We start from the raw sequence: 41492 nt of genomic DNA, 5'->3' as shown, positions 1-41492 counted from the left end.
GTCCTTGTTGACCGCGTACTGCGTGTACGCCGTGTTCCCGGAGGCCGGCCACGAGCCCTTCGCGGCCGTCACGCCCGTGTCACCGTCATCGACGACCACGGACGTGCCCGAGAGCTCGCCGGTGATGTCCTTGGCGCTGTTCCACGTCGCGGTGGACTCGCTCCAGTCGGCGGTGGCGCGGTGCGCCTCCAGCCGTACCTCACTGGAGCTGGTGGTGTGGGTCTGGTCGTAGTAGAGCTTCAGGTCGGCGGAGTCCAGCTTGGTGCCGGACGGGATTCCCGTGACGGGGAACCGCAGCAGGGCGCGGGCGCTGCCCGTGCTGGTGTTGCCGACCGAGAGCCGCCAACTGGTGTCGTAGTTGTCCCCCGGCGCGTCCGAGGAGATCATCACGTCCTGGGACTGGGACGGCGGCGGCGCGATGGCGATCGTCGGATCGATGGTGACCGGGTACTGCCGCCCGGGGGCGGCCAGCCACTTCGCGTCCGGGGTGACGGTCACCTTCCAGTTCTTGCCGTCGCGGCTGAGCCGCTGGCTGACGGACGTGCTGTAGGAGCTGCCGTACGGGGACTCGGCGTCCTTCCTCGCGTCCGTCATGAAGGCGGGCGGGAGCTCCAGCACCGGGGCGGCGCCCTCGCCGTACAGGAGGATGGAGCCGTCCTTGCCGGCCTTGGGGGTCAGCCCGCCGGTGTCGAGGGTGAAGGTGAAGGCCACCGGGCCGGCGGGGCGTTCACGCAGGACGATGTTCTCTTTCACCCGGCCCGGTCCGACCTCGTACACCAGATCCGCGTTCTTGACCGCGTTCCGGTAGGTGACGGAGTTGCCGTCGGACTTCGGCGCGAGCTTCGCGGCGCCTTCCAGGCCGAGGGTGACGACGTGGCCGTCGGCGGTCTCGAAGCGGACCAGCCGCTGCGGCTCCGTGCCGAAGTAGCTGCGGCCGGTGTTGGTGGTGTTGGCGAAGGCATAGCCCGGCTTGCGGGCCGCATGGATGCCCGCGTCGATGGTCTTCCAGCCCTTGCCCGACCGGTAGGCGGTCGGCACGGCCGAGACCTCGGCCTGGACACGCCCGTCGGACATCCGCCAGTAGCGGGCGTACGGCGTGCGCTTGCCGGTGAGTTCGGCGACTCGTTCGGCTTTGGGAGCCTTGGCCCCCTTGGGGAGCCTGTCGCGGCTCGGGAGGACCGGATCCCCGCCGGTCTTCGGCTCCTCGGGCCGGTAGCCCCCGCCGTCGCCGTCGCCGTCGCCGGAGAACCAGCCCTTGATGGTGTCGCTTAAGCCTTTGCTGTCAGTGGTCGATGACGAGGCGGCATAAGCACCTTGCGGTATTAAGGAAACGATGACCGCGGATGTGACCGTCAAGGCTATTGTCCGCATCGTCCGCGCTTGCCGTGTTCTATGTCTCACACCCATCCCCTTTTCGCATTCCGGCACAAAAAAAGTTCGCGGCGTTAGTCGCGAACTCGGCTGATTCGGTGCATCGCAGGGCATGGGGGGTGTGAGCGCTCCCCATATCGGGGAGTACTCGCCGCTAGTGCGCCGATGACGGTGAAGATTGTCAACGGAATGTGTTGTACATGTCAACCAGGCGCACATATGTGGAGGCGAGCTGAATCCGACTGGGCGTGAACGAGAGCCGCCGCCTGCTCGGTACGCTCCTTCCGCCGCCGCTCAGCCCGGGCGGTGGCCGCGCGGGCGGGTCAGACCCGTGTCGTAGGCGAGGATCGTCGCCTGGACCCGGTCGCGCAGGCCCAGTTTGCCGAGTACCGCGTTGACGTGGGACTTCACCGTGCCCGTGGTCACTCCCAGCGCGTCCGCGATCTCCGCGTTCGTGAGGCCCGTCGCGACCAGCGCGAGCACCTCGCGTTCGCGGGGGGTGAGCGCCTCCAGGGGGGTGGCGTCCGGTGGGGCCGGGGCCGTGTGGGCGAAGGCGTCGATCAGGCGGCGGGTGACCGCGGGGGCGAGCATGGCGTCGCCCGAGGCCACGACCCGTATGCCCGTGAGGAGTTCCTCCGGCTGGGCGTCCTTGAGCAGGAAGCCGGAGGCGCCCGCGCGGAGCGCTTCGTGGACGTACGCGTCCTGGTCGAAGGTGGTCAGCACGAGGACGCGGGGCGCGTCGGCCCGCGCGGTGAGCAGGCGGGTGGCGGTCAGGCCGTCGATGCCGGGCATGCGGATGTCCATCAGCACGACGTCCGGCACGACGTGCCCGGCCAGCTCGACGGCGCGGGCGCCGTCCTCGGCCTCGGCGACGACGTCCAGATCGGGTTCGGCGTCGATGATGGCCACGAATCCCGCGCGGATCATGGCCTGGTCGTCGACGACCATCACTCGGACGCTGATGGGGACACCTCCTTGCGCAGCGTGGCCAGCAGGTGGCGCATCGCCGCGAGGCCCGCCCTGGCCTGTTCGGCGACGCCGTCGAGATCGCGTTCCTCGGCGCGGGCCACCACCCGGGCCGCGTGGCCAAGCACCGCTCCGCGCAGCTCCGTTGCGATGCGCTGCCTCTCCTCGTACGCCTCCACGACCGCCGCCCGGACCGCGGCCGCGAGCGCGCTGTCGTCGCGGCCCATGGCGCCCTCGCGGCGTGCGCGTACGAAGACGCCCAGGCCCCAGACCGCGGCCGCCGGGAACATGAACACCACCCCGAGGAGGTAGACCATGAACACCGCGAACGCCCCGTCGCCGCCCTCGGTCCCCAACTCCCCGACCAGGGCAGCCAGAACGACCGTCGTGAGGCTGCATCCCGCCGCGACGGCCGCGATCGAGGGAAAGGTGACGCGGGCGGGCCCGGCGAAGACCGCCACCGCGTGCAGGGCGACGCACTCCGCGACGCCGCCTCCCACCACCAGGGCCAAGGCCACGGCCGGGGGCCACACCCCCATCGCGAGAGCGGCGGGCCCGGTCCAGGCGGTGGCGAGGACCAGGGCGAGGACCGTCCAGGGCGCGTGCCGCCGCCACAGCAGCGGCAGGGCGTGGGCGACGGCGGGCAGGCAGCTCTGGACGGTCAGGGCCGGCCGTTCGGCGAGCACGACGAAGACCGGGAGGGCGGCGACGGCGAAGACCAGGGCCACGTCGGGCAGTCCGGGCCCCGCCCGCCCCGGCCGGGCGGCCACGGTCGTGGTGAGTGGCAGCCGGGCGCGTACCGACCAGCCCGCGCCGTCCGTGCGCGGGCCCGCCTCCAGCGTGCCACCGAGCGCGGCCGCGCGTTCGCGCATGCCGGTGGTGCCGCGCCCGGAGCCGAGCCGCTGCGGCGGGGCCTCCAGCCGGCCGGCGGCGCCGTCGTCCTGGACGGCGACGTCCAGGGTTCCGTCGCGGTCCGCCACCGTGACGCGGACGGTGGTGCCGGGCGCGTAGCGCAGCGCGTTGGTGAGCGCCTCGCGCACGATGCCGAAGGCGGCCTCCGCCACCGGGCCGGTCAGCTCCACCGCCTCGGGACCGACCTCCACGTGCACGTGCTGGCCCAGGCGTACGAACCCGGCGGCGAGTTCGGCGACGCGCTGCTCCAGGCCGCTGTCCTGGTCCGCCGCGGGCGCCTGCATCACCGCCACCAGGCGGTGGAGCGCCGCCACGGTCTCGCGGCCACCCTCGGCCGCCAACCGCAGGGCCTCGGCGGCCAGTTCCGGCCTGCGGCCGCCGAGCCGGCGCGCGGCGTCCGCGGCGACCACCACGGAGGTGAGGTGGTGGGCGCTGACGTCGTGCAGTTCGCGCGCGAGCCGGTGTCGTTCGGTGACGGCCGCCGTGGTCCGCCGGGCCTCGGCCCGCGCCACCTCCTGGGCGGCGGCGCGGCGGGCGGTGAGCCAGCGGCGCCGGGTGCGGCCGAGGCCGATGACCGCGGCGTGGATCGCGCAGGTGACGAGCGCCTCGCCGGTGATGTCGGCCGCGGTGTCGAACACGGCGACGGAGCGGAGCGCCACCGAGCCGGTCAGGGCGGACGCGACCAGGACGGTGGTCCGGCCCGAACAGCGCACGGCGACCGAGTAGAGGGCGATGGCGTCGCCCAGCAGGTACAACACCCAGAGCTGGTCCGGGGCGAGGAGCCCGGCGATCAGCGCCGCCTCGGTGATGAGCGCGGCGGCGACGGGGAAGCGCCGGCGTACGCCGAGGGCCGCGGTGACCGCCACGGTGACCGCGAGCGCCACGGCGAGCTGCCGCGCCTCGACCGGGTCGCCGCGCAGCAGCGCGTACCCGGGCCAGACGGCCATCTGCTGGGCCGCCAACAGCCCGGGCAGTAGCCAGTTGCGTATGACCTCCATGATGGCGCTGATGATACGTAGCGGCCCGCTCTCTATCCCGGGGTGGAGGCGCCGATCGTGCCGGCGGCCGATGCCGGGGCGCGGGGCCGCGGGGATGCTGGTGCACATGACGACGCACCCGACCCACTCGACGTACCCCATGTACTTCACCGGCCAACCCGGCACCGTGGCGCCCGTGTTGCCGCCGCCCGAGCCTCTCCCCTACCACCGGCTCGCGCATACGACCCGACGGCACCGTTGGTGGCGGCCCCTGCTGGGGAGCGGCGTGGTGCTGGCGGGCGCGCTCGTGGTGATGCTCGGGCTGATCGCCGGCTCGGAGGTGGCGGGGTACCTCCTCCGCCGTCCGGTCGACTCCGAAGGCCTGCGTACGTGGGGCGACATCGGCGATACGGCACTGGGGCTGCTGTCCATAGCGCTCATGACCCCGGCCGTGCTGCTGGCGGCGTACTGGGTGCAGCGGCGTCCGGCGGGGACCTTGTCGTCGGTGACCGGGCGGCTGCGGTGGGCCTGGCTCGGACTGTGCCTGGCGGTGGCGGGTCCGCTGGTCGCGGTGGCGATGGGCGTCTCCTTCCTGCTGCCCGAATCGGCGGGCGGTGGCGCGGCGGGCCTGGAGTGGGCGGGGCTCTCTAGCTTCCTGCTGGGGCTGGCGATGGTGTGCGCCCTGGTGCCGTTCCAGGCGGCGGCGGAGGAGTACGTGTTCCGTGGCTGGCTGGTGCAGGCGGTGGGCGCGTGGTGCCGTTCCCCGTGGGTGGCGGTCCTGCCGCAAGCGCTGCTCTTCGCGGCGGCCCATGGGTGGGGGACGGCGTGGGGCTTCGCCGACCTGGTGGTGTTCGGGCTGGTGGCGGGGTGGCTGACGATCCGCACGGGCGGGCTGGAGGCCGCGATCGCGTTGCACGTCCTCAACAACCTGCTGGCGTTCGGCGTCGCGTCGGCGATCGCGGGTGCGCTGGCCTCCGAGGAGACGGCCGTCGACATGGGCTGGATGGCGGTGGCCATCGACGTCCCGATGGTCCTGCTCTACGCGGCCGCCGTGCTGTGGCTGGCCCGCAGGCGCCGGCCGGCGGCGCTCAGCCAGGCGGACCGGTGAGGCGGATCACTGAGCCGCCGCCCGCCCGATGCCGGCGGTGCGGGCGACGCCCGTGACGGCCATGGCGACGAGGCGGTGGCGGCGCGGGGCGTACCGGAGGACCGCGCCCGTCAGCAGTACGGCGGCCGTGCCGATCGTGGATCTTCAGCCGCTGCGGTCTGCTGGTGGGCGCGGTCGAGGGCCGCTCTCGTGGTGCGAGGGCGGGCTCCTCCGGGGGGCGCTAGTGAACGACGCTCCGGCGGACCTTGTCGGCGAGGGCGGACAGCAGGTCGCGGAGGAGGTCGGCGGTGACCTCGTCCGTGAGGTTCCCGTTGTCGTCGAAGCGCTCGTGGCTGCGCATGACGGTCACCTCGGGGCTGGTCACCACATCGGTCCTGGTGCCCAGAAGCACTTGTCGCAGCGCGAGTTGAGCGCGAACCGACCCGAAATGGGACGGTGAGGCGCCGAGCACCGCGGTCGGCTTGCCGCGCAGCGGCACCTCGCCGGTGCCGGCCCAGTCGGTGCTGGCCCAGTCCAGAGCGTTCTTGAGCACGCCCGGAACGCCGTAGTTGAACTCCGGAGTGGCGATCAGCAGGCCGTCGGCCTCCGTCACCCGACGGCGCAAATCCGCGACCGGGGCGGGCCACAGGCCGGGGGCGTCGAGATCCAGGTCGTACGCCGGAATGGCGCGCAGGCCGTCGTAGATCTCGATGTCCAGGCCGCCCTGCTGCATCTTCTGCGCGGCGCGCAGCAGCGCGGTGTTGTGGGAGGCCGCCCGCAGGCTGCCGGAGATCGCCAGGATCCTCAGGTCTCGATCGGTTGTCGTGCCGCTCATGGCACGTCCCCCTCAGGTGTGGGTGTACGGGTACGTGGAGTGCTTCCCAACCTAGGAGGGCTTTCGGGGTCCCACGAGGGACCGGATGTGCCACGCAGCGGACCGAACGCGCCAACCGGCCGTCCCACCACCGCGGTCCACCCCCACGGACATGTCCTCGACGCCGACGCGAGGGTGGCCTAGTCTTCGGCCCTGTGCTCGACGGAACGGTTTCCGCCTTCATGGGGCGCTACATGGTGGCCGCCGCGCTGCGCGCCGGCATGAGCGCGTCCAGGGTCCGCCGGCTGCCGGACGCCTGCCCGACGGCCCTCGCCGACGACCTCTCCCGGGTGTCGACGCCGACCGCGCTGCTGCTCTGGGAGCAGCTCGCGATGAGTGACCCGGGCTGCGGGGTCGGTGTACTCGCCGTCGAGCACGCGCCCGCGGGAACCTTCGGCGTCTGGGACTACCTGTTCACCCACTGCGGCAGCCTCGCCGAGGCGGCCCGGCTCGGCGGCCAGTACGTCGGCGCCATCTCCGACCCCGGCGCCGAACGCATCGAGGCGGCCGACGACGGAGGCCTTTTCACCATCCGGTACGCGACGGGTCCCGCCGAGGAGGATGTGGTGGCCGCCGTCGAGCAGTTCGCCCTGGCGCTGCTGCTGACGCGGTCGCGCGAGGCGGCCGGGCGGCGCCTGGTTCCGGCGCGCGTCGCCTTCAGGCACCGCCCGCCGCGCGACCTCGGCCCGCTGGTCGCGCTGGCCGGGACCCGCCGTATCGACTTCGACGCGCCCGCCAACGCGCTGACCTTCCTCGGCGGGGACGCGCACGCACCGCTGCCGCGCGCGGAGCCGGGGCTGACCGGCGTCCTGCGCCGGCACGCGGACATGACGATGGCGGCGGCCCGGCCGGTACTCGACTGGCGGGAGAAGTTCCGGATGACCCTGAGGGCCGCCCTGCGTGAGCGGCCGCTCTCCCTGGAGACCGTGGCCTCCCGCCTGGCGCTGAGCCCTCGCACCCTGCAACGCCGGCTCGCCGAGCACGGCACGACCTGGCGCGCCGAGGTGGCCGCCGTGCGGGAGCAGACGGCCATGGACCTGCTGCGCGACACCGACCTCCCCCTCGGCGCGATAGCCGGCCGCGTCGGCTACGGCGACGTCCGTGCCCTGCGCCGCGCCGTACGCCGCTGGCAGGACGCGGCCCCCGGCGACATCACCACGCCCTGCTGACGAAACGGCGGCTCCTGGAGCCTCAGCCCTCGTCCGGGACCAGTTTCAGCGAGACCGAGTTGATGCAGTACCGCTGGTCCGTCGGGGTCGGGTAGCCCTCGCCCTCGAAGACGTGCCCCAGGTGCGAGCCGCAGCGGGCGCAGCGGACCTCGGTGCGGACCATGCCGTAGGAGCGGTCCTCGATCAGTTCGACGGCGTCGGAGTCCTTCGGGTCGTAGAAGGACGGCCAGCCGCAGTGGGACTCGAACTTGGTCGTGGACGTGAACAGTTCGGCGCCGCAGGCGCGGCAGGAGTAGACGCCCTTGGTCTTGGTGTCGGTGTACTCACCGGTGAAGGGGCGCTCCGTGCCGGCCTCGCGCAGGACGTGGTACTCCTCGGGGGACAGCTCCGCGCGCCACTGCTCGTCCGGCTTCTCGACCTCGTACGCCATGCGTTGCTCCTCAGCTCGACAGGCGGGCGAGGATCTTGGGACCGAGGTCCGTGACGTCGCCCGCGCCCATGGTGAGAACGAGATCGCCGGGCCTGGCCATTCCCGCGACGACGTCCGGCACGGTGCCCTTGTCGGACACGGCGGTGACGTCGGCGCCGGCGGCGCGGGCCGCGTCGATGATCAGGGCGCTGGTGACGCCGGGGATCGGGTCCTCGCGGGCCGGGTAGATGTCGAGGACGGCCGACGCGTCGGCGAGGGCGAGGGCCTGGCCCATCTCCTTGCCGAGCTCCTGGGTGCGGGAGAACAGGTGCGGCTGGAAGACGACGAGGAGGCGGCGCTCGGAGCCGGCGGCGGCGCGCATGGCCTCCAGGTCGGCGGTCATCTCGGTGGGGTGGTGGGCGTACGAGTCGATGACCTGGACGCCGGCGGCCTCGCCCTTGAGCTGGAGGCGGCGGCCGACGCCGGTGTACGCGGTGAGGGCCTTGGCCAGGGCTGCGGGGTCGATGCCGACGCGGGCGCCGGCGGCGAGGGCGGCGGCGGCGTTGTGGGCGTAGTGGCGGCCGGGCACGGAGACGGTGAAGGTGTGCTCGGTGCCGTCGAGGGCGACGGTGACCTCGCTGGTCATGCCCTTGGGCGTGATGGCGAGGATGCGGGCGTCGGAGTCGGCCGCCTCGCCGACGCGGATGATCGTCAGGTCGTCGCGGCCGGCGACCCGGCGGGCCAGCTCGCGGGCGCCGGCGTGCTCGCCGACGACCAGGGTGCCGCCGGTGCGGATCTTGGCGACGAACGCCTCGAAGGACTCGTAGATCTCGTCCATCGACGCGTAGTTGGCGTGGTGGTCCAGCTCGACGTTGAGGACGATCGCGACCTCGGGGTCGTACTTCTGGAAGCTGCGGTCGCTCTCGTCGGCCTCGGCGACGAAGATCTCGCCGTCGCCGTGCAGGGCGTTGGTGCCGGGCCCGGCGAGGTCGCCGCCGATGGCGTACGACGGGGCGAGGCCCAGTTCGGTGAGGGCGACGGCGAGCATCGAGGTGGTGGTGGTCTTGCCGTGCGTACCGGCCACGGCGATCGCCCGCAGCCCGGTCATCAGGGCGGCCAGCGCGTCGGAGCGGTGGACGACGGGGATGCCCAGCTCGGTGGCGCGGGCCAGCTCGGGGTTGTCGGCGCGGATGGCGCTGGAGACGACGACGCTCGTGGTGTCGTCCGCCACGTGCTGCGCGGCGTGGCCGATGTGGACGGTCGCGCCGAGGGCCCGCAGGGACGCGGCGGTCTCGGACTCGCGCGCGTCACTGCCGGCGACCTCGGCCCCGCGCTGGGCGAGGATCTTGGCGATGCCCGACATTCCGGCGCCGCCGATGCCGATGAAGTGCGGCCGTTCCATGGCGGCGGGAATCATGGCGGCGGGAATGGCGGGTGCCATGCGTGTCTCTCCCCGGGGTGCGACGTACGTGAGGGGCCCAGCCTATGCGGTGTCGGGCTCGTCGTTGTGCGCGAAGAGCTTGAGCACCGGTACGCCGACCTTGTGGCGGGCGCGGGAGGCCCAGTCGCGGTGGAAGAACTCCTCGACGTAGTGCGGCTTGGTCAGCACGATCACCTCATCGGCGCCGGACTCGTCCACGACGGCCTTCAGCTTGTCCAGCGGGTGGTCCTCGACGACCTGGCCGACGGCGTCGCAGCCGGCCGCGCGCAGGGCGCGCAGCGAGAGCTCCAGCCCTTGGGGTGCGGTGAGCCCGGCGGCCTGGCCCGGGTGCTCCTCGCCCTCCTTGACGGCCTCCTTCAGCTCGCCCAGGGCGACGTCGTCGATGGCCCGAAGCAGCACGACCTGGTCGCCGCGCGGCTGCATCAGCACGATGAAGGACATCCTCTCGTCGCCGTGGAGGGTGGTGACGAACTCCACGTCCACGGACGACAGCGGCTTCTCGATCATCAGAACGCTTGTGAACACCTGGGAGCCCTTCTGCGGAAACCATCCTTCCCCGTGTCCGCACGGGGACTGCGAGAGTAAGTCTGCCCACCGGAAGCTAACCGGAACGGATTATTCCGCTAATTGGTCGGCTCCGGGTGTATTGGTCAGCTCCGGGTGTAACGGGTGAAAAGGAATCCTTCCTCCTCCAGCAGGGAGGCGAGCGAGTACCGCTCGGGCACCGCCACGGACGGCCCGCCCGTGATCCGCTGCGCGTCCCCGGCGGTCAGCAGTGGCGACACCGTCAGGCACAGCTCGTCCAGCACCCCGGCCGCCACGAGCTGCCCGAGCAGGCGCGGGCCGCCCTCCGTGAGCTGGCGGGTCAGCCCGCGCCCGGCCAGCGCCGCCAGCGCCCGCTCGGGCTCCACGCCGGGCCCGTCGCCCGCGACGATCACCTCCGCGCCCGCCTCCTCGGCCGCCCGGACCCGGTCCGGCGGCGCGGCCGCGCCGGTCAGCAGCAGCGTCGGGACGAGCGGGGCGGTGAACAGCGGAGCGGAGAAGTCCAGGTCCAGCGAGGCGCTGACCACCGCGATCGCGGGCGCCGGGCCCTGACCGGCCGCCGCCCGCCGCTCGGCGAAGGCCTCACGCGCGCGTGCCGGGCGGTACCCCTCCAGCCGTACCGTTTCGGCGCCGACGATCACCACATCGGCCAGCCCGCGCAGGGTGCCGAAGATCCGCATGTCCGTGTCGGACGAGATGGGCTGCGACCGCCCCTCGTGCTGGGCGGCCCCGTCCAGGGACGACACCATGTTGGCGCGCAGCCAGCGGCCGCCCGGACCCGGAGGACCGGGGTACGCGTAGGCCTCGGCCAGCTCGTCGAGGGACCACTCCCGGTCTTCGGGGGAGGATGTGGAGCGTGTCGGGTCGGTCACAGGGAACAGGCGTCGCATGCCGTGCAGTCTGGCACGGCGATTAGAGTGAGTAACTGTGTCGACCAGTGCCATGACCCAAGCGGCCCCGCTGTCCCTGTGCGCCCGCGAGCCGCACGTCCCGGCAGACCGTCTGGTCGCCGAGATGGTGCCGCCGCCGCGCTTCGACTCGGTGCGCTTCGACACGTACATCCCGGACCCGAACCAGCCGAGCCAGACCCAGGCGGTCGAGGTGCTCAGCTCCTTCGCGGCCGGGCTCGGCGGCGCGCACGCGACCGGGGCCGGCCGCCGCCGCTGGTTCCAGAAGAAGCCGGCCGCGCCCACCGCGCCGCGCGGGGTGTACCTGGACGGCGGGTACGGCGTCGGCAAGACCCACCTGCTGGCCTCCCTGTGGCACGCCACGCCCGCCGAGCCGTCCCTGAAGGCGTTCGGCACCTTCGTGGAGCTGACCAACCTGGTCGGCGCCCTCGGTTTCCAGCAGACGGTGGCCACCCTCAGCGGGCACCGGCTGCTGTGCATCGACGAATTCGAGCTGGATGACCCGGGCGACACCGTCCTGGTGTCGACGCTGCTCGGCAAGCTGGTCGACGCGGGCGTGGCCCTGGCCGCCACGTCCAACACCCTGCCGGGCAAGCTCGGCGAGGGCCGGTTCGCCGCCGCCGACTTCCTCCGCGAGATCCAGGGCCTGTCCGCCCACTTCCGGCCGCTGCGCATCGACGGTGAGGACTACCGCCACCGGGGCCTGCCCGAGGCCCCGGCGCCGTACGCGGACGAGCAGGTGACCAAGGCGGCGTACGCCACGCCCGGAGCGTCGCTCGACGACTTCCCGCACCTGCTGGAGCACCTGGCCCGGGTCCACCCGAGCCGGTACGGCGCGCTGACCGACGACGTCCGGGCGGTCTGCCTCACCGACGTACGGCCCGTGCCCGACCAGTCGACCGCGCTGCGCCTGGTGGTGCTGGCCGACCGGCTGTACGACCGGGAGGTGCCGGTGCTCGCCTCGGGACTGCCGTTCGACAGGCTTTTCAGTGACGAGATGCTGAACGGCGGGTACCGGAAGAAGTACTTCCGGGCGATCTCACGGCTCACCGCGCTGGCGCGCGACGCGAAGGGGCTGGTGGAGCAGTAGGTTTGGGCCAGTTGGGTTCACACCGTACGAAGGGAACCACCATGGCCACCACGCGTCAGGCACACAACGTCTGGGAGGGCGACCTCCTCCAGGGCAAGGGCGTCGTGACCTTCGACTCCTCCGGCATCGGCGAGTACCCGGTGTCCTGGCCCGCGCGCGCCGAGCAGCCCGACGGCAAGACCAGCCCGGAGGAGCTGATCGCGGCCGCTCACTCGAGCTGCTTCAACATGGCCTTCTCAGGCGCCCTCGCCAAGGCCGGCAACCCGCCCACCCGCCTGAACACCAAGGCGGAGGTGACGTTCCAGCCGGGCACCGGCATCACGGGCATCCACCTCACGGTGGAGGGTGAGGTTCCGGGCATGGACGCCGAGAGCTTCGCCTCGGCCGCCGAGGACGCGAAGAAGAACTGCCCCGTCAGCCAGGCGCTCACGGGCACGACGATCACGCTCACCGCCAAGCTCGCCTGACACCGGGCACCACACGAGGCGACGTGGCCCGCAGTGTTCACGTGTCACCACATCGCGTGGTACACACGTGCGGGTCACGTCACACCTTTCTCCAACAGGAAGTTGTTGCCTCGTGTCCGATCGACTGTCCGCAACACGACGTCAAGTCCTGGCCGGTACCGGCGCGTCCGTCGCCGGAATCGCCTTCACCGGGGCCTTCTCCGAGCTGTTCGCCGGCACCGCCGCCGCACGCGGCCACGCCGGCTACGGCCCCCTGATACCCGACCCGGCCGGTCTGCTGGAACTGCCCAGAGGGTTCCGGTACAAGGTCCTCTCCCGCGAGGGCGACCCCCTCCGCTCCGGTGAGGGCACGGTGCCCGGCAACCACGACGGCATGGGGGCCTTCGCCGGCCGCCGCGGCCGCGTCCACCTCGTCCGCAACCACGAGAACCGCGCCTCCGCCCGCCTCGGCGTCCCGACCGTGCGGGGCCTGACCTACGACCCGGCGGCCAAGGGCGGCTGTACGGCGCTCGAACTGGACGGCCGCAACAACGTGCTCGGCGAGCGCGTCGCCATCGCCGGCACCGCCGTCAACTGCTCCGGCGGGCTCACCCCCTGGGGCACCTGGCTCACGTGCGAGGAGACCGAGGACAGGGCCGGGACCAACGGCTACACCAAGGACCACGGCTTCATCTTCGAGGTCCACCCCGCCGACCCGCTGCGCACCGGGGCCGTACCGCTGACCGCGATGGGCCGCTTCCAGCACGAGGCGACAGCCGTCGACCCGCGCACCGGGATCGTGTACGAGACCGAGGACGCCTTCCAGCGGCCGTTCGGGCTCTTCTACCGCTTCCTGCCCAACAAGCCGCTCGGCGGCACCGGTTCGCTGCGCGCGGGCGGCGCGCTGGAGGCGATGCGCGTGCCCGGCGTACCGGACCTGTCGGCCATCCAGGAGACGGGCGCGACATTCGAGGGCGTGGAGTGGGTCCCCGTACCCGACAGCCAGGCCAAGGAAACGCCGATCCGGCTCCAGGACTTCGGGCCCAAGGGCATCACCCACGCCCAAAAGCTGGAGGGGTGTTACTGGGGCGGGCGCTCCGTCTACTTCGTCTCCAGCTTCGCCCGCGCCGCCGAGGGCTCGGCCGCCGACCACTACGGCCAGGTGTGGAAGTACGAACCGCACCGGCGCCGGCTCACGCTGGTCATCGTGTTCGGGCCGAGCAGCGACATCCAGTTGCCGGGCGAGTCCCCCGACAACATCTGCCTGGCGCCCAGCGGCGGCCTGATGGTGTGCGAGGACGGCAACGGCGCGCAGCACGTGTACGGGCTGACCAAGCGGGGCGAGGTGTACGAGATGGCGCGCGGCGCGCAGAACATCGGCACGCCCCAGGAGCCGGAGTGGGGCGAGTTCGCCGGTGTCGCGTTCTCCCCGGACGGCGAGACGATGTACGTCAACTGCTACACGCCGGGTACGACGTTCGCGGTGACCGGGCCGTGGCACTGAGGTAGGTCGTGGACGGCGGCGTCGCCCGTGGGCGACGCCGCCGCGCTCACCAGGTGACGGGCAGCGCCTCCGGGCCGCGGATCAGCGTGCCGCGTCGCCAGGGGACCTCCTCGGGCGGGACCGCGAGGCGCAGCCCCGGCAGCCGGTCGATCAGGGTGTCGACCAGCAGCTCGGTCTGCATCCGGGCGAGCAGCCCGCCCATGCAGTAGTGCGGCCCGTGCCCGAAGGCGACGTGCGGGTTGGGGGTGCGGTCGAAGTCGATCCGCTCCGGGTCGGGGAAGACCTCCGGGTCACGGTTGGCGGCGAGGTACGAGACGTAGACGGGCTCGCCCGCGCTGATCCGCACCCCCCGGATCTCCACGTCCTCCTGGGCGATCCGGGCCAGCCCGACGGCGCTGCGGTGCGGGATGTAGCGCAGCAGCTCGTCGATGGCCGTCGGCCGGACCGCGGGTTCGGTGCGGAGCCGTTCGAGGAGGGGCGGGCGGGTCAGCAGGAGGAAGAACATCTGGCCGGTGTTGGCGGTGACGGCTTCCCCGCCGATCTGGAGGGGGCCCGCGAGCCCGATCGCCTCCTCCTCGCTGATGTCGCCCCGCCCCACCGCGGCGCCCAGCAGGGAGATGACGTCCTCCTCCGTGCTGCCGTACCGCGACCGGATGGTTTCCGCGAACCAGCCGTACATGCCCTCCTCGGCCCGTGCGCTCGCGGCGGCGCCGCCCGACGAGGAGACGATCTGCCGGGTCCAGGCACGCATCCGTTCGCGGTCGGCGGCGGGCACGCCCATGACGTCGCAGACCACGGCGAGGGGGAACGGTTCCAGGACCCGCTCGGTGAGATCCGCCGGCGGGCCGTCGGCGAGCAGTTCGTCCACCGTCTCGTCCAGGATGGCCCGCGCGCGTGAGCGCAGCCGCTCCACACCACGCCGGCTGAACGCGGGTGCCACCGCGCCGCGCAGCCGGTTGTGGTCGGGCTGGTCGGCGAAGGCCAGCGATCCCCGCTGGGGCCGGAAGTGCGGAGCGAGCCGCGTGACCTCGCGGCCGACGACCGGTGCGCGGGCGAAGCGCGGGTCGTTGGTGATCATCCTGACGTCGTCGTGGCGGGTCACCAGCCACGCCCAGCCCTCGCCGTGGGGCAACTGGATACGGCTGACCGGCCCTTCCCTCATCAGCTCCGCGAGCACCGGGTCGAACTCGGTTCCGGCGATGTCCAGCGCGGGCCAGTGCCGTACGGGCGGCGGCCCCAGGATGGGCCGTGTCACGGTGTCCTCGATCATGCGTCCACGATCACCCGGGCGGGGCGGGACATCGCGCTGGACTACTCCGGACGGAAGCATCCCGGACGCCCATCATCACGATGATCATATATTTTCCGTGCGTGACTACTCTGGTACGGAATGTGTCGTTCCTTGCTGTTTTGTGCACCGCCCTTGTCGGCTGCGGCACCCTCTCGGAGACCCCCGCCACACCCCGGCACCCCGTGGCCCGGCAACCGTCGGCCGCGGCGAGCCCCTCCCCCGCCGGGATGCCGCCGACCATGGCGCCCGGTCCGGGCGGGCTCACGCCTGTCTTCGAGCGGGCGCCCACGACGACGGACCGGGCGGGCGGCAAGACGGTGGCGCTCACCTTCGACGCCGACATGACGGCCGATCAGGGCCCCCGGGCGGCGGGCGGCGAGCGGTTCGACAACCCCGCCCTGATCGACACGCTCCGGCGCCTGAAGGTCGACGCGACCGTCTTCATGACCGGACGCTGGGCGGAGGAGTACCCCGACCAGGCCAGGGCCATCGGCAACGACCCGCGCTTCGAGGTCGCCAACCACTCCTACAGCCACCACGCCTTCAAGGCCCCCTGCTACGGGCTTCCCGCACTGGCGCCCGGCGACATGGCCGCCGACGTACGCCGCGCCTTCGACGCGTTCCGCGCGGCCGGTGTGCGCAACGTCGTGCCGTACTTCCGCTTCCCCGGCGGCTGTTACGACGACGAGGCGCTGCGCGCGCTGGCCTCCGCCAAGGTGACGGCCGTGCAGTGGGACGTGGTCAGCGGCGACGCCTTCGCCACCGACGCCGACGCGGTCGCCGAACAGGTCCTGGCGGGCGTACGGCCGGGCTCGCTGGTCGTGATGCACTGCACCCGCAGCGCCGCCCCCGTCACCGAGCGGGCGATCCGCCGCATCGTCCCGGAGCTGCGCGAGCGCGGGTACCGCTTCGTCAAGGTCTCGGAGCTGATGGCCGCCGCCCGCGGTGCATGAGCAGGCACGTGGACACCCTTGCGCTGGAGTGCGCTCCAGCCCCTAACGTCACGTGTACGACCTGACGCGGTACACGAGGGGATACATCGTGCGGTACACACTGTTCGGCCGGACCGGTCTGCGCGTGAGCGAGCTCGCGCTGGGCGCCATGACGATGGGAGGCGACGGCGACGAGGACGTGAACCGGCGGATCCTCGACACGTACGCGGACGCGGGCGGCAACTTCGTCGACACGGCCGACATCTACGGCGGCGGCGCCTCGGAGGCCGTCCTCGGCAGGCTGCTCGACGGCCGCCGGGACCGGTTCGTACTGGCCTCCAAGTACACCTGCGCCACCCGACAGGGTGATCCGAACTCCGGCGGCAACCACCGCAAGAACCTCGTGCAGTCGGTGGAGGCCAGCCTCGGCCGGCTGCGCACCGACCGCCTCGACGTGCTGTGGGTGCACGCGCGGGACGTCTTCACACCGGTCGAGGAGGTCATGCGCGCCCTGGACGATCTCGTCCGCGCCGGAAAGGTGCTCTACCTGGGGGTGTCCGACTGGCCCGCCTGGGAGATCGCCCAGGCGAACACCCTCGCCGAACTGCGCGGCTGGAGCTGCTTCGCCGGGTCGCAGCTCCGCTACAACCTGCTGGAGCGGGCCCCCGAGCGCGAGCTGCTGCCGCAGGCCCGCGCCTTCGACCAGACCGTCATGGCATGGGCCCCGCTGGCCGCCGGCAAGCTCACCGGCAAGTACCGCCGCGGCGAGACGGGCCGGCTCTCCGACGGGGCGGAGGAGAACGAGCGGCAGGCGGAGGTGATCACCGCCGTCCTGGAGATCGCCAAGGAGGGCGGCTGGACCCCGGCCCAGGTGGCGCTGGCCTGGCTGCGCGGCCGCCCCGGCAACATCGTCCCCCTCGTCGGCGCCAGCCGCCCCGACCAGCTCGCCGACAACCTGGCGTCCCTCGGCGTGGAGCTGGACGCCGAGGCCGTCGAGCGGCTCGACCGGGTGAGCGCGGTGCCGCTCGGCTTCCCGCACGACTTCCTGGCGGAACCCGGCGTCGTGCGCAACATCTACGGCGACCGCCACGCGGACATCGACGCCCGGCGCACCTGGCGCGCCTCCGGGTCCTGAGCGGCTAGCCGGAGCAGGCGGTGCGCTCCGCCTCCCGCCACTCGCAGACCGGGCACAGCGTGATGCCCTTGGTCGACTCCGGGTACTCGGTCGGCTCCTGGCACAGGACACACGCGGCGTACGGCGGCCCGCCCTCGGCGGTTCCGGACGGAGGGTCCGTCTCGCAGTACGGATCGACCCTGTACGAATCGTCCTTGTCGTCCATGTATACGAGCGTACTCACTCCCGCACGGCGGTGAGCCGGCAGGCGAGGGCCGTCGCCGCCGCCGCGAGGACCGCCGCCGCTGCCAGCGGGAGCAGCGGCAGCGGGACCGCCCCGGTGCGGTTGCCGGTGACCAGGGCGGTGAGGGCGTGGTTGGCGGGCGAGCCGGTGGTCACCAGCGCCAGGAGCACGGCCGCCATGACGGCGGCGGTCGACCAGGCGCGGCCCGGCAGCAGCGGGCGGGTCAGCAGGGCGCCGACGGCCGCGCCGAGCAGGACGCAGACGCCCGCGGTGGCCAGGCCCGCGAGGGCGGCGGACGGCAGCGGGACGCCGGTGCGGCCGTCGGCGCCGACCGGCGCGCTCGCCGCCGTGACCACCAGCACGGCCGCCACACCGGGCACGGTCGCGCCCAGGGTGCCGGCGAGGATCGCCGCGAGGTGGACCCGGGTCCGGCCGGCCGCCGCGGCGGCGACGTCGCGGGCGGCCGGGGGCTCCTGGTTCAGGCAGGTCCGCACGAGCCAGGCCGTGACCGGCAGCAGGGGCGCGGAGGCGTACCCGAGGGCGCCGAGGACCGGCTCGCCGGAGCGTATGCCGATGGCCAGGAACGCCACGTACAGCAGGACCGGCGGAAGCCAGCGCTGGGAGCGCAGCAGGAGGGCGGTCTGGTAGCGAAGGAGTGCGGTCATGAGGCGGTGATCACTCGGTTGATGTGCCAGGTCGGGTGGGCGGTCAGCAGCTCCCTCAGCAGCGCGTCGGAGTGGGCGGCGGGCACGGTGAACGTGACGGTGCCGTCCGCCCCGGTCTCGTACGCGGGCGAGCCGGGCAACGGCCGGCCGGGCAGCCGTCCGCCGGACGCCGTGACCGTGACCAGCCGCTCCGGTCGGGCGGCTTCTGGGGTACGGGTGCGGAGACGGCCGCCGTTCACCGCGTACACCGCGTCCGCCTCCCCCGCCAGGCGCCGTGGGTCGTGGTCGACGAAGACCACCGCCCCGCCCGCCGCGACCCGCTCCCGCACCGCCCGGTCCAGCTCCGCGCGGGCCGCCGCGTCCAGGCCGGTCCACGCCTCGTCCAGGACGAGCAGGTCCGGTTCGGCGAGCAGCGCCTGGGCGACGGCGACCTTCTGGCTCGTGCCCTTGGACAGCTCGGCAAGCGGGGTGCGGGAGTGCGCCTGGGCGCCGAACCGCTCCAGCCACTCGGCCGCCCGGGCCGCCGCCGCCCGCCGCCCGAGCCCCTGGATCCGCCCGAGGTGGACCAGGTAGCCGGTGGCGGTGAACGGCAGCGCGGCGGGGAAGCGTTCGGGTACGAAGGCGGTGCGCGGCGGGCGGCCGGTGATGCGGCCCTCGGTCGGGGCGTCGATCCCGGCGGCCAGCCGCAGCAGGGTGGACTTGCCGCTGCCGTTGGCGCCCTCGATCCGGACCAGGGTGCCGGCGGGCACGTCGAGGTGGACGTCCCGCAGCACCCACGGTCCGGTCGGGCCGTAACGGCGGCCTATTCGCTGGAAGTTCAGCTCTGTGCCGCTTTCTGGGGAGTGAGCTCGCTGGGCCGTACGATCACGAAGCCCTCGCCCTGGAGCATGAGCTGCACGGCCTCGCCCGAGCCGCCCCGGATCATCGAGCCGAGGGACTGCGAGCGGTGCAGCGAGGTGCTGAGCTGGGCGCTCCAGCCGACGACGGCGTCGGTGTCGACGTACACCGGCTGGTTGGTGGTGACCGGGATGACGACGGGGTTGCCGTCGCAGACCACCGCGAGCTTGCCGTAGCCGGTGAAGACGCTGTTGAACAGCCCGCCGCCGGTCATCCCGGCGCCCTTCACGGTCTTGATGTCGTAGGAGAGGGTCGCGTCGAAGCACAGGACGTTGCGGCCGTTGACGGTGAGCGCGTCGCCCTGCTCGATGTCGACGATGAAGCAGTTCTGGGCCTCGTGCGCGAACCACGCCTCGCCCTGGCCACGGACGGCCATCAGCGGCAGGCCCTCGCCGGTGACGGCGCGCTTGAGCATGCCGCCCAGGCCCTGGCCCTTGCGCTCGAACTGGAGGTTGCCCCGGTAGGCGATCATCGATCCCTGCCGGGCGTGCATCTCGCCGTTGACGGCGTACTTGACCGACTTCGCGTTCTGGAGGGTCATGCCGGGGACGGTCGCCTGCTGCGCCATGTTCTCGGACGCGAAAAGATCGCTCTTCATGCGGGCATCGTGTCCCGGAACTACTCATTCCGCCAAGAAAGCCCTTCTGGGCGCCTGGCAGACTTACGGGGTGAGCAGCAGTGACGACACCACCGAGTACGTCCTCCCCCTCGTCGTACGGGTGGAGAAGACCGAGCCGCCCGCCCGTACCGACGCGCTGGAGACCGCAGCCCGCGCGGTGCTGGTGATGTTGTCGGACGACCGGTCGGTGGGCGACGGGGAGTGGGCGCGCGTCATGCGCGACTGGCAGGACGCGCGCATCCGCAAGGTGGTGCGCCGGGCGCGCGGCGCGGAGTGGCGCAAGGCGTCGCGGCTGCCGGGCATCACGGTCATGGGCGCCACCGCGGAGGTACGGGTCTTCCCGCCCGTCCCCCTCGACGGCTGGCCCAAGGAGCTGGCCAAGCTCCAGGTGTCGGGCACGGAGCTGGACGACACCGGCGAGCCGGCGCCGCCCGCGCCCGGGCAGGCGCGGCTGTGGCTCAATCCGGAGCTGACCATGTCGACCGGCAAGGAGATGGCACAGGTCGGGCACGGCGCGCAGTTGCTGTGGTGGGCGATGGCGGACGCGGACCGCAAGGCGTGGCGGGAGGCCGGTTTCCCGCTCGCGGTACGCACCGCGCGCCCCGCCCGGTGGGCCGAACTGGTCACCAGCGGACTGCCGTTGGTGCGCGACGCGGGCTTCACGGAGATCGCCCCCGGGTCGTGCACGGTGGTCTCGGAGTTTCCCGTACAGGTGAACTGAACACTCGCACGCCTGTATACGTACCTCCCAGTAATGCCATCAGGTTCGGGAGGCACCACCTTGTTGTTGCGACGTATCAACGGCACGGCACTCATCATCGCGGCCCTCGTCGTCACGGTCGGCGCGCTGGCGTTCCCGGTCTGGTCGTACGCCGACCGCTCCGGCACCGGCCAGGCCAACCTCAACGCGTCGACCGTGGCGACCCAGTGGGGCCCGCTGTCGGCGACGGACCGCGACTTCCTGGTGAAGGTCCGGCTGGCCGGCCTCTGGGAGCTGCCGGCCGGCCAGCAGGCGATCGAACGGGCGCCGAGCCAGGCCATCAAGGACGCGGGCGACCACCTCGTCGTCGGCCACACCGACCTGGACCAGCGGGCCCGTGACGTGGCGGCGAAACTGGGCGTGGAGCTGCCGAACCAGCCGACGGAGCAGCAGCAGGGGTGGCTGCGCGAGCTGTCGGCGGCGAGCGGCGAGGAGTACGAGCGCAAGTTCGCCAACCTGCTGCGCAACGCGCACGGCAAGGTCTTCGCGCTGGTCGCCCAGGTGCGGCACACCACGCGGAACACGCTGATACGGCAGCTCGCGAGCGACGCCAACCAGACGGTGCTGGACCACATCACGATGCTGGAGGCGACCGGCAAGGTCGACTTCGACGCGATCGCCAACGAGGCGGCGGGGCTGGCGACCGCGAGCCCGTCCGGCCCGCCGGCGCCCAACGGCAACCTGCCGCCGGCGCCGTCGCCGGCCGTGCCGACGGGGACGGACCAGTCGTTCACGTCCCGGCCCTCGACGCAGCCGGGCCCGCCGACCGCGATCAACACGACCCGTCCGTAATTCCGTCCGCAATTCCGGTCCTCAAACCTCAAATCAAGCTCTGAACTGCGGCTCTTCCGGATTGAGGGTCCGCTCGCGGGGCCATCACCCCTCCGACCGACGCAGGAGGAGGGGGACATGACGGAACTGGGTATCGGCATCGGCTGGCGGCCCGAGATCGCGGACGCGGTGGAAGGGCTGGCCGGGCTGGACTGGGTGGAGGTGGTCGCGGAGAACATCTGCGTCGGCCACCTCCCCGACTCCCTGCTGCGGCTGCGCGAGCGGGGCGTCACGGTCGTCCCGCACGGCGTGTCGCTGGGGCTGGGCGGCGCGGACCGGCCGGACGAGGGGCGGCTCGCCGAGCTGGCGGCGAAGGCCACGGAGCTGGGGGCGCCGCTGGTCACGGAGCACATCGCCTTCGTACGGGCCGGGGGGCCGCTCACCGCGTCGCCCGCGCTGGAGGCGGGCCACCTGCTGCCGGTCCCGCGCACCTGGGACGCGCTGGACGTGCTGTGCGAGAACGTCCGCATCGCGCAGGACGCGCTGCCGGTCCCGCTGGCGCTGGAGAACATAGCCGCGCTGTTCTCCTGGCCCGGCGAGGAGCTGACGGAGGGGCAGTTCCTGGCCGAGCTGGTGGAGCGCACCGGCGTCCGCCTCCTGATCGACGTGGCGAACCTGCACACCAACCACGTCAACCGGGGCGAGGACCCGGCGAAGGCGCTGGCCGAGCTGCCGGTCGAGGCCATCGCGTACGTCCACGTGGCGGGCGGGATCGAACGGGACGGCGTCTGGCACGACTCCCACGCCCACCCGGTGCCGCCCGCGGTGCTCGGCATCCTGTCGGACCTCGCCTCCCGGGTCAGCCCGCCGGGCGTCCTGCTGGAACGGGACGACGACTTCCCCCCGGCGGAGGAACTGGCGGCCGAGCTGGCGTCGATCCGAGCCACGGTACGGGCCGCGACGCCCCCGGCGACGGCCGGGCCCGTGGCGGCGCCGAAGCCCGTCACCCCCGCCGGACCCGGTGTGCGCGAGCGGGTGGGGATCGCGCAGGCCGCCCTGCTGTCGGCGCTGGTCGCCGGGACGCCCGCGCCCGAGGGGTTCGACCACGCGCGGCTGCGGGTGCAGAGCCGGGCGCTGGCCGGCAAGCGGGCCGGGGTGGTCGCCAAGGTCGCGCCCGAACTGCCGGAGATCCTCGGCGGCGGATACCGCGCCGCGTTCCTCTCCTACGCCGCCTCCCGCCCCATGCGCGGCGGCTACCGGCGCGACGCCCTCGACTTCGCGGAGCACCTGCTGATCGCCGGGCGGCCCGAGGACGACGCCGCCCGCCGGAGGCTCACCCTGTGGTGGCAGGAGCGCGCCGGGGCACGGCCGCCCGGCCGGGCCACCCGCCTGGTACGCGCCGCCCGCGCCGCGCTCGTGGGGCGGTGAGCGTGATGAACACCGTCGCCGTCCTCCTGTACGTCGCCGTCGCCGTCTCCTCGGCCCTGCTCATCAACGGGGTGGCCGCGTCCCGGCGCGGGCCGGGCGGTTCCCTCCACTACCGGGTGGAGGCCGCGTTCCTGAACGGCGGGCCCGCCCGGGTCGTCGACTCCGCGCTCGCCTCGCTGCACGCGGACGGCCGCGTGGCGGTCGGCGGGCCGGGCATCGTGCAGGTCGTACGCCCGGTCGGGCACGACCCGGTGGAGCGCGCCGTGCTGCACGAGCTCGCGACCGCGCCCAGCGGAGCGCTGCACGTCGTACGGCTCGCCGCCATGCGCCACCCGGCCGTGCAGGAGATCGGCGACCGGCTCGCCGCCCGGGGGCTGATCGTGCCGCGCGGCGCGGGCCGCACCTGGCGCCGGTGGAGCGCCGCCCAGGCGGCAGGCTGCTTGCTGCTCGTCTTGGGTTCCGTCGTGGCGACCATCGCCGAGTACGCCGGGTCCACGTTCGACGAGCCCTCGGTCCCGTTCGTCGTCAAGGTGCTGCCCGCCCTGATCCCCGCTCTGGTGATCGCGACGGTGTGCGGCGCCGTCGCCGGGCGCCGGCTCACCGGGGCGGGCCGGCGGGCCCTGGCAACGTACCGCCGGAGTCACGCCCACCTGACCGAGCCGGGGGACCTGGTCGCGCTGCACGGGCTGCGCGCACTGCCCGACCCGGTGCTACGCGACCAACTGACGGCGGCCGCGCGGATGTACGGCCGGCGGAGCAGCGGCGGGGGCGCGCACCAGGACGAGCTCGCGACCACGACGGTCATCGTGTGGTGCGCGAGCGCCGACACGGGCGGGTCGAGCTGCGGCGGCGGCTGCGGGGGCGGCGGAGGCGGCAGCTCCGCGTGCAGCGGCGGGTCGAGCTGCGGCAGCGGCGGAGGCGGATCGAGCTGCGGCGGCGGGGGCGGAGGCGGATCGAGCTGCGGGGGCGGGGGCGGTGGCGGGGACTGAGCGGGACCACACCCCGCCCACCCGGAAGTCCACATCGTGAAAACCCTGTGGCGCCGCGCCCACCGTCTCGCGTAGAACTCCGGCATGTTCTGGGTCCCGTTCCTGCTGGTGACGTGGGCCGCGGCGGCCGTGAGCTGCGCGCGGCTGTGCCTGGCCGCCGTCGAGGCCGCCCAGCCGGTGAGCGCCCCCGCCCCCGACCGTGACCGTGAACTGAGCCTGTACGAGGCCGCGTTCCTGGCCGGCGGCCCCCAGCGGGTCACCGACCTGACCCTGGTGTCGATGCACCGGCGGCGCCGGTTGCTGCTCGCCCACACCGGCTGGGCGACCGTCGTCGACCCGGACCCGGAGGGCGCGGACGACCTGGAGCGTTCCGTGATCGGCGCGATAGGGCCCGAGGGGCAGTCGCGGATAGCGGCGGTACGCGCCACGGCGTCGGCCGCCGACGCGGTACGGGCGCTCGCCGACCGGCTCGTCGCCGCGGGGCTGGCCGTGCCCGACACCGCCCGGTCCGCCGTCGTCGCGGCGCTGCGGGGCGTGCGCCGCTCGACGGCCCTGACCGTCGCCCTCGCGGCGGCCGCCCTGCTGCTGCTCCCCGCCGAACACGCGCCGGACGCCCGTGGGATGGCCTGGTTCGCGCTCCCGCTCGTCCTCACGCTCGGGTGCCTCGTCATCGCGCGGATCGAGGTCCACCCGTACACGCGCTGGGCCTCCCCCGCCGGACAGAGCCTGCTCACAAAGGTGCGCCCGTGCGACCCGCTCGCCGCCGTCGCCATCGCCGGGGTCCACGCGCTGGACGACCCGGCGCTGCGGGCGGCACTGGCGCCGGGGCCGCACCGCCGTCGTTAATGCCGGAAAAAGACGCCGGTGCGGCGCGCGTGACGCGCGCCGCACCCGGAGCCGGACCCGGTGTCGCTGGAGCGGCGGGCGCGCGGGCCCGCCGTCTGATCTTCCGGGTCGGTGGGGTGACGGGGCAGGGACGGCCGTCCAGGACAGGCACCGCGCCCGCCCGTCACCAGGTCGGTCAGGTCAGGGCCCTCAGGCGAGACCCGCGACCAGATCCGCGACCGACTTGCGCCGGCCGGTGTAGAACGGGACCTCTTCGCGCACGTGCATCCGCGCCTCGGAGCCGCGCAGGTGACGCATCAGGTCCACGATCCGGTACAGCTCGTCCGCCTCGAAGGCGAGGATCCACTCGTAGTCGCCGAGCGAGAACGAGGCGACCGTGTTGGCGCGCACGTCCGGGAAGCCACGGGCCATCTTGCCGTGGTCGGCGAGCATCCGCCGCCGGTCCTCGTCGGGCAGCAGGTACCAGTCGTAGGAGCGCACGAAGGGGTAGACCGAGACGTAGTCGCGCGGCGTCTCGTCGGCGAGGAACGCCGGGATGTGCGACCGGTTGAACTCGGCGGGGCGGTGCAGCGCCATGTTCGACCACACCGGCTCCAGCGCGCGGCCCAGCTTGGTGCGGCGGAAGAGGTTGTACGCCTCCTGGAGCGCGTCCGAGGTCTCGGCGTGCCACCAGATCATCAGGTCGGCGTCGGCGCGCAGGCCGGACACGTCGTACGTGCCGCGTACGGTGATGTCCTTGGCGGCGAGCTGGTCGAACAGCTCCTGGACCTCGTCGGCGTAGCCGGTCCGGTCCTCGGGCAGGACGTCGCGCAGTTTGAACACGGACCACAGGGTGTAGCGGATGACCTCGTTGAGGTCCTTCGCCTTCTTACCGGCGTTCGGGATCTTTTCGGGCGCACTCATGGGGCTATTCTCGCTCGTCGCTCGGGGTGCCGTGCGCCAGGGTCGGCGTGGCGGGGATCGCCGCCAGGATTTCGTCCGCCGCGCGCCGCGCGCTCGCGATGGTCGCGGGGATGCCGACGCCGTCGTACACGGCCCCGCAGACGCGCAGGGCGGGCAGTTTCGCGACGGCGTCCCGGATGCGGGCGACCCGCGAGAGGTGGCCGACGGGGTACTGCGGCAGGCCGCCGATCCAGCGGGTGACCTCGGTGGCGACGGGCCGGGCGGCGAGCCCGGTGGCGTGGCTGAGGTCCTTCAGGGATACGGAGACGAGGTCGGCGTCCTCGCGGTGCAGGTGCTCCTCCTCTCCGTACCGGCCCACCGAGGTGCGCAGCAGGACCAGGTCCTTCGAGCCCTCGTCGGTCCACTTCCACTTCTGGGAGGAGAAGGTGGACGCCTTGATGGTGCGGCCGTCGACGGGCGGGACGAGGAAGCCGGAGCCCGCGGGCAGCACCCCCGCCACGTCGGTGCGCCGGAAGGCGAGGGTGACCAGGGCCATGGAGGCGTACTCGACGGCGGCCAGCTCGGCGGCCGCGGCCGGGGACTCGGCGGCGAGCAGCTCGGCGGCGGACCAGGCGGGGGTGGCGACGACGACGGCGTCGGCGTGCAGGACGCGTTCGCCGGTACGGACGTCCCAGCCCCCGGCGGCCGCGCGGGTGAGGGCGTGGACGGGCGTGTCGGTGCGGATCTCGCCGCCCCGGGCGGTGATGGCGTCGGCGACCGCGCCGGGCAGGGTGCCGATGCCGCCCTCGATGCCCATGAAGGCGGGCCCGGTCTGCGCCTGGGCGCCGCGCTGGAGGGCACGTACGGCCTCGGTGAGCGTGCCGTGGGTGCGGGCGGCGTCGAAGAGTGTGGGCACGGCGGCACGCATGGAGATCCGGTAGGCATCGCCCGCGTACACCCCGCCGAGGAGCGGCTCGACGAGGCGGTCGACGACCTCGCGGCCCATGCGGTCCGCGACGTAGCGGCCGACCGCGATGTCTTCGCCGAGGTCTGCGGGCGGGAGCTCGCGGTCCTGGCCGATCCGGCGCAGGCCCTCGTCGGAGAGGAGGTCGCCGAGCGCGGCCGCGTCGGCGGGGACGCCCATGACGTGCCCCTTGGGCATCGGCCGCAGCGCGTTCCGGGTCCAGACGGCGGCACTGGCGGTGGCGGGCGGCTGGAGCCGGTCACCGAGGCCGACGGCGCGGGCGAGGTCGATCGCCTCGGGGCGGCGGGCGAGCATCGACTCGGCGCCCAGATCGACGGGGGCGCCCTCGATCTCGCCGGCCTGGAGCTTGCCGCCGAGCCGCGTGGTGGCCTCCAGCAGGGTCACGCGCCGCCCGGCGGTGATCAGCCGGTGGGCGGCGGCGAGGCCCGCGATGCCGCCGCCGATGACGACGACGTGGCCCGCCCTGGATGTGTCCCCGGTGTCCGCGTTCATGACTCCACTCTCTCAAACGCCGTCCCCGGCCCCGACGGTGACCGGTCGTGGCGGCGATCAGGCCGTAGCGTGTCCGGCATGGGAGAGCTGGGACGAGAACGACTGGTGATCATCGGTGGGGACGCGGCCGGCATGTCCGCCGCCTCGCAGGCCCGTCGGCTGAAGGGCCCCGACGAGCTGGAGATCGTCGCGTTCGAGCGGGGGCACTTCACCTCCTACTCGGCGTGCGGGATTCCGTACTGGGTCGGCGGCGACGTCGACGGGCCGGACCGGCTCATCGCGCGTACGCCCGAGGCGCACCGGGAGCGCGGTATCGACCTGCGGCTGCGGACGGAGGTGACCGAACTCGACCTGGACGGTGGCCGAGTGCGCGTACGGGACGCAGAGTCGGGCGCCGAGTCGTGGGAGGGCTACGACAAGCTCGTGATCGCGACCGGCGCCCGCCCGGTGCGGCCGCCGCTGCCGGGCATCGACGCGGCGGGCGTGCACGGGGTGCAGACGCTGGACGACGGGCAGGCGCTGCTCGCCACGCTGACCACGCTGAACGGGACGGCGGGGCGGCGCGCGGTGGTCGTGGGCGCCGGGTACATCGGCGTGGAGATGGCGGAGGCGCTGCTGAACCGCGGCTACGAGGTGACGGTCCTCAACCGGGGCGAGCAGCCGATGTCGACGCTCGACCCGGACATGGGGCGGCTGGTGCACGAGGCGATGGACGGCCTCGGCATCACGACGGTCGGCGGCGCGGAGGTCACCAAGATCCTCACCGGGGGTGACGACGGGCGGGTGCGGGCGGTGGCGACCGAGGACGCCGAGTACCCGGCCGATGTGGTCGTGCTCGGCATGGGCGTGGCGCCCGAGACGACCCTGGCGCGCGAGGCGGGGCTGCCGCTGGGCGAGTACGGCGGGCTGCTCACCGACCTGTCGATGCGGGTGCGCGGCCGGGAGGACATCTGGGCGGGCGGCGACTGCGTCGAGGTCCTGGACCTGATCTCGGGCCGGGAGCGGCACATACCGCTGGGCACGCACGCCAACAAGCACGGCCAGGTCATCGGCGCCAACGTGGCCGGCGGGTACGGCACGTTCCCGGGCGTCGTGGGTACGGCGGTCAGCAAGGTGTGCTCGCTGGAGATCGCCCGCACGGGGCTGCGCGAGCGGGACGCCCTCGCCGTGGGGCTCCGTTTCGTCACGGTGACGGTCGAGTCGACGAGCCGCGCCGGTTACTACCCGGGCGCGGCGCCGATGACGGTCAAGATGATCGCCGAGCGCCGCACGGGCAAGCTACTGGGCTGCCAGATCGTGGGGCGCGAGGGCGCCGCGAAGCGCGTGGACATCGCGGCGGTGGCACTCACGGCGGGCATGACCGTGGAGCAGATCACGGCCCTCGACCTGGGCTACGCCCCGCCCTTCTCACCGGTCTGGGACCCGGTCCAGGTGGCTGCCCGCAAGGCGGTGACGGCGGTGCGGGCAGCCGGCTGAGTCAGCGCGCCGTCCGCGTGTGGACGTACTCGACCAGGCGGGTCAGGGCGTCCGGGTCGGTGGTCGGCAGGACGCCGTGGCCGAGGTTGAAGACATGGCCCTCCAGCCCGGCGGCGGCGTCCAGGACCTCGCGGGTCTTGGTCTCGACCGCCTCGGGGGTGGAGAACAGAACCGCCGGGTCGAGGTTGCCCTGGAGCGCCTTGCCGGGGCCGACGCGGCGGGCCGCCTCGTCCAGCGGGACGCGCCAGTCGACGCCGACGACGTCGGCGCCCGCCTCGCCCATGAGGCCGAGCAGCTCGCCCGTGCCGACGCCGAAGTGGATGCGCGGTACGCCGTACTCCTCGACGGCCCGGAACACCTTCGCGGAGGCGGGCATGACCGAGCGGCGGTAGTCGGCGGGGGCGAGGGCGCCGACCCAGGAGTCGAAGAGCTGGATCGCGGAGGCGCCGGCCTCGATCTGGACCTTCAGGAAGGCGGCGGTGATCTCGGCGAGCCGGTCCAGCAGGTCGGCCCACAGCTCGGGGTCGCCGTACATCAGGGCCTTGGTGTGCTCGTGGTTGCGGGACGGGCCGCCCTCGACGAGGTAGCTCGCGAGGGTGAACGGCGCCCCCGCGAAACCGATGAGCGGGGTACTGCCGAGTTCGCCGGTGAGCATGCCGATCGCCTCGGTCACGTACGAGACGTCCTCGGGCGTGAGGTCACGCAGCCGCTCCAGATCCTGGCGGCGGCGGATCGGTTCGGCGACGACGGGGCCGACGCCCGGCTTGATGTCGAGGTCGACACCGATGGCCTTGAGCGGGACGACGATGTCGCTGAAGAAGATCGCGGCGTCGACCTTGTGCCGCCGTACCGGCTGGAGGGTGATCTCGGTGACCAGCTCGGGCCGCATGCACGACTCCAGCATGGGGATGCCTTCGCGGACCTTCAGGTACTCGGGCAGCGACCGTCCCGCCTGCCGCATGAACCACACGGGCGTGTGCGGTACGGGCTCGCGCCGGCACGCCTTGAGGAACGCGGAGTCGTAGGTCTTCGTCTGCTGGGCGCCCGAAGCGCTGTCGTTGGCACTCACGCCCCGAATCTTCGCATGTGCGGCCAAGCGGCTCGCGTGGTGAGGGTGTCCCTCCCTGCGCGAGGCCGTCCTTCCGCCTACTCTTCCCCGCATGGCTGCGGCTCAGGGACAGTTCTCCGATCACTCCGACAATGCCGAAGGAACGGACGACAGGGAGGGTACGCCCGTCCCGCCCGCCTTCCGGCTGGCGGTCGAGGGGCTGCGCGGGGCGCGGCTGCGGCCGGAGATCGAGGTGGACCCGTCCCGCCCGCCGCAGCGGCTGGCCCCGTACGCGTACGCGCTGGAGGCGGCGGTCGTCGAGGGCGACGAGGACCTGGCGGACGGCCGTCTCGTGCTGCTGCACGACCCGGCCGGTCACGAGGCATGGCAGGGAACCTTCCGGCTGGTGACGCTGGTGCGGGCGGAACTGGAGCCGGAGATGGCGGCCGACCCGCTGCTGCCGGAGGTGTCCTGGTCGTGGCTGACGGGCGCGCTGGAGGCGCGGGGCCTGTCGTACGAAGAGGCCTCGGGCACCGTCACCCGTGCGGGGTCTCACTACTTCGGTGGACTCGCGGAGCGGCGCCCGGCGACGCAGATCGAGATCCGGGCGTCCTGGACGCCGCGCGAGGGCCGCGGCGGGGTGCCGGACACGGCGGCGCACCTGGCGGCCTGGTGCGACCTGCTGTGCCAGATCGCGGGCCTCCCGCCCTCGGCCCCGGGCCCCCTGGACCCCGGCTCGGCCGCCGTGGTCTCCCTCCCCCAACGCCGCGGCCCCCAGCACCCGTAGGGCTCCGCCCTCCGGGCCACGCCCACCGGCCGGCCGACGGCGTACAGCCGGGGTGGGGCCGTGCAGGGTCGCCCCCGCAGAGGTTGGCGGCGAAGCATGGGCTCCCAAGCCCGTAACCCAAGGCCGCCGGCCTCGAGGAGGCGAGCCCGGAGGGGCCCCGCCCCCACCCACCGGGGGTGACCGCACCCCCACCGACCCGCACATGGGGCCACCGGGAACAGGCACCGCCCCTCCGTTGTGCCCACCCGTTCCGCCTTGCGGAACGACTGCCCACCACCGGGGTTCCGGGGTGAACGTCAAGGCGACGCCTCACCGCTCACCGGGCGCGTCACGCCGGGGCGGCCGAGCGCGTAGGCTGCGGCGCCTGCCGTTCCACGGCCCTACGGCGCCCGGGGGCGCGGCCCCGCCGGTCGTGGCGGGCGCCCCGCGTGGGATGGGGCGCTCGTAGGATGATCGATCGCCCGTCCGAATTGCCCCAATTGTTACTCACTAAATCGTGATCTTCCCCTAAAGGCGGACCCCCGGGCTGCCGAAGAGGTCTGTGACCCTTCAAACACGGTTCGCCCCGGCTTCTTCCCCGAGCCGGCTGTGTCCCGCACCTTCCCAGGAGGCCTGGTGTCCGTTCTCCTCGAGCAGCCCGCAAGCCTGGTCGCCTACCGCCCGAACAAGCCGACGGCCATGGTCGTCGTGGCCGACCCGCGCGTCCGCTCCACCGTCACCCGCCACCTGTGGGCCCTCGGAGTGCGTGACGTCATCGAGGCGTCGTCCATCGCGGAGGCTCGTCCCCGCGTCGGCAGCCCGCGCGACATCTGCGTTGCCGACGTCCACCTGCCCGATGGCTCCGGGCTCACCCTGCTGTCCGAGACCCGTGCCGCCGGCTGGCCCAACGGGCTCGCCCTGTCGGCGGCCGACGACATCGGTGCCGTACGCAACGCGCTCGCCGGCGGCGTCAAGGGCTACGTCGTCACCGGTACCCGCACGAACATCGGCCACCCGACCCGCCCCGGCGCCGCCCCCATCGGTGCCGCCGCCGCCCGGCTGCACCGCCGTCCCCCCGGCGCCCCGAGCCACCCGGGCGGCTACCGGGAGCTCTCCGGCCGTGAGGTCGAGGTGCTCCGGCTGGTCGCCGAGGGCCAGTCGAACAAGGCCATCGGCGTATCGATGGGCCTGTCCGCGCTGACCGTCAAGAGCCACCTGGCCCGCATCGCCCGCAAGCTCGGCACCGGCGACCGGGCCGGAATGGTCGCCGTGGCACTTCGTACGGGAATCATCCACTGACCGGTTTACATCACACCCGCGCCCGTCGACGGAACGTTCCGTCGACGGGCGCCTGCCGTTCACAGATACCCTTGACAGGTGACCGACGCCCAAGAGACCGCAGCAGAGACAGCACTGCGAACCACCGGGGGCGGCCCTCCGGACGACGGCGTCGCAGTCGACGGAGTGCCGATCCCCTTGCTGGCGCCCCGCGAGGGCGTACCGCCCGTGGTGGCCGACGAGCATGCCCTCGCCGAGGTGATCGCCGCCTTCGCGCGCGGCACCGGCCCCGTCGCCGTCGACGCCGAGCGCGCGTCGGGCTACCGCTACGGCCAGCGCGCCTACCTCGTCCAGCTCCGCCGCGAGGGCGCGGGCACCGCGCTGATCGACCCGGTCGGCTGCCCGGACCTGTCCGAGCTCGGCGACGCCCTCGGGGACGCCGAGTGGATCCTGCACGCCGCCAGTCAGGACCTCCCCTGTCTGCGCGAAATAGGCATGACCCCCAGCCGGCTCTTCGACACCGAGCTGGCCGGCCGGCTCGCGGGGTTCCCGCGCGTCGGCCTCGGCGCGATGGTCGAGGTCGTGCTGAATTTCGCCCTGGAGAAGGGCCACTCCGCCGTGGACTGGTCCACCCGCCCGCTGCCCGAGCCGTGGCTCCGGTACGCCGCGCTGGACGTCGAGCTGCTCGTCGACCTGCGTGACGCGCTGGAGAAGGAGCTCGACCGGCAGGGCAAGCTGGAGTGGGCGTACCAGGAGTTCGACGCCATCGCCGCCGCCCCGCCGCCCCCGCCCCGCAAGGACCCCTGGCGCCGGACGTCCGGTATGCACAAGGTCCGCCGGCGCCGCCAGATGGCGGTCGTACGGGAGCTGTGGACCGCCCGTGACCGGATCGCCCAGCGGCGTGACGTGTCGCCCGGCAAGGTGCTCAGCGACGCGGCGATCGTGGAGGCCGCCCTCGCCCTGCCGCCCAACGTGCAGGCGCTGACCGCGCTGCCCGGGTTCGGGCACCGCATGGGGCGCCGCCAGCTGGAGCAGTGGCAGGCGGCGGTGGACCGCGCGAAGGCGCTGCCGGACACGGAGCTGCCGCAGCCCGGCCAGCCGGTGCAGGGCCCGCCCCCGCCGCGCGCCTGGGCGGAGAAGGACCCGGCGGCCGCCGCGCGGCTCTCGGCGGCCCGTTCGGCCGTCTCCGCGCTCGCCGAGTCGCTGAACCTGCCGCCGGAGAACCTGATCACACCCGACACGGTGCGCCGGGTGTGCTGGGAGCCGCCCGCCGAGGTCACGGCGGAGTCGGTCGCCGGCGCGCTCGCGGGGTACGGAGCGCGGACCTGGCAGATCGAGCAGGTCACGCCTGTGCTGGTGGCGGCGCTGAACTCGGCGCGGAGCTGACACGAGGAAGCCCCCGGCCGGTCCGGGCCGGGGGCTTCGGCGCCCTACGCCGGGCTGATGACGCCGTTCAGGTCCATCTCGAAGACGCCGGTGGTCTTGCCGTCGACCGTCAGGTGCTTGAGCCAGTGCTTCGACAGGTTGTGCAGGTTCTTGTGCTGGATCTCCCAGGGCATCGAGTGACTGGCGCAGGCCATCTTGACCATCAGCTTCTTCGTCCCCGTGATGGCGTTGTACAGGGCGGGGACCGAGAGGTTGAAGTTCGGATTGGTGCTCGGCGGTGTCGTGTTCACCGTCTTGTCGTGCTCCCCGTACACGATCAGGACGGGCACGCTTCCGCCGAGGACGCCGCCCTTGGCCGCGGTGGTCTCGTTCCATCCCCAGCGGACGAAGTTCCTGATCCGGTTGAGGCCCTCGGGCGGCCCCCATGTGCGGCCGACCGGGTCGTTGTCCATGACCGCGGCCCACACCCTTTCCACCATGCCGGGTTCGCGCTGGTCCACGCAGTGCAGCTCGGCGTTCCACGCCGTCTCCAGGCCCGGTCTCGTACCGAGGAACATCGGGAAGCCGGGCTGCGGCAGGGTGCTCGGGGGGGTCGACGTGGCCTTGGGCGGGAAGACCGGCGCCAGCAGGAACAGGCTCTCCACCTTGCCGGGGTTGTCGACCGCGTACGGCCCCATGGTGATGGCGGCCGCGGACCAGCCGATGAAGGCGACCTTGTTCACGTTGTGCAGGTCGCGGATGTACTCCACGACGGTGTTCAGCTCGTCCCGGTCGCTGTTGGAGTTGTTCAACTGGAACGCGTAGTTCGGCGGGCCCGGGGAGAAACCCGTCGGCTTCGGGGTCAGAAGCTTCTGCTCGGCGGGGTTGGCGTTGCGCGGGTCGTCCATCTTGGGACGCGGCGACCGCCCGGCGCCCTGGAGGTCCATCATGAAGACGTCGTAACCGGCCTTCGCCAGCGCCTCGGCCCAGCCGTACGTCTTGTACTGGAGATCGGCGGCCGCGAGCACCGGAGTGCTCCTGCCGTGCAGCATGAGGACGGGCTTGCGCGTGCCGCCCGGGGGTGTGCCGTCGCGCTCCCGCACGAAGAGTTCGACGTTCTCGCCCGTGTTCGCGGGGATGGTGGAGACGTGGGGAACCGCGTGATCGGTCAGGATGACTGCCATGGGGGTCCGTTCTGTGGGCTCGGCCGGGACGTCGGTCCCGGCCAGGCCAGGCTCCGCGCGCCGGGCCATCGCCGCCACAGCAGGGCGTCCAGCGGTGTGACCTTCACCGCTCCCGGTGGGGGGACTGTGCAGCCTGGTTACCCGCAAGTAGCATGGGGCCTGCAAGCGCGCGCTTAGCCGCGTGCCGCAGCAGTGCAGTGCCACCCCGCACCCTGGAGGAGAGCCATCGTGCCTCGTACCGTCAGGGACGTCGTCTTCGTCGACGGCGTCCGCACCCCGTTCGGCAAGGCGGGCCCGAAGGGCATCTACCACGAGACCCGCGCCGACGATCTCGTCGTGAAGGCCATCCGGGAGCTGCTGCGCCGCAACCCCGGCCTGGACCCCGCGAAGATCGACGAGGTCGCCATCGCCGCGACCACGCAGATCGGCGACCAGGGCCTGACCATCGGCCGCACCGCCGGCATCCTGGCGGGCCTGCCGCAGTCGGTGCCCGGCTACTCGATCGACCGCATGTGCGCGGGCGCCATGACCGCCGTGACCTCGGTCGCCGGTTCGATCGCCTTCGGCGCGTACGACGCCGTCATCGCCGGTGGTGTCGAGCACATGGGCCGCCACCCGATGGGCGAGGGCGTCGACCCGAACCCGCGCTTCGTCAGCGAGAAGCTGGTCGACGAGTCGGCCCTGTTCATGGGCATGACGGCGGAGAACCTGCACGACCGCTACCCGCACATCACCAAGCAGCGCGCCGACGAGTACGCCGTGCGCAGCCAGGAGAAGGCCGCCAAGGCGTACGCCAACGGCAAGATCCAGCAGGACCTGGTGCCGATCTCCGTCCGCCGTACGAACGCCGAGGCGGGCGAGACGGGCTGGGGCCTGGTCACCGCCGACGAGCCGATGCGCCCGGGCACCACCCTGGAGTCGCTGGCGGGTCTGAAGACGCCGTTCCGCGTCCACGGCAACGTCACCGCCGGTAACGCCGCGGGCCTGAACGACGGCGCCACCGCCTCGATCATCGCGTCCGAGGACTTCGCCCGCGAGAACAACCTCCCGGTGAAGATGCGCCTCGTCTCGTACGCCTTCGCCGGCGTCGAGCCGGAGGTCATGGGCTACGGCCCGATCCCGGCGACCGAGAAGGCCCTGGCCAAGGCCGGCCTGTCGATCGAGGACATCAACCTCTTCGAGGTCAACGAGGCCTTCGCCGTCCAGGTCCTGGCCTTCCTCGACCACTACGGCATCGCCGACGACGACCCGCGCGTCAACCAGTACGGCGGCGCCATCGCCTTCGGCCACCCGCTGGCCTCCTCCGGCGTCCGTCTGATGACGCAGTTGGCTCGCCAGTTCGAGGAGCAGCCGGAGGTCCGTTACGGCCTCACCACCATGTGCGTCGGCTTCGGCATGGGCGCCACGGTCATCTGGGAGAACCCCCACTTCGACGGAGGCACCAAGTGAGCACCACCGCTGAGCTGTTGAAGGGTGCGGCCGAGCTGTTCCCGGACGAGGTCGTCACCAGCGCCCACGTACGCCACTTCGACCTGCCCTTCGGGGCGGGCCGGTTCGCGCTGATCACGCTGGACAACGGCTTCGACCACACCAAGCCGACCACCTTCGGCCCGCAGTCGCTGGCGAACCTCAACACCGCCATCGACCAGGTCGAGAAGGAGGCGGCCGAGGGCACGATCGTCGGTGTCGGCCTCACCGGCAAGCCGTTCATCTTCGCCGTCGGCGCCGACCTCAAGGGCGTCGAGCTGCTGAAGCGCCACGAGGACGCGCTCGCCATCGGCAAGGGCGGCCACGACGTCTTCAAGCGGCTGTCCTCCCTCGCCGTGCCGACGTTCGCGTACTACAACGGCGCGGCGATGGGCGGCGGTGTCGAGGTCGGTCTGCACTGCACCTACCGCACCGTGTCGAAGGCCCTGCCGGCCTTCTCTCTCCCCGAGGTCTTCCTGGGCCTGGTCCCGGGCTGGGGCGGCTGCACGATCCTGCCGAACCTGATCGGCGCGGACCGCGCGGTCTCGGTCATCATCGAGAACTCGCTCAACCAGAACAAGCAGCTCAAGGGCGCGCAGGTCTTCGAGCTCGGGATCGCCGACGCGATCTTCGAGGGCGCGGACTTCCTGGAGCAGTCGCTGCTGTGGACGGCGTCCGTCCTCAAGGGCGACATCGTGGTCGAGCGCGCGGACGTCGACCGCGGCGAGGGCTGGGACGCGGCCGTCGCCCGTGGCCGGTTCATCGCGGACTCCAAGGTGCACGGTGCGGCCCCGGCCGCGTACCGCGCCCTGGACATCATCGAGGCGGCCAAGGACGGCGACCTCCAGAAGGGCTTCGACGCCGAGGACACCGCGCTCGCCGACCTCATCATGGGCGGCGAACTGCGGGCCGGTATCTACGCCTTCAACCTGGTCCAGAAGCGTGCCAAGCGCCCGGCCGGCGCGCCGGACAAGAGCCTGGCCCGCCCGGTCACCAAGGTCGGCGTCGTCGGCGCCGGTCTGATGGCCTCCCAGCTCGCGCTGCTGTTCCTGCGCCGCCTTGAGGTGCCGGTCGTGCTGACCGACATCGACCAGGAGCGCGTCGACAAGGGTGTGGGCTACGTCCACGCCGAGATCGACAAGCTGCTCGGCAAGGGCCGCATCAACCAGGACAAGGCCAACCGCCTCAAGGGCCTGGTGAGCGGCGTGCTGGACAAGGCCGAGGGCTTCGCGGACGCGGACTTCATCATCGAGGCCGTGTTCGAGGAGATGTCGGTCAAGCAGAAGGTGTTCGCGGAGGTCGAGGCGGTCGCCCCGGCCCACGCGATCCTCGCGACCAACACCTCGTCGCTGTCCGTCTCGGAGATGGCGTCGAAGCTGAAGCACCCGGAGCGGGTCGTCGGCTTCCACTTCTTCAACCCGGTCGCGATCCTCCCGCTGCTGGAGATCGTGCGCGGCGAGAAGACGGACGACGCGTCCCTCGCCACCGCCTTCGGTGTCGCGAAGAAGCTCAAGAAGACCGCGGTCCTGACGAAGGACGCCCCGGCGTTCGTCGTGAACCGCATCCTCACCCGCTTCATGGGCGAGATCCAGAACGTCATCGACGAGGGCACCCCGGTCGAGACCGCGGAGAAGGCCATCGAGCCGCTCGGTCTGCCGATGTCCCCGCTGGTGCTGCTGGAGCTGGTCGGCCCGGCGATCGGTCTGCACGTCTCGGAGACCCTCAACCGGTCCTTCCCGGACCGCTTCAAGGTGTCCCCGAACCTCAAGGCGGTCGTCGAGGCGGGCAAGCGCGGCTTCTACGTCTACGACTCGGGCAAGCCCGAGCTGGACCCCGAGGTCGCGGCGCTGCTGAAGCAGGGCGACACCGTCCTGACGGAGGAGCAGGTCCGCGCCCGCGTCCTGGACGCGGTGGCGCAGGAGATCGGCCTGATGCTGGACGAGGGCGTCGTCGCCGAGGCCCAGGACATCGACCTGTGCCTCATCACGGGCGCCGGCTGGCCCTTCCACCTGGGCGGCATCACGCCGTACCTGGACCGCGAGGGCGTCTCGGAGCGCGTCAACGGCAAGCGTTTCCTGGCGCAGGGCGTGGCGAGCGTCCCGGCGTAAGACCGCAGAAGGACGGACGGGCCGCAGGGGGCACCCCCTGCGGCCCGTCCGCCGTTTCCGCCCCCACCGGCCCGCAGACGGCCACCGGCCGGGGTGGGGCCGTGCAGGGTCGCCCCCGCAGAGGTTGGCGGCGAAGCCGGGGCTCCCATAACCGGCACCCAACGCCGCCGGCCTCGAGGAGGTGAGCCCGGAGGGGCCACGCCCCCCACCCACCGGACAGGCACCGCCCCGGGAGGAACCGCCGCGAAGGCACCGCCCCAGTCCCGTTGTGCCCACCCGTCCCTCCCCCAAGGACTTCGTCCAGGGGGGACCCCCAGCGGGACGATTGCCCACAACGGGTGGGAACCCCAGCGGGACGATTGCCCACAACGGGGCCGGAGGCACCGTCCGGTCAGGCCTCGGGTTCGGGTTCGGCGAGCGCGGCGAGGATGGCCTCGCCGTACTTGGCGAGCTTGTTCTCGCCGACGCCGCTGACGCCGCCCAGGTCGGCGAGGGTGGAGGGCGGGGCGGCTGCGATCTGGCGGAGGGTGGCGTCGTGGAAGATGACGTACGCGGGGACGCCCTGCTCCTTGGCGGTCGCGGCGCGCCAGGCGCGGAGGCGTTCGAAGACCGGGAGGGCCTCGTCGGGCAGGTCGGCGACCGCGGCGCGCTTGGCGGCGCCGCCGGACTTGGCGGCCCGTGCCGGGCGTTCCGGTTCGCTGCGGAGCAGGACCTCGCGGCGGCCGCCGAGGACGTCGGCGGAGGTGTCGGTCAGGACGAGCGTGCCGTAGTCGCCCTCGACGGCGAGGAGGCCCTGGGCGAGGAGCTGGCGCACGACGCCGCGCCACTGCGACTCGTTCAGCTCCGTGCCGATGCCGAAGACGCTCAGCGCGTCGTGGTCGAACTGGATGACCTTGGCGGTCTTGCGGCCGAGCAGGATGTCGATGATCTGGCCCGCGCCGAACTTCTGGTTGCGCTCCCGCTTGAGCCGGACGACGGTCGACAGCAGCTTCTGGGCGGCGATCGTGCCGTCCCACGACTTCGGCGGCGACAGGCACGTGTCGCAGTTGCCGCACGCGGTGGACTCCTGGCCGAAGTACGCCAGCAGCCGCACCCGGCGGCACTCGACCGTCTCGCACAGGGCGAGCATGGCGTCGAGGTGCGCGGCGAGCCGGCGGCGGTGCTCGGCGTCGCCCTCGGAGCCGTCGATCATCTTGCGCTGCTGGACGACGTCCTGGAGCCCGTACGCCAGCCAGGCCGTGGAGGGCAGGCCGTCGCGCCCGGCGCGGCCGGTCTCCTGGTAGTAGCCCTCCACCGACTTCGGCAGGTCGAGGTGGGCGACGAAGCGTACGTCGGGCTTGTCGATGCCCATGCCGAACGCGATGGTGGCGACGACCACGAGCCCGTCCTCGCGGAGGAACCGGGCCTGGTTCTCGGCACGGGTCCGGGCGTCCAGGCCCGCGTGGTACGGGACGGCGTCGATGCCGTTCTCGACCAGGAACGCCGCCGTCTTCTCGACGGACGCCCGCGACAGGCAGTACACGATGCCCGCGTCGCCGGCGTGCTCGCCGCGGATCAGCTCCAGGAGCTGCCGCTTGGGCTCGTTCTTGGGGGCGATGCGGTACTGGATGTTGGGGCGGTCGAAGCTCGCCACGAAGTGCCGGGCGTCGGTGAGCTTCAGCCGGGTGGCGATCTCCGCGTGGGTGGCGCGGGTGGCGGTCGCCGTGAGGGCGATGCGCGGCACGTCGGGCCACCGCTCGTGGAGCGTGGAGAGCTGGAGGTAGTCGGGGCGGAAGTCGTGGCCCCACTGGGCGACACAGTGCGCCTCGTCGATGGCGAACAGCGAGATGGTGCCGCGCTGGAGGAGCTGGAGCGTCGACTCGACGCGCAGCCGCTCCGGCGCCAGGTACAGCAGGTCCAGCTCACCGGCGGCGAACTCGGCCTCCACCAGTCGCCGCTCGTCGAGGTCCTGGGCGGAGTTGAGGAACCCGGCCCGCACGCCGAGCGCCCGCAGGGCGTCGACCTGGTCCTGCATGAGGGCGATCAGCGGCGAGATGACGACTCCGACGCCCCGGCGCACCAGCGCGGGGATCTGGTAGCACAGCGACTTGCCGCCACCGGTCGGCATCAGGACCAGGGCGTCACCGCCGCCCACCACGTGGTCGATGATCTCCCGCTGCGGCCCGCGGAAGGAGTCGTAGCCGAAGACCTTGCCCAGCACCCGCAGGGCGTCGTCGGTCTCGTGGTCCACGTGGTCCAGGTGGTCCGGGTGGTCGTCGCCGGGGGAAGTCATCCGGCGATTCTACGAGCGGCCGCCCCGAACGGCCCAAACGGCGAACGGGGCGGCCGGCGCTCTGGTAGGGCGACGGATCACGCGCTACGGGCTACGGGCTACGGGCTACGGGCTACGGGGCCTTGGTGCCCATCGGGTACTTGTGTCCGCCCAGGCGGCTGTGGGGGCGTCCGTACAGGAAGTACACGACGACGCCGGCGGCCATCCACACCGCGAAGCGGAACCACGTCTCGCCCGGCAGGTTGAGCATCAGCCACACCGACGCGGCGACCGAGAGGATCGGGATGAACGGCACCCACGGGGTGCGGAAGGCGCGGTGCAGGTCGGGGCGGGTGCGGCGCAGGATGATCACGCCCAGGGCGACGACGACGAACGCGAAGAGCGTGCCGATGTTCACCAGGGTCGCCAGCTCGTCGATGCTGGTGAAGCCCGCGATGATCGCGATGAGCACCCCGAGGAGGATGGTGGGGCGGTAGGGGGTGCGGAACTTCGGGTGCGTGACGGAGAAGAACCGCGGCAGCAGCCCGTCGCGGCTCATCGCGAAGAACACCCGGGTCTGGCCGAGGAGCAGGATCAGGCACACGGTGGTGAGGCCGACGGCGGCGCCGAAGCTGATCACACCGGCGTAGAAGGGGTGCCCGGTCGCCTTGAAGGCGTCGGCCAGCGGGGCGCTCACCGAGAGCTGGCTGTAGTGCTGCATGCCGGTGACGACGATCGAGACGGCGACGTAGAGCACGGTGCAGATGAACAGCGAGCCGAGGATGCCGCGCGGCATGTCGCGCTGCGGGACCTTGGTCTCCTCGGCGGCGGTGGCCACCACGTCGAAGCCGATGAAGGCGAAGAAGACGACGGACGCGGCGGTGAAGATGCCCATGACGCCGAAGTTCGTCGGTTCGTAGCCGAAGATCGTCTGCACGAGCGGCGCGTCCCAGCCGGACGAGGCCGGCGGGCTCACCGGGTCGGGGATGAACGGCGAGTAGTTGTCGCCCACGATGAAGAACAGACCCGCGATGATCACGATCATGACGACGGTGACCTTGATGGCCACGACGAGCGCCGTGATGTTGGCGGACAGCTTCATGCCGAGCACCAGGATCACGGTCAGCACCAGGACCAGCAGGAAGGCGAGGAGGTCGAAGGTGCCGCCCGCCACGTCCGGCCCTTGCAGCGCGGCGGGCAGGTGCCAGTCCACGTTGTCCATCAGCGAGCGCACGTACCCGGACCAGCCGACGGCGACGACGGCCGTGCCCAGGGCGAACTCCAGGACGAGGTCCCAGCCGATGATCCAGGCGGGCAGCTCGCCCAGGGAGGCGTACGCGAAGGTGTACGCCGACCCGGCCACCGGGACGGTCGAGGCGAACTCGGCGTAACAGAGGGCGGCCAGCGCGCAGACGATGCCCGCCGTGACGAAGGCGAGGGCGGTGGCCGGCCCGGCGGTCTCCTTGGCCACCTTTCCGGTGAGCACGAAGATGCCCGTGCCGATGATGACACCGACACCGAAGACCGTCAGGTCCCAAGCGGACAGGGACTTCTTCAGTGCGTGTTCGGGCTCCTCGGTGTCCTGGATCGACTGCTCGATGCTCTTTGTCCGGAACATCCCGGTGTCGCGTGACTGCTGGCCCATACTCACCGGCGTACCTCCGTAGCCATCGGCCTCTACCGCCCATGATCGAGAGGGCTGCGGGACCGCGCCCGCCCTGAGAGGCCCTTTCACACGAAAGGACCGGCCGGAAACCCCTGGGGTACTCCGACCGGCCCTATGTGGCCACCGTGGCGTCAGTCGCGGCGTCAGTCGCGCGCGGCTTCGATCTCCTCGTCCTCGTACCTGCCGTCGAGCTTGGAGACCAGGCCGGTGACCTGGCGGGCGATGTCGGGTGCGGTGAGCCCGATCTCGGCCATGACCTCCTTGCGGGAGG

General features: G+C 72.6%; 38 protein-coding genes (1 of these 38 cut by a window edge). 18 read left to right on the top strand and 20 right to left on the bottom strand.

Features of this window, described 5'->3' with window-relative positions:
- The 3 genes from AB0J57_RS21800 to AB0J57_RS21790 form a co-directional block, all read right to left on the bottom strand.
- On the bottom strand, window positions 1-1356 hold a 1356-nt coding region (locus AB0J57_RS21800), incomplete at its 3' end, for a DNRLRE domain-containing protein (RefSeq protein WP_366129903.1).
- Between the two features lie 309 nt (window positions 1357-1665).
- On the bottom strand, window positions 1666-2334 hold the full coding sequence (locus AB0J57_RS21795; RefSeq protein WP_366129924.1) for a response regulator transcription factor: 669 nt from the start codon (window positions 2332-2334) through the stop codon (window positions 1666-1668).
- Complete coding sequence (locus AB0J57_RS21790; RefSeq protein WP_366129902.1) at window positions 2319-4247, bottom strand: histidine kinase; 1929 nt, start codon at window positions 4245-4247, stop codon at window positions 2319-2321. Before AB0J57_RS21790 ends, AB0J57_RS21795 begins: the two co-directional genes overlap by 16 nt.
- Before the next feature lie 106 nt (window positions 4248-4353).
- On the opposite strand from AB0J57_RS21790, the gene AB0J57_RS21785 reads away from it, so the two are divergent.
- Window positions 4354-5334, top strand: coding sequence for a type II CAAX endopeptidase family protein (locus AB0J57_RS21785; protein WP_366129901.1), 981 nt, complete (start codon window positions 4354-4356; stop codon window positions 5332-5334).
- 220 nt (window positions 5335-5554) lie between these two features.
- Here the strand turns inward: AB0J57_RS21785 and AB0J57_RS21780 are convergent, their stop codons facing one another.
- Window positions 5555-6148, bottom strand: a complete 594-nt coding sequence (locus tag AB0J57_RS21780) for an NADPH-dependent FMN reductase (RefSeq protein WP_366129900.1) — start codon at window positions 6146-6148, stop codon at window positions 5555-5557.
- Between the two features lie 194 nt (window positions 6149-6342).
- On the opposite strand from AB0J57_RS21780, the gene AB0J57_RS21775 reads away from it, so the two are divergent.
- A complete protein-coding gene (locus AB0J57_RS21775; protein WP_366129899.1) occupies window positions 6343-7356 on the top strand; it encodes an AraC family transcriptional regulator ligand-binding domain-containing protein in 1014 nt (337 codons plus the stop codon).
- 22 nt (window positions 7357-7378) lie between these two features.
- Here AB0J57_RS21775 and msrB read toward each other — a convergent pair whose 3' ends face one another.
- The 4 genes from msrB to AB0J57_RS21755 all read right to left on the bottom strand — a co-directional run bounded on the left by msrB (window position 7379) and on the right by AB0J57_RS21755 (window position 10639).
- On the bottom strand, window positions 7379-7786 hold the full coding sequence (gene msrB / locus AB0J57_RS21770) for a peptide-methionine (R)-S-oxide reductase MsrB (protein ID WP_366129898.1): 408 nt from the start codon (window positions 7784-7786) through the stop codon (window positions 7379-7381).
- A 10-nt stretch (window positions 7787-7796) separates the two neighbouring features.
- Entirely contained in the window at window positions 7797-9206 is a 1410-nt protein-coding gene (gene murC, locus AB0J57_RS21765) for a UDP-N-acetylmuramate--L-alanine ligase (protein ID WP_366129897.1), read from the bottom strand.
- A 42-nt stretch (window positions 9207-9248) separates the two neighbouring features.
- Window positions 9249-9731 (bottom strand): indole-3-glycerol phosphate synthase, encoded by a 483-nt coding sequence (locus AB0J57_RS21760; protein WP_366129896.1) that lies wholly within the window; start codon window positions 9729-9731, stop codon window positions 9249-9251.
- A 125-nt stretch (window positions 9732-9856) separates the two neighbouring features.
- Complete coding sequence (locus AB0J57_RS21755; protein WP_366129895.1) at window positions 9857-10639, bottom strand: pyrimidine reductase family protein; 783 nt, start codon at window positions 10637-10639, stop codon at window positions 9857-9859.
- A 52-nt stretch (window positions 10640-10691) separates the two neighbouring features.
- On the opposite strand from AB0J57_RS21755, the gene zapE reads away from it, so the two are divergent.
- The 3 genes from zapE to AB0J57_RS21740 all read left to right on the top strand — a co-directional run bounded on the left by zapE (window position 10692) and on the right by AB0J57_RS21740 (window position 13697).
- Entirely contained in the window at window positions 10692-11747 is a 1056-nt protein-coding gene (zapE, locus tag AB0J57_RS21750) for a cell division protein ZapE (protein WP_366129923.1), read from the top strand.
- Between the two features lie 41 nt (window positions 11748-11788).
- Window positions 11789-12214 (top strand): OsmC family protein, encoded by a 426-nt coding sequence (locus AB0J57_RS21745; RefSeq protein ID WP_366129894.1) that lies wholly within the window; start codon window positions 11789-11791, stop codon window positions 12212-12214.
- A 124-nt stretch (window positions 12215-12338) separates the two neighbouring features.
- Window positions 12339-13697: an alkaline phosphatase PhoX gene (locus AB0J57_RS21740; RefSeq protein WP_366129922.1), complete on the top strand. Its 1359-nt coding sequence runs from the start codon at window positions 12339-12341 to the stop codon at window positions 13695-13697.
- 46 nt (window positions 13698-13743) lie between these two features.
- Here the strand turns inward: AB0J57_RS21740 and AB0J57_RS21735 are convergent, their stop codons facing one another.
- A complete protein-coding gene (locus tag AB0J57_RS21735; RefSeq protein WP_366129893.1) occupies window positions 13744-14967 on the bottom strand; it encodes a cytochrome P450 in 1224 nt (407 codons plus the stop codon).
- Window positions 14968-15068: 101 nt separating this feature from the next.
- On the opposite strand from AB0J57_RS21735, the gene AB0J57_RS21730 reads away from it, so the two are divergent.
- Together AB0J57_RS21730 and AB0J57_RS21725 are read left to right on the top strand one after the other, a co-directional pair.
- A complete protein-coding gene (locus tag AB0J57_RS21730; RefSeq protein ID WP_366129892.1) occupies window positions 15069-15941 on the top strand; it encodes a polysaccharide deacetylase family protein in 873 nt (290 codons plus the stop codon).
- Window positions 15942-16029: 88 nt separating this feature from the next.
- On the top strand, window positions 16030-17055 hold the full coding sequence (locus AB0J57_RS21725) for an aldo/keto reductase (protein ID WP_366129891.1): 1026 nt from the start codon (window positions 16030-16032) through the stop codon (window positions 17053-17055).
- A gap of 4 nt (window positions 17056-17059) precedes the next feature.
- Here AB0J57_RS21725 and AB0J57_RS21720 read toward each other — a convergent pair whose 3' ends face one another.
- The 4 genes from AB0J57_RS21720 to AB0J57_RS21705 are packed head-to-tail and all read right to left on the bottom strand — an operon-like array spanning window position 17060 to window position 19438.
- Window positions 17060-17260 carry a hypothetical protein gene (locus AB0J57_RS21720; RefSeq protein WP_366129890.1) on the bottom strand — a complete coding sequence of 67 codons (201 nt, stop codon included), beginning with the start codon at window positions 17258-17260 and terminating at the stop codon, window positions 17060-17062.
- Window positions 17261-17274: 14 nt separating this feature from the next.
- Complete coding sequence (locus tag AB0J57_RS21715; RefSeq protein WP_366129889.1) at window positions 17275-17943, bottom strand: ABC transporter; 669 nt, start codon at window positions 17941-17943, stop codon at window positions 17275-17277.
- Window positions 17940-18716: an ATP-binding cassette domain-containing protein gene (locus AB0J57_RS21710; RefSeq protein ID WP_366129888.1), complete on the bottom strand. Its 777-nt coding sequence runs from the start codon at window positions 18714-18716 to the stop codon at window positions 17940-17942. Before AB0J57_RS21710 ends, AB0J57_RS21715 begins: the two co-directional genes overlap by 4 nt.
- Before the next feature lie 44 nt (window positions 18717-18760).
- A complete protein-coding gene (locus tag AB0J57_RS21705; RefSeq protein ID WP_366129887.1) occupies window positions 18761-19438 on the bottom strand; it encodes an AIM24 family protein in 678 nt (225 codons plus the stop codon).
- Between AB0J57_RS21705 and AB0J57_RS21700 the strand changes: the two genes are divergently transcribed.
- From AB0J57_RS21700 to AB0J57_RS21680, 5 genes are all read left to right on the top strand, one after another.
- The gene (locus AB0J57_RS21700) at window positions 19437-20180 is read left to right on the top strand and encodes a peptidyl-tRNA hydrolase (RefSeq protein WP_366129921.1); all 744 of its coding nucleotides are present in this window, start codon (window positions 19437-19439) and stop codon (window positions 20178-20180) included. The two genes, AB0J57_RS21705 and AB0J57_RS21700, sit on opposite strands and share 2 nt — an antisense overlap.
- Before the next feature lie 66 nt (window positions 20181-20246).
- Window positions 20247-21011 carry a DUF4142 domain-containing protein gene (locus AB0J57_RS21695; protein WP_366129920.1) on the top strand — a complete coding sequence of 255 codons (765 nt, stop codon included), beginning with the start codon at window positions 20247-20249 and terminating at the stop codon, window positions 21009-21011.
- 117 nt (window positions 21012-21128) lie between these two features.
- Complete coding sequence (locus tag AB0J57_RS21690; RefSeq protein WP_366129886.1) at window positions 21129-22418, top strand: DUF692 domain-containing protein; 1290 nt, start codon at window positions 21129-21131, stop codon at window positions 22416-22418.
- A gap of 5 nt (window positions 22419-22423) precedes the next feature.
- Window positions 22424-23407, top strand: coding sequence for a TIGR04222 domain-containing membrane protein (locus AB0J57_RS21685; protein ID WP_366129885.1), 984 nt, complete (start codon window positions 22424-22426; stop codon window positions 23405-23407).
- 84 nt (window positions 23408-23491) lie between these two features.
- A complete protein-coding gene (locus AB0J57_RS21680; protein WP_366129884.1) occupies window positions 23492-24253 on the top strand; it encodes a TIGR04222 domain-containing membrane protein in 762 nt (253 codons plus the stop codon).
- A gap of 189 nt (window positions 24254-24442) precedes the next feature.
- On the opposite strand, the gene hemQ is transcribed toward AB0J57_RS21680, so the two are convergent.
- Both hemQ and hemG read right to left on the bottom strand, forming a co-directional pair.
- Complete coding sequence (gene hemQ, locus AB0J57_RS21675; RefSeq protein ID WP_366129883.1) at window positions 24443-25156, bottom strand: hydrogen peroxide-dependent heme synthase; 714 nt, start codon at window positions 25154-25156, stop codon at window positions 24443-24445.
- Between the two features lie 4 nt (window positions 25157-25160).
- Window positions 25161-26612 (bottom strand): protoporphyrinogen oxidase, encoded by a 1452-nt coding sequence (gene hemG / locus AB0J57_RS21670; RefSeq protein WP_366129882.1) that lies wholly within the window; start codon window positions 26610-26612, stop codon window positions 25161-25163.
- 78 nt (window positions 26613-26690) lie between these two features.
- Between hemG and AB0J57_RS21665 the strand changes: the two genes are divergently transcribed.
- A complete protein-coding gene (locus AB0J57_RS21665; RefSeq protein ID WP_366129881.1) occupies window positions 26691-28088 on the top strand; it encodes an FAD-dependent oxidoreductase in 1398 nt (465 codons plus the stop codon).
- A gap of 1 nt (window position 28089) precedes the next feature.
- Here the strand turns inward: AB0J57_RS21665 and hemE are convergent, their stop codons facing one another.
- Window positions 28090-29157: a uroporphyrinogen decarboxylase gene (hemE, locus tag AB0J57_RS21660; protein ID WP_366129880.1), complete on the bottom strand. Its 1068-nt coding sequence runs from the start codon at window positions 29155-29157 to the stop codon at window positions 28090-28092.
- A gap of 91 nt (window positions 29158-29248) precedes the next feature.
- Here hemE and AB0J57_RS21655 point away from each other — a divergent pair, with 91 nt between their 5' ends.
- From AB0J57_RS21655 to AB0J57_RS21645, 3 genes are all read left to right on the top strand, one after another.
- Window positions 29249-29923 carry a DUF3000 domain-containing protein gene (locus AB0J57_RS21655; RefSeq protein ID WP_366129879.1) on the top strand — a complete coding sequence of 225 codons (675 nt, stop codon included), beginning with the start codon at window positions 29249-29251 and terminating at the stop codon, window positions 29921-29923.
- 615 nt (window positions 29924-30538) lie between these two features.
- A complete protein-coding gene (locus AB0J57_RS21650) occupies window positions 30539-31201 on the top strand; it encodes a response regulator transcription factor (RefSeq protein ID WP_073755186.1) in 663 nt (220 codons plus the stop codon).
- A gap of 78 nt (window positions 31202-31279) precedes the next feature.
- On the top strand, window positions 31280-32566 hold the full coding sequence (locus AB0J57_RS21645) for a ribonuclease D (RefSeq protein ID WP_366129878.1): 1287 nt from the start codon (window positions 31280-31282) through the stop codon (window positions 32564-32566).
- Between the two features lie 44 nt (window positions 32567-32610).
- Here the strand turns inward: AB0J57_RS21645 and AB0J57_RS21640 are convergent, their stop codons facing one another.
- Entirely contained in the window at window positions 32611-33729 is a 1119-nt protein-coding gene (locus AB0J57_RS21640) for an alpha/beta fold hydrolase (protein ID WP_366129877.1), read from the bottom strand.
- Window positions 33730-33957: 228 nt separating this feature from the next.
- Between AB0J57_RS21640 and AB0J57_RS21635 the strand changes: the two genes are divergently transcribed.
- Window positions 33958-35178 carry an acetyl-CoA C-acyltransferase gene (locus tag AB0J57_RS21635; protein WP_366129876.1) on the top strand — a complete coding sequence of 407 codons (1221 nt, stop codon included), beginning with the start codon at window positions 33958-33960 and terminating at the stop codon, window positions 35176-35178.
- Window positions 35175-37304 carry a 3-hydroxyacyl-CoA dehydrogenase NAD-binding domain-containing protein gene (locus tag AB0J57_RS21630; protein WP_366129875.1) on the top strand — a complete coding sequence of 710 codons (2130 nt, stop codon included), beginning with the start codon at window positions 35175-35177 and terminating at the stop codon, window positions 37302-37304. The genes AB0J57_RS21635 and AB0J57_RS21630 overlap by 4 nt, the downstream gene beginning before the upstream one ends.
- 391 nt (window positions 37305-37695) lie before the next feature.
- On the opposite strand, the gene recQ is transcribed toward AB0J57_RS21630, so the two are convergent.
- From recQ to dxs, 3 genes are all read right to left on the bottom strand, one after another.
- Entirely contained in the window at window positions 37696-39576 is a 1881-nt protein-coding gene (recQ, locus tag AB0J57_RS21625; protein ID WP_366129873.1) for a DNA helicase RecQ, read from the bottom strand.
- Window positions 39577-39688: 112 nt separating this feature from the next.
- Window positions 39689-41200: an amino acid permease gene (locus AB0J57_RS21620; protein WP_366129872.1), complete on the bottom strand. Its 1512-nt coding sequence runs from the start codon at window positions 41198-41200 to the stop codon at window positions 39689-39691.
- 164 nt (window positions 41201-41364) lie between these two features.
- A protein-coding gene (gene dxs, locus AB0J57_RS21615; RefSeq protein WP_366129871.1) for a 1-deoxy-D-xylulose-5-phosphate synthase crosses the window boundary here: on the bottom strand, window positions 41365-41492 show its end. It continues 1786 nt past the right edge of the window; only the last 128 of its 1914 coding nucleotides appear in the window; its start codon lies beyond the right edge, outside the window; it ends in the stop codon at window positions 41365-41367.

The sequence above is a fragment of the Streptomyces sp. NPDC049837 genome, assembly GCF_040674455.1.
In the GTDB taxonomy this organism is placed as follows: Bacteria; Actinomycetota; Actinomycetes; order Streptomycetales; family Streptomycetaceae; genus Streptomyces.
The sequence above is the reverse complement of the archived record's forward strand: the minus strand, read 5'-3'. Positions and strand labels throughout refer to the sequence as shown.

Bases quoted from the DNA above. Each gene is read 5' to 3' on its own strand.
- AB0J57_RS21790 (WP_366129902.1), bottom strand. From the start codon at position 4,247: ATGGAGGTCATACGCAACTGGCTACTGCCCGGGCTGTTGGCGGCCCAG.
- AB0J57_RS21785 (WP_366129901.1), top strand. From the start codon at position 4,354: ATGACGACGCACCCGACCCACTCGACGTACCCCATGTACTTCACCGGC.
- AB0J57_RS21780 (WP_366129900.1), bottom strand. From the start codon at position 6,148: ATGAGCGGCACGACAACCGATCGAGACCTGAGGATCCTGGCGATCTCC.
- msrB (WP_366129898.1), bottom strand. From the start codon at position 7,786: ATGGCGTACGAGGTCGAGAAGCCGGACGAGCAGTGGCGCGCGGAGCTG.
- murC (WP_366129897.1), bottom strand. From the start codon at position 9,206: ATGGCACCCGCCATTCCCGCCGCCATGATTCCCGCCGCCATGGAACGG.
- AB0J57_RS21755 (WP_366129895.1), bottom strand. From the start codon at position 10,639: ATGCGACGCCTGTTCCCTGTGACCGACCCGACACGCTCCACATCCTCC.
- zapE (WP_366129923.1), top strand. From the start codon at position 10,692: ATGACCCAAGCGGCCCCGCTGTCCCTGTGCGCCCGCGAGCCGCACGTC.
- AB0J57_RS21745 (WP_366129894.1), top strand. From the start codon at position 11,789: ATGGCCACCACGCGTCAGGCACACAACGTCTGGGAGGGCGACCTCCTC.
- AB0J57_RS21735 (WP_366129893.1), bottom strand. From the start codon at position 14,967: ATGATCGAGGACACCGTGACACGGCCCATCCTGGGGCCGCCGCCCGTA.
- AB0J57_RS21720 (WP_366129890.1), bottom strand. From the start codon at position 17,260: ATGGACGACAAGGACGATTCGTACAGGGTCGATCCGTACTGCGAGACG.
- AB0J57_RS21715 (WP_366129889.1), bottom strand. From the start codon at position 17,943: ATGACCGCACTCCTTCGCTACCAGACCGCCCTCCTGCTGCGCTCCCAG.
- AB0J57_RS21700 (WP_366129921.1), top strand. From the start codon at position 19,437: ATGCGGGCATCGTGTCCCGGAACTACTCATTCCGCCAAGAAAGCCCTT.
- AB0J57_RS21705 (WP_366129887.1), bottom strand. From the start codon at position 19,438: ATGAAGAGCGATCTTTTCGCGTCCGAGAACATGGCGCAGCAGGCGACC.
- AB0J57_RS21690 (WP_366129886.1), top strand. From the start codon at position 21,129: ATGACGGAACTGGGTATCGGCATCGGCTGGCGGCCCGAGATCGCGGAC.
- AB0J57_RS21685 (WP_366129885.1), top strand. From the start codon at position 22,424: ATGAACACCGTCGCCGTCCTCCTGTACGTCGCCGTCGCCGTCTCCTCG.
- AB0J57_RS21680 (WP_366129884.1), top strand. From the start codon at position 23,492: ATGTTCTGGGTCCCGTTCCTGCTGGTGACGTGGGCCGCGGCGGCCGTG.
- hemQ (WP_366129883.1), bottom strand. From the start codon at position 25,156: ATGAGTGCGCCCGAAAAGATCCCGAACGCCGGTAAGAAGGCGAAGGAC.
- hemG (WP_366129882.1), bottom strand. From the start codon at position 26,612: ATGAACGCGGACACCGGGGACACATCCAGGGCGGGCCACGTCGTCGTC.
- AB0J57_RS21665 (WP_366129881.1), top strand. From the start codon at position 26,691: ATGGGAGAGCTGGGACGAGAACGACTGGTGATCATCGGTGGGGACGCG.
- AB0J57_RS21655 (WP_366129879.1), top strand. From the start codon at position 29,249: ATGGCTGCGGCTCAGGGACAGTTCTCCGATCACTCCGACAATGCCGAA.
- AB0J57_RS21640 (WP_366129877.1), bottom strand. From the start codon at position 33,729: ATGGCAGTCATCCTGACCGATCACGCGGTTCCCCACGTCTCCACCATC.
- recQ (WP_366129873.1), bottom strand. From the start codon at position 39,576: ATGACTTCCCCCGGCGACGACCACCCGGACCACCTGGACCACGTGGAC.
- AB0J57_RS21620 (WP_366129872.1), bottom strand. From the start codon at position 41,200: ATGGGCCAGCAGTCACGCGACACCGGGATGTTCCGGACAAAGAGCATC.